Source organism: Pseudarthrobacter sp. NCCP-2145 (assembly GCF_023708005.1).
Lineage (GTDB): Bacteria > Actinomycetota > Actinomycetes > Actinomycetales > Micrococcaceae > Arthrobacter > Arthrobacter oxydans.
On the sequence record NZ_BRCG01000002.1, the window covers coordinates 1 to 57,671 of the forward strand.

47 protein-coding genes (1 of these 47 running past the window's edge) are annotated in these 57,671 nt (G+C 66.9%); 18 read left to right on the forward strand and 29 right to left on the reverse strand.

What is annotated here, in order from left to right:
• The 7 genes from NFU08_RS01545 to NFU08_RS01575 all read right to left on the reverse strand — a co-directional run.
• Positions 1–492, reverse strand: a 492-nt coding sequence (locus tag NFU08_RS01545) for an aldehyde dehydrogenase family protein (protein ID WP_251420233.1), incomplete at its 3' end; no start/stop codon positions are given.
• 26 nt (positions 493–518) lie between these two features.
• A complete protein-coding gene (locus tag NFU08_RS01550; RefSeq protein ID WP_251420234.1) occupies positions 519–1,334 on the reverse strand; it encodes an HpcH/HpaI aldolase/citrate lyase family protein in 816 nt (271 codons plus the stop codon).
• Positions 1,319–2,104, reverse strand: a complete 786-nt coding sequence (hpaH, locus tag NFU08_RS01555; protein ID WP_251420235.1) for a 2-oxo-hept-4-ene-1,7-dioate hydratase — start codon at positions 2,102–2,104, stop codon at positions 1,319–1,321. The genes NFU08_RS01550 and hpaH overlap by 16 nt, the downstream gene beginning before the upstream one ends.
• A gap of 2 nt (positions 2,105–2,106) precedes the next feature.
• Complete coding sequence (hpaD, locus tag NFU08_RS01560) at positions 2,107–3,192, reverse strand: 3,4-dihydroxyphenylacetate 2,3-dioxygenase (RefSeq protein WP_251420236.1); 1,086 nt, start codon at positions 3,190–3,192, stop codon at positions 2,107–2,109.
• Positions 3,193–3,229: 37 nt separating this feature from the next.
• Positions 3,230–4,744 (reverse strand): 5-carboxymethyl-2-hydroxymuconate semialdehyde dehydrogenase, encoded by a 1,515-nt coding sequence (gene hpaE / locus NFU08_RS01565; RefSeq protein WP_251420237.1) that lies wholly within the window; start codon positions 4,742–4,744, stop codon positions 3,230–3,232.
• Positions 4,745–4,783: 39 nt separating this feature from the next.
• The gene (locus NFU08_RS01570) at positions 4,784–5,470 is read right to left on the reverse strand and encodes a GntR family transcriptional regulator (protein ID WP_251420238.1); all 687 of its coding nucleotides are present in this window, start codon (positions 5,468–5,470) and stop codon (positions 4,784–4,786) included.
• The gene (locus NFU08_RS01575; protein WP_251420239.1) at positions 5,463–6,953 is read right to left on the reverse strand and encodes a fumarylacetoacetate hydrolase family protein; all 1,491 of its coding nucleotides are present in this window, start codon (positions 6,951–6,953) and stop codon (positions 5,463–5,465) included. The genes NFU08_RS01570 and NFU08_RS01575 overlap by 8 nt, the downstream gene beginning before the upstream one ends.
• A 241-nt stretch (positions 6,954–7,194) precedes the next feature.
• On the opposite strand from NFU08_RS01575, the gene NFU08_RS01580 reads away from it, so the two are divergent.
• Positions 7,195–9,102 carry an FAD-binding monooxygenase gene (locus NFU08_RS01580; protein WP_251420240.1) on the forward strand — a complete coding sequence of 636 codons (1,908 nt, stop codon included), beginning with the start codon at positions 7,195–7,197 and terminating at the stop codon, positions 9,100–9,102.
• Here the strand turns inward: NFU08_RS01580 and NFU08_RS01585 are convergent.
• Positions 9,084–9,941, reverse strand: a complete 858-nt coding sequence (locus NFU08_RS01585) for a prephenate dehydratase (protein ID WP_251420241.1) — start codon at positions 9,939–9,941, stop codon at positions 9,084–9,086. The genes NFU08_RS01580 and NFU08_RS01585 overlap by 19 nt on opposite strands.
• 110 nt (positions 9,942–10,051) lie before the next feature.
• Positions 10,052–11,971, reverse strand: coding sequence for an alpha-amylase family glycosyl hydrolase (locus tag NFU08_RS01590; RefSeq protein WP_251420242.1), 1,920 nt, complete (start codon positions 11,969–11,971; stop codon positions 10,052–10,054).
• 343 nt (positions 11,972–12,314) lie between these two features.
• On the opposite strand from NFU08_RS01590, the gene NFU08_RS01595 reads away from it, so the two are divergent.
• Positions 12,315–13,790: an APC family permease gene (locus NFU08_RS01595; protein ID WP_251420243.1), complete on the forward strand. Its 1,476-nt coding sequence runs from the start codon at positions 12,315–12,317 to the stop codon at positions 13,788–13,790.
• Here the strand turns inward: NFU08_RS01595 and NFU08_RS01600 are convergent.
• A complete protein-coding gene (locus NFU08_RS01600; protein WP_251420244.1) occupies positions 13,783–14,442 on the reverse strand; it encodes an AmiS/UreI family transporter in 660 nt (219 codons plus the stop codon). The two genes, NFU08_RS01595 and NFU08_RS01600, sit on opposite strands and share 8 nt — an antisense overlap.
• 202 nt (positions 14,443–14,644) lie before the next feature.
• Between NFU08_RS01600 and gdhA the strand changes: the two genes are divergently transcribed.
• Complete coding sequence (gene gdhA, locus NFU08_RS01605) at positions 14,645–15,982, forward strand: NADP-specific glutamate dehydrogenase (protein WP_251420245.1); 1,338 nt, start codon at positions 14,645–14,647, stop codon at positions 15,980–15,982.
• 59 nt (positions 15,983–16,041) lie between these two features.
• On the opposite strand, the gene NFU08_RS01610 is transcribed toward gdhA, so the two are convergent.
• From NFU08_RS01610 to NFU08_RS01620, 3 genes are all read right to left on the reverse strand, one after another.
• Positions 16,042–17,010, reverse strand: coding sequence for a helix-turn-helix domain-containing protein (locus tag NFU08_RS01610; RefSeq protein WP_251420246.1), 969 nt, complete (start codon positions 17,008–17,010; stop codon positions 16,042–16,044).
• 128 nt (positions 17,011–17,138) lie between these two features.
• Positions 17,139–18,248 carry an alanine racemase gene (locus tag NFU08_RS01615; RefSeq protein WP_251420247.1) on the reverse strand — a complete coding sequence of 370 codons (1,110 nt, stop codon included), beginning with the start codon at positions 18,246–18,248 and terminating at the stop codon, positions 17,139–17,141.
• The gene (locus NFU08_RS01620; protein ID WP_251420248.1) at positions 18,245–18,829 is read right to left on the reverse strand and encodes a TetR/AcrR family transcriptional regulator; all 585 of its coding nucleotides are present in this window, start codon (positions 18,827–18,829) and stop codon (positions 18,245–18,247) included. Before NFU08_RS01620 ends, NFU08_RS01615 begins: the two co-directional genes overlap by 4 nt.
• Positions 18,830–18,950: 121 nt before the next feature.
• Between NFU08_RS01620 and NFU08_RS01625 the strand changes: the two genes are divergently transcribed.
• Both NFU08_RS01625 and NFU08_RS01630 read left to right on the forward strand, forming a co-directional pair.
• A complete protein-coding gene (locus tag NFU08_RS01625) occupies positions 18,951–20,897 on the forward strand; it encodes a primary-amine oxidase (protein WP_251420249.1) in 1,947 nt (648 codons plus the stop codon).
• A gap of 22 nt (positions 20,898–20,919) precedes the next feature.
• Entirely contained in the window at positions 20,920–21,384 is a 465-nt protein-coding gene (locus NFU08_RS01630) for a hypothetical protein (protein WP_251420631.1), read from the forward strand.
• Here NFU08_RS01630 and NFU08_RS01635 read toward each other — a convergent pair.
• The 7 genes from NFU08_RS01635 to NFU08_RS01665 all read right to left on the reverse strand — a co-directional run bounded on the left by NFU08_RS01635 (position 21,361) and on the right by NFU08_RS01665 (position 29,473).
• Positions 21,361–23,046, reverse strand: a complete 1,686-nt coding sequence (locus NFU08_RS01635) for an alkaline phosphatase D family protein (RefSeq protein WP_251420250.1) — start codon at positions 23,044–23,046, stop codon at positions 21,361–21,363. The genes NFU08_RS01630 and NFU08_RS01635 overlap by 24 nt on opposite strands.
• 145 nt (positions 23,047–23,191) lie before the next feature.
• The gene (locus tag NFU08_RS01640) at positions 23,192–23,941 is read right to left on the reverse strand and encodes a ThuA domain-containing protein (RefSeq protein ID WP_251420251.1); all 750 of its coding nucleotides are present in this window, start codon (positions 23,939–23,941) and stop codon (positions 23,192–23,194) included.
• On the reverse strand, positions 23,941–25,074 hold the full coding sequence (locus tag NFU08_RS01645; protein ID WP_251420252.1) for a Gfo/Idh/MocA family protein: 1,134 nt from the start codon (positions 25,072–25,074) through the stop codon (positions 23,941–23,943). Before NFU08_RS01645 ends, NFU08_RS01640 begins: the two co-directional genes overlap by 1 nt.
• A gap of 39 nt (positions 25,075–25,113) precedes the next feature.
• Positions 25,114–26,016: a carbohydrate ABC transporter permease gene (locus NFU08_RS01650; RefSeq protein WP_174176282.1), complete on the reverse strand. Its 903-nt coding sequence runs from the start codon at positions 26,014–26,016 to the stop codon at positions 25,114–25,116.
• On the reverse strand, positions 26,013–26,960 hold the full coding sequence (locus NFU08_RS01655) for a carbohydrate ABC transporter permease (RefSeq protein WP_251420253.1): 948 nt from the start codon (positions 26,958–26,960) through the stop codon (positions 26,013–26,015). The genes NFU08_RS01650 and NFU08_RS01655 overlap by 4 nt, the downstream gene beginning before the upstream one ends.
• A gap of 2 nt (positions 26,961–26,962) precedes the next feature.
• A complete protein-coding gene (locus tag NFU08_RS01660; RefSeq protein WP_251420254.1) occupies positions 26,963–28,330 on the reverse strand; it encodes an ABC transporter substrate-binding protein in 1,368 nt (455 codons plus the stop codon).
• A gap of 144 nt (positions 28,331–28,474) precedes the next feature.
• Complete coding sequence (locus NFU08_RS01665) at positions 28,475–29,473, reverse strand: LacI family DNA-binding transcriptional regulator (protein ID WP_251420255.1); 999 nt, start codon at positions 29,471–29,473, stop codon at positions 28,475–28,477.
• A 393-nt stretch (positions 29,474–29,866) separates the two neighbouring features.
• Here NFU08_RS01665 and glnT point away from each other — a divergent pair, with 393 nt between their 5' ends.
• The 8 genes from glnT to NFU08_RS01705 all read left to right on the forward strand — a co-directional run bounded on the left by glnT (position 29,867) and on the right by NFU08_RS01705 (position 39,031).
• Positions 29,867–31,282, forward strand: coding sequence for a type III glutamate--ammonia ligase (gene glnT, locus NFU08_RS01670; RefSeq protein ID WP_217432229.1), 1,416 nt, complete (start codon positions 29,867–29,869; stop codon positions 31,280–31,282).
• Between the two features lie 42 nt (positions 31,283–31,324).
• The gene (locus NFU08_RS01675; protein ID WP_174176288.1) at positions 31,325–32,233 is read left to right on the forward strand and encodes a glutamine amidotransferase; all 909 of its coding nucleotides are present in this window, start codon (positions 31,325–31,327) and stop codon (positions 32,231–32,233) included.
• The gene (locus NFU08_RS01680; protein ID WP_174176290.1) at positions 32,221–32,958 is read left to right on the forward strand and encodes a protein glxC; all 738 of its coding nucleotides are present in this window, start codon (positions 32,221–32,223) and stop codon (positions 32,956–32,958) included. Before NFU08_RS01675 ends, NFU08_RS01680 begins: the two co-directional genes overlap by 13 nt.
• A 9-nt stretch (positions 32,959–32,967) precedes the next feature.
• Positions 32,968–34,323 carry an FMN-binding glutamate synthase family protein gene (locus NFU08_RS01685; protein WP_251420256.1) on the forward strand — a complete coding sequence of 452 codons (1,356 nt, stop codon included), beginning with the start codon at positions 32,968–32,970 and terminating at the stop codon, positions 34,321–34,323.
• Complete coding sequence (locus tag NFU08_RS01690) at positions 34,323–35,519, forward strand: FAD-dependent oxidoreductase (RefSeq protein WP_251420257.1); 1,197 nt, start codon at positions 34,323–34,325, stop codon at positions 35,517–35,519. Before NFU08_RS01685 ends, NFU08_RS01690 begins: the two co-directional genes overlap by 1 nt.
• A gap of 11 nt (positions 35,520–35,530) precedes the next feature.
• Complete coding sequence (locus tag NFU08_RS01695) at positions 35,531–36,829, forward strand: allantoate amidohydrolase (protein ID WP_251420258.1); 1,299 nt, start codon at positions 35,531–35,533, stop codon at positions 36,827–36,829.
• A 49-nt stretch (positions 36,830–36,878) separates the two neighbouring features.
• Positions 36,879–37,502, forward strand: coding sequence for an XRE family transcriptional regulator (locus tag NFU08_RS01700; protein ID WP_251420259.1), 624 nt, complete (start codon positions 36,879–36,881; stop codon positions 37,500–37,502).
• A gap of 239 nt (positions 37,503–37,741) precedes the next feature.
• Positions 37,742–39,031, forward strand: coding sequence for an ammonium transporter (locus tag NFU08_RS01705; protein WP_174176300.1), 1,290 nt, complete (start codon positions 37,742–37,744; stop codon positions 39,029–39,031).
• A 143-nt stretch (positions 39,032–39,174) separates the two neighbouring features.
• On the opposite strand, the gene NFU08_RS01710 is transcribed toward NFU08_RS01705, so the two are convergent.
• The 8 genes from NFU08_RS01710 to NFU08_RS01745 all read right to left on the reverse strand — a co-directional run bounded on the left by NFU08_RS01710 (position 39,175) and on the right by NFU08_RS01745 (position 49,515).
• Positions 39,175–40,155 carry a glycoside hydrolase gene (locus NFU08_RS01710; protein ID WP_251420260.1) on the reverse strand — a complete coding sequence of 327 codons (981 nt, stop codon included), beginning with the start codon at positions 40,153–40,155 and terminating at the stop codon, positions 39,175–39,177.
• Positions 40,156–40,255: 100 nt separating this feature from the next.
• On the reverse strand, positions 40,256–40,930 hold the full coding sequence (locus NFU08_RS01715; protein WP_251420261.1) for a hypothetical protein: 675 nt from the start codon (positions 40,928–40,930) through the stop codon (positions 40,256–40,258).
• A 104-nt stretch (positions 40,931–41,034) separates the two neighbouring features.
• Positions 41,035–44,505, reverse strand: coding sequence for a DEAD/DEAH box helicase (locus NFU08_RS01720; protein WP_251420262.1), 3,471 nt, complete (start codon positions 44,503–44,505; stop codon positions 41,035–41,037).
• A 211-nt stretch (positions 44,506–44,716) separates the two neighbouring features.
• Complete coding sequence (locus NFU08_RS01725) at positions 44,717–45,898, reverse strand: FAD-binding oxidoreductase (protein ID WP_174176308.1); 1,182 nt, start codon at positions 45,896–45,898, stop codon at positions 44,717–44,719.
• Positions 45,899–45,959: 61 nt separating this feature from the next.
• Positions 45,960–47,003 carry a Gfo/Idh/MocA family oxidoreductase gene (locus tag NFU08_RS01730; protein WP_251420263.1) on the reverse strand — a complete coding sequence of 348 codons (1,044 nt, stop codon included), beginning with the start codon at positions 47,001–47,003 and terminating at the stop codon, positions 45,960–45,962.
• Positions 47,003–47,776 carry an amino acid ABC transporter ATP-binding protein gene (locus tag NFU08_RS01735; protein ID WP_251420264.1) on the reverse strand — a complete coding sequence of 258 codons (774 nt, stop codon included), beginning with the start codon at positions 47,774–47,776 and terminating at the stop codon, positions 47,003–47,005. The genes NFU08_RS01730 and NFU08_RS01735 overlap by 1 nt, the downstream gene beginning before the upstream one ends.
• A complete protein-coding gene (locus NFU08_RS01740; protein ID WP_251420265.1) occupies positions 47,773–48,561 on the reverse strand; it encodes an amino acid ABC transporter permease in 789 nt (262 codons plus the stop codon). The genes NFU08_RS01735 and NFU08_RS01740 overlap by 4 nt, the downstream gene beginning before the upstream one ends.
• An 87-nt stretch (positions 48,562–48,648) precedes the next feature.
• Complete coding sequence (locus tag NFU08_RS01745; RefSeq protein WP_251420633.1) at positions 48,649–49,515, reverse strand: ABC transporter substrate-binding protein; 867 nt, start codon at positions 49,513–49,515, stop codon at positions 48,649–48,651.
• 184 nt (positions 49,516–49,699) lie between these two features.
• On the opposite strand from NFU08_RS01745, the gene NFU08_RS01750 reads away from it, so the two are divergent.
• A complete protein-coding gene (locus tag NFU08_RS01750) occupies positions 49,700–50,869 on the forward strand; it encodes a LacI family DNA-binding transcriptional regulator (RefSeq protein ID WP_251420266.1) in 1,170 nt (389 codons plus the stop codon).
• A 47-nt stretch (positions 50,870–50,916) separates the two neighbouring features.
• The gene (locus NFU08_RS01755) at positions 50,917–51,522 is read left to right on the forward strand and encodes a hypothetical protein (protein ID WP_246256010.1); all 606 of its coding nucleotides are present in this window, start codon (positions 50,917–50,919) and stop codon (positions 51,520–51,522) included.
• Between the two features lie 87 nt (positions 51,523–51,609).
• Here the strand turns inward: NFU08_RS01755 and NFU08_RS01760 are convergent, their stop codons facing one another.
• Entirely contained in the window at positions 51,610–54,561 is a 2,952-nt protein-coding gene (locus tag NFU08_RS01760) for a glycoside hydrolase family 3 C-terminal domain-containing protein (protein WP_251420267.1), read from the reverse strand.
• Between the two features lie 193 nt (positions 54,562–54,754).
• On the opposite strand from NFU08_RS01760, the gene NFU08_RS01765 reads away from it, so the two are divergent.
• The 3 genes in view from NFU08_RS01765 to NFU08_RS01775 are tightly spaced (at most 12 nt apart) and all read left to right on the forward strand, a layout consistent with a single transcriptional unit that may run on beyond the window.
• The gene (locus NFU08_RS01765) at positions 54,755–56,452 is read left to right on the forward strand and encodes an extracellular solute-binding protein (RefSeq protein ID WP_251420268.1); all 1,698 of its coding nucleotides are present in this window, start codon (positions 54,755–54,757) and stop codon (positions 56,450–56,452) included.
• Between the two features lie 12 nt (positions 56,453–56,464).
• Positions 56,465–57,550 carry a sugar ABC transporter permease gene (locus NFU08_RS01770; protein WP_251420269.1) on the forward strand — a complete coding sequence of 362 codons (1,086 nt, stop codon included), beginning with the start codon at positions 56,465–56,467 and terminating at the stop codon, positions 57,548–57,550.
• A protein-coding gene (locus NFU08_RS01775; protein ID WP_174176316.1) for a carbohydrate ABC transporter permease crosses the window boundary here: on the forward strand, positions 57,547–57,671 show its 5' end (the start). 829 nt of this gene lie beyond the right edge of the window; 125 of the gene's 954 nt are visible here — the first part of the coding sequence; its start codon is at positions 57,547–57,549; its stop codon lies beyond the right edge, outside the window. Before NFU08_RS01770 ends, NFU08_RS01775 begins: the two co-directional genes overlap by 4 nt.

Consider the following 57,671-nt stretch of genomic DNA (forward strand, 5'->3'; position numbering starts at 1 on the left):
GCAGGGGCCGACGGGTTTGTGCTGGACCAGGATCTTGTTCTTGCCCTCGGGGGTGGTGAGGTAGCGGCCGTAGTCGCGGACGGTTTCTTCGGAGAACCAGCGCAGGAACTCGGCGCCGTAGGTCACTTCGCCGCGGGCTTCGGCCAGGGGCTTGCCCATTTCCAGGGTCATCAGCAGGGCGAAGTCCTCGGCCCGTTCGGTGACCAGGTCGAAGGCGCGGCGGAGGATCTCCGCACGCACCCGGGGTGCGGTCCGTGCCCAGGACGCCTGGGCGGCGTCGGCGGCGTTCAGCGCGGCCACCGCGTCGTCGCTGGTGGCCGAGGCGAGGGTGGCGAGGACCTCCCCGGTGGCGGGGTCGTGCACCTCAAACGTGCCGCCGTCGGACGCATCCCGCCACTGCCCGCCAATCAGCAGGCCGGTGGGAACGGCAGCGAGGAGGGAGGCCTCACGCTTCGACGAAACGGCAGGGGGCAGGGCAGGAGTGACTGTCATTGAAATAGTCCTTAAGAGGGGAGGGATCAGTAGCTGGTGGGGGTGTCGCCGTCACGTGTGGTGACATACTTCGCGGCGAGGGCTTCGGAGCCGCGGGCGAGGAGGGCGACGTCGGCCCCCACCAGGATGAAGTTGGCGCCGTGGTCCAGGTAGTGGCGGGCCGTGTCCGGCTTGAAGGCGTTGACGCCCGCCGGTTTTCCGGCGGCCTTGGCAGCAGCCAGGCAGTGTTCGACGGCGGCGCGCACCTCCGGGTGTTCCTGCTGTCCCAGCAGGCCCATTGAGGCGGCGAGGTCGGACGGGCCCACGAAGATCGCGTCGACGCCGTCGACCGCCAGGATGTTTTCCACGACGGTGACCGCGGCGGCGGATTCGATCTGCACGGTGACGCTGATGGTCTCGCCGGCGCGGGCCAGGTAGTCCGGGACCCGGTTCCAGCGGGCGGCCCGGGCCAACGCGGACCCGACGCCGCGGAGGCCCTGCGGCGGGTAGCGGGTTGCGGCCACGGCGGCTTCCGCCTCAGCAGCGGAGTTGACCATGGGGACGAGCAGGTTCTGCACACCCAGGTCCAGGTACTGCTTAATCAGCACGGTGTCGTTGACCGGCGGACGCACCACGGTGTGCACCGGGTAGCCGTGGATGGCCTGGAGTTGGGCGAGGATGGATTCGAGCCCGTTGGGGCTGTGCTCGGCGTCCACCAGCAGCCAGTCCAGGCCGGACCCGGCGCACAGCTCAGCGACCAGCGGGCTGCCGGAACAGACCCACATCCCGGCCAGCGGGCGGCCGGTTTCCCCCGTTTGGCTGGCGAGGGCGTCGCGGAAGGTGTCGTCTATTCGAAGCGGCATGTGACACTCCCCAGGGGTCCGTAGTCTGCATGGACAGTGTCGCCCTTGTAGACCCAGAGGGGCCGGGTGAAGGAGCCGGCCAGGATGATGTCCCCGGCTTTCAGGGAATCACCGTGGGCGGCGATCTTGTTGGCCAGCCAGTGCACCCCGTTGGCGGGATGGTCCAGGACCCCGGCGGCCACGCCGGTTTCCTCCACGGTCTGGTTCTTGTAAAGGATGGCGGAGACCCAGCGGAGGTCCATCGCGTCCGGCTTCACCGGGTTGCCGCCGATCACCATGGCACCCATGGCGGCGTTGTCCGAGATGGTGTCCACGATGGTCCGGCCCTCCATCTCAATCCTGGAATCGAGGATTTCGAGGGCCGGAACCACGTAGTCGGTGGCTTTCAGGACGTCGAAGATGGTGACGCCGGGGCCCTTGAGGCCGTCCTTCAGGACGAACGCCAGCTCCACTTCCACCCGCGGGTGGGTGTACTGGTCCCACTCCACCGAGCAGCCGGTCTCGAGCACCATGTCGTCGAAGATGGCGCCGTAGTCCGGCTCGGTGATGCCCGTGGCCGCCTGCATGGCTTTGGACGTGAGGCCGATCTTGCGGCCCACCAGGGTCCGGCCGGCCTCCTCGTTCCGCCGCCGCCATAACTGCTGCACCGCGTAGGAGTCCTCCACCGTCATCTCCGGGTACCGGGCCGTCAGGCGGGGGACGGGCTTCCGGTTCCGGCCGGCTTCCACCAGTTCGTCCGCGATGGCTTCGATGGTCCTGTCATCCAGCATGGCTACAGCTGCGCTCCCAGCTTGAACCCGGTCCGGTCACCTTCGGGGGAGCCGTCCTTTCGGGTGTAGGAGAAACCGTCGGCACCTACGGTGACCGCCATTTCGCTCTTTTCCTCGCGCTCGATGACCGGCTGCGGGTTGCCGTCCAGGTCCAGGACCAGGGAGGCCTCGGTGTACCAGGACGGGACGACGGGGTTGCCCCACCAGTCGCGGCGCTGGTTGTCGTGGACGTCCCAGGTGATGGTGGGGTTGTCCGGATCGCCAGTGTAGTAATCCTGGGTGTAGATCTCGATGCGGTGGCCGTCCGGGTCCAGGATGTAGAGGTAGAACGCGTTGGACACACCGTGCCGGCCGGGGCCGCGTTCGATCCGGTCACTGATGCGCAGGGCGCCCATCTTGTCGCAGATCTGGATGATGTTGTGCTTCTCGTGCGTGGCGAACGCGACGTGGTGCATGCGCGGGCCGTTGCCGCCGGTCAGCGCGGTGTCATGGACCGTCTGCTTGCGGTGCATCCACGCGGCGTACGTGACGCCGTCGGAATCCTGGATGTCCTCGGAGACGCGGAAACCCAGGTCCTCGAGGTACTTGCGGCCGCGGGGGACGTCCGGTGTGACCTGGTTGAAGTGGTCCAGGCGGACCAGCTCGCCGGCGGAGTACAGGTCGTAGCGCTGGGTGAGGCGCTCCACGTGCTCCACGTCGTAGAAGAACTCGTAGGGGAAGCCCAGGGGATCCTCCACGCGCACGGAGTCGCCGACGCCCCTGGTGAAGCCGTCTTTGCGGCGCTCAACACGGCAGCCGAGTTCGCGGTAGTAGGCCTCGGCGGCGTCCACTTCGGCGGGGGACTTTACCCGGTAGGCGAAGGCTGCGACGGCGGCGACGGGTCCCTTGCGGAGCACCAGGTTGTGGTGGATGAACTCTTCCAGGGTGCGCAGGTAGATGGCGTTCTCATCTTCCTCGGTGACGTGCAGCCCCAGCATGTCCACGTAAAACTCGCGGGATTTGGCGAGGTCGGTGACCACGATCTCCATGTAGGCGCAGCGGACAATGTCCGGTGCCGGGACAGTGGGGGTGGGAATGAAGTCAGTCATGGTGTTCTCTCTTCTTTGATGAGGGACGGGTGGCGGTTCAGGCGCCGAATTTGGGGGTGTGGACGGTTCCGAGCGTGATGTGCACGGCCTGCTGGTCGGTGTAGAAATCGATGGAGCGGTAGCCGCCCTCGTGTCCGAGGCCCGAGGCCTTGACGCCGCCGAACGGAGTGCGCAGGTCGCGGACGTTGTGGCTGTTCAGCCATACCATGCCGGCCTCCACGTTCTGCGCGAAGTTGTGTGCCCGGGTCAGGTTCTGGGTCCAGATGTAGGCCGCCAGCCCGTACTTGGTGTTGTTCGCCAGGGCGAGGGCTTCGTCGTCATTTTCGAACGGGGTGATGGCCACGACGGGTCCGAAGATTTCCTCCTGGAAGATCCGCGCATCCGGGGCGACGTCGGCAAACACCGTGGGTGCTATGTAGTTGCCGTCCGGGAGGCCTTCGGGCCGTCCGCCGCCGGCCAGCAGCCGGCCTTCGGACTTGCCGATCTCCACGTACGAGGCCACCTTTTCGTAGTGCTCCGGGTGGACCAGGGCGCCCACCTCGGTCCTGGGGTCATGCGGATCGCCCACCACGATGTTCTTCGCGCGGGCGGCGTACTTCTCGCAGAACTCGTCGTAGATGGCGCGCTCAACGAGGATGCGGGAGCCGGCGGTGCAGCGTTCACCGTTGAGGGAGAAGACGCCGAACAGGGCGGAATCGATGGCGGCGTCCAGGTCGGCGTCGGCGAACACCACGCAGGGGGACTTGCCGCCGAGTTCCATGGACAGGCCCTTGAGGTTGGCGGCGGCGTTGCGGAAGATCGTCTGGCCGGTGGTGGTCTCGCCCGTGAAGGAGATCAGCGGGACGTCCGGATGTTTGACCAGGGCGTCACCGGCTTCCTCGCCGAGGCCGTTGACCAGGTTGAACACGCCGTCGGGCAGGCCGGCGTCTTTGAAGATCGTTGCCCACAGCGAGGCCGAGAGCGGCGTGAACTCGGCTGGTTTGAGCACCACGGTGTTGCCGGTGGCCAGGGCCGGGGCGAGCTTCCAGGACTCCAGCATGAACGGGGTATTCCAGGGGGTGATGAGGCCCGCAACGCCGATCGGCTTGCGGTTCACGTAGTTGATCTGCGATCCCGGCACCTTCATGGCGTCATCGAACTGCGCCACGATCAGGTCCGCGAAGAACCGGAAGTTCTCGGCAGCGCGCAGGGCCTGGCCCTTGGCCTGGGTGATCGGCAGGCCGGTATCAAAGGTCTCGAGTTCGGCGAGCCGCGCTTCCTGGGCTTCGACGGCGTCGGCGATCTTGTTGAGAACGCGGGCGCGTTCGCGCGGCTTCATCTTCGGCCACGGGCCGTTGGCGAACGCTTCGCGGGCGGCGGCGACGGCGAGGTCGATATCCTCCTTCTGGCCTGCCGCGGCGGTGGCGTAGTTCCGGTTGGATACCGGGTCCAGGACGTCGAAGGTCGCTCCACCCACGGAGTCAACGAACCGGCCGTTGATGTAGTGCTGGATATGGGTGGGAAGGTCCTGCGGCACGTAATGGGTGCCGGTTTCCGGTGCAGTGAACGTCATTGTTGTTTCCTTACTGCTTCTGAAGGGATCGGGGGAGTTTCAGATGGTTTTGGCCTGGGCGAGGTAGGCGTCCAGGGTGGCCGAGCGGTGGAGCCGGGCGGCTTTCTCGATGTCGTCGGCGTCGGCGCCGGACTCGATGAGCTTCAGGAGTGCCTCGTGTTCGTCCACGGAATTGCGGGCGCGGCCGGGGACGAAGCGGAAGGTTGAGGACCGCAGCGAAGCCAACCGGTTCCAGCCGCGGTGCACCAGGTCCAGGATGTGGGGGTTGGGGCAGTGCTCGAACAGGATGCTGTGGAAGTCCTGGTTGAGCTGCGTGAACCGGACGGGGTCGAAGTGGTCCAGGCATTCGCGCATGTCCTCGTTCACCGCACGGGCCCGGGCAATTGCCACGGAATCAACCAGCGGCGCGGACAGCGCGGTGGCGGCACCTTCCACGATGCTCAGGGTCTGCATGGTGTAGAGGTATTCCGTCGGATCGATTCCGGCCACGGTGGCGCCCACGTTGCGTTCGAAGGTCACCAGGCCCTCTGCCTCGAGCCGGCGGATCGCTTCCCTGACCGGAACCACGCTGAATCCAAGGTCCTTGGCGATAGAGCCGAGGACCAGGCGGTAGCCGGGGGAGTAGGTGCCCTCGACAATGCGTGCCTTGACGGCCCGGTAGGCCTGCTCGGACTTGCTGCCGGCAGGGGCTGCGACGGGGAGGTCGGTGAAGGTTGTTTCAGTCATTCGGCTGGCTACCCTCCGCAGTGCCCGCTTTCCATTCCTTGTACCGTGCCTGCCAGGCGGCGTTCATCGGGTAGAGGCCGTCCACGCTGTTGCCCTGCTTGACCATCTCGAAGATGAAGGTTTCCTCCTGCTCCTGGGCGATGCAATCATCCACGAGTTCTTCGGCGATGGCCGGTGGGACCACCAGGATGCCGTCGGAATCGGCCACGATGATGTCGCCGGGCTGCACTGTGGCGCCGCCGCAGGCGATGGTGATATCCGTGTCCCACGGGATGTGGCGGCGGCCCAGCACGGCAGGATGCGGGTTGGCAAAGTACGTGGGCATCTCCAGCCCGGCCACGGCGGTGTAGTCGCGGACGCCGCCGTCGGTAATGATTGCCGCGGCGCCGCGCACTTGGGCGCGCAGGGCCAGGATGTCGCCAACGGTTCCGGTGCCCTTCTCGCCCCGCGCTTCCATGACCAGGATCTCGCCCTCGTTCACGGAATCGATGGCGCGTTTCTGGGCGTTGAAGCCACCGCCGTGGATCTTGAAGAGGTCCTCACGGTTGGGAACGTAGCGCAGGGTCCGGGCCAGCCCCACCACGCGGCGGTCCGGCCGGGTGGCCTGCAGGCCGTCGATGCTCACGTTGTTGAGGCCGCGTTTTCGCATCTGGGAGGACAGGGTGGCCGTGGCGACGCTTTCCAGCTTCGCTTTCAGCTCCGGAGTGAGGACGCCTGCCCCCGCCGGCAGCCCCGCCGCTGCCCGCGAACCGTACGCTTCCTCCCGCTGCAGGTCATCAACCTTGGGTCCGGCACCAAAGTCCGCGAACGGCGTCGTACCTTCCTCCACCCTGGTGACCAGCCGGCCGGTGGTGAGGTCGCCGGCGGAAACCTCGACTTCCAGGACGTCCCCCGGCTTGGCGACGGAGGCGCCGGCCGGGGTGCCGGTGAGGATGATGTCCCCCTCTTCGAGGGTGAGCAGTTGGGACAGGTCCGCCACCAGCCGGGCGAACGGGAAGAGCAGGTCCCCCGTGGTGTCGTCCTGGACCAGCTCCCCGTTGTGCCAGGTGCGGATGCGCAGGTTGGCGGGGTCGACGGCGTCTGCAGGAATCAGTGCCGGGCCTACCGGTGTGAAACCGTCGCCGCCCTTGGATCGGAGGTTGGAACCCTTGTCCGCCCAGCGCAGGTCGTAGACACCGAGGTCGTTGCTGGCTGTCACTGCCGCAACGTGGCTCCAGGCGTCATCGATGCCCACCCTACGGGCAGCCTTGCCGATGATCAAGGCGATCTCGCCTTCATAGCCGAGCAGTTCACAGCCTGCAGGCCGCTCCACCGTGCTGCCGCTCAGGGCCAGGGAGCTGGAGGGCTTGAGGAAGTACGACGGCTGGGCGGGAGTCCGGCCGCGCTGGGCTGCCCGGCTTGGGTAGTTGATGTGCACCGCGACCACCTTCCGTGCTGCTGCCAAGGTGTCGCCGTTGACGTGCTCCAAAACTGTCTCCCTCATCAGGTACGAAATCGTATACGATCACTATCGTCCGTCGGAGGCGGATCGTCAACCCCCAATTCCGGCGTTTGGCTTTCGGGAATATGGCACTTGTCGCCTGAATCACATCCGGCGTACAGTTGAAGCCAAAGTTCCAGTTTTCGATTATCGAATGGGGTGTTCTTATATAGAACACCAATCGACGGGGCAGGTAACTGCTGCGAAGTAGCGATAATCCACCACAACGAAGTGAGGAAATCCCGTGCAATTCCACCACCACGGCTACGTATCCGGAGACCCGCGAGTCCTGCCCGCCGCCGGCGTTGGCCTGAACCGGCCCCAGGAGCTTCCGGAGGAAGTCGACGTGCTGATTGTTGGCACCGGGCCTGCGGGAATGCTTGCGGCAGCGCAGCTGTCCCGCTTCCCGAACATCACCACCCGGATCATTGAGCGCCGTCCGGGCCGCCTCGCCATCGGCCAGGCTGACGGCATCCAGGCGCGCAGCGTCGAGACCTTCCAGGCCTTCGGCTTCGCTGAGCGGATCATTGCCGAGGCCTACCACATCACCGAGATGGCGTTCTGGAAGCCGGACCCCGCGAACCGCGCCAACATCGCCCGGGCCGCCCGGGCCGTCGACGACGAGATGGGCATCAGCGAGTTCCCGCACCTTATCGTCAACCAGGCCCGTGTGCTGGACTACTTCGCCGAGTATATGGCCAACGCACCCACCCGCATGACGCCCGACTACGGCTACGACTTCCAGTCCCTCAACATCACGGAAGGGGACGAATATCCCGTCAGCGTAACGCTGCTGCATACCGACGGACCGAACGAGGGCCAGGAGCGCGTAGTCCGGGCGAAGTACGTTATTGGTGCCGACGGCGCCCGGAGCAAAGTGCGCGCAGCGATTGGCTGCACCCTCGCCGGGGACCAGGCCAACCATGCCTGGGGCGTGATGGACGCGCTCGCCGTGACCGACTTCCCCGACATCCGCACCAAGTGCGCCATCCAGGGCGAAAAAGGCAGCATCCTGCTGATCCCGCGCGAGGGCGGGTACTTGTTCCGCATGTATGTGGACCTGGGTGAGGTGGATCCGGCTACCCATCACGCCGTGAGAAGTACAACCATCGAGCAGATCATCGCCAAAGCCAACGAGATCCTCCATCCCTACACCCTCGACGTGCGCAACGTGGCGTGGCACAGCGTCTACGAAGTGGGGCACCGGCTCACGGACAGGTTCGACGACGTCCTGCCGGAGGACCGCGGCACACGGACCCCCCGGGTGTTCATCACCGGCGACGCGTGCCACACGCACAGTGCCAAAGCCGGCCAGGGCATGAACGTGTCCATGCAGGACGGCTTCAACATTGCCTGGAAGCTGGGGCATGTCCTGGAAGGCCGCAGCCCTGAAAGCCTCCTGTCCACCTACTCGGAGGAGCGCCAGGTGGTGGCCAAGAACCTGATCGACTTCGACAAGGAATGGTCCACCATGATGGCCAAGAAGCCCGAGGAGTTCGAGAACCCCTCGGACCTTGAGGACTTTTATGTCCGCACTGCCGAGTTCCCGGCCGGTTTCATGACCGAGTACGCGCCGTCCATGCTCGTGGCACCGGCAGACCACCAGGCCCTTGCAGCCGGCTTCCCGGTGGGCAAGCGGTTCAAGTCAGCGCCCGTGGTGCGGGTAGGCGACACAAATCCCATGCATCTGGGCCACCACGCCACGGCAGACGGACGCTGGCGGATCTACGTGTTCGCCGACGCCGCGCTTCCGGGCACCGGCTCTGCCACGGACAAGCTGGCCCAGTGGCTGGCGGAGGCGGCCGAATCACCGCTGGCGGCAACGCCGTCGGACGCTGATCCTGACGCGTGGTTCGACGTGAAGGTGATCTACCAGCAGCCCCACACGGAGCTTGACATCAACGCGGTGCCGGCCGTTTTCAAGCCGCAGGTGGGCCCATTCAAGCTCACGGACTACGAGAAGGTTTACGGCACGGACCCCTCAGCAGACATCTTCGAGCTCCGCGGCCTGGACCGCGGCGGCGTTGTGGTGGTGGTGCGGCCGGACCAGTACGTGGCGAACGTCGCGCCGCTGACGGCCACCACCGAACTGGCGCAGTTCTTCGGGCCGCTCCTCAAAAGCCGTCCGGCCGGTCAGCCGCTGACTGTCTGACCCGTCCGGTATTCCGCGGCAGCGTAAACGCCCAGGATCCGCACCTCCGTGGTGAAAAAGTCCAGCTCCTCGAGGGCCAGCTTCAGCGGCAGGTCCTCGGGGTGGCCCTCGACGTCGGCCATGAACATGGTGGCGGCAAACTCGTTGCCCACCATGTAGCTTTCCAGCCGCGTCATGTTCACCCCGTTCGTCGCGAAGCCGCCCAGTGCCTTGTACAGCGCTGAGGGGACGTTGCGGACGCGGAACACGAAGCTGGTCACTGCCGGTCCGGAAAGCTCATCCCGGGCCGGCAGTTCCTTTTCCCGGGCCAGGACCACGAAGCGGGTGGTGTTGGAAGGGTCATCCTCAACCCGTGAGGCCAGGACGTCCAGGCCGTAGATCTGCGCGGCCAGCGGCGGTGCCAGGGACAGCTTGCGCGGATCGTTCCACTCAGCCACTTCCCGTGCGGACCCTGCGGTGTCGCCGGCGATGACGGGCTTGAGGCCGTGCTCGCGGATGAGCTTCCGGCACTGGCCCAGGGCGTGGATGTGGCTGTGGACCTCCGTGGCGCCCTCGATGGTGCTGCCTGGGATGCCCAGCAGGTCAAAGTGGATGGGCAGGAAGAACTCACCCACGATCTGCAGGTTGGACTGCGGCAACAGGATGTGGATGTCTGCCACCCGCCCGGCAATGGAGTTCTCGATGGGGATCATGGCCAGCTCCGCCTCGCCGCTGGCCACGAGTTCGAACGCGTCCTCGAAGCTGGCGCAGGGCACGCTTTCCATGTCCGGGAACATCTGCTTGCACGCGATATTGGAGTTGGCGCCGGGCTCACCCTGGTACGCAATCTTCTGGGCCATGGTCCGTATGGTTTCACGGACCGAGCCCGCAGGCCCAACTGGGTCGCAGCAGATGTCGGTATGGGGGCCCAAAAGGACATCTGCTGCTACCCAGTTGGGGAAGGACGGGACTAGACCGGAGTGACGCGCAGCCAGGCGTACTGGCGGGGGAGGAGCGTGACGCCCTCGCCCAGCTGCAGGGCGGCCTCGGAGAGGAGGTCGACGGCGGCGCCTGAGAAACCGGAGAAGGTTTCGGCGGGCAGGGTCTGGGGCTCGTCGCTGAAATTGGCGAGCGCCAGGACTCTCGTCTCCCCGCCGTCGGCCGCACTTGCCGGCCGCTGGTAGGCCAGGACGCCCCTGTTGTGGGTATCGAAATCGAGGAGCGTTGTTCCCGCAAGTTCAGGAGCAGCGCCGCGGATCTCGATCATGCGCCTCAGGCCCGCATACACCGCGCCTTCCGGCGTGGAAGCATCGTGCCGCCGGGCGTACTGTTCCTTCGGATAGTGGGGCCTGTGCACCCAGCGGCTGTCGGCGTCGTGCCCTTCCTCCTTCGCGTAGCCGTAGTCGTTAAGCTGGCCCACTTCGTCGCCGAGGTACAGCAGGGGGATGCCGCCGGTGCTGAAGGCAACCGAGTGGGCCAGGAGGATCCGCTCCACCGCCTCAGCGGGGTCCACCTCCATGCCGCACAGCGACGCTGTCGTACCCGAAATGCGGCAGTCACCGGTCTTGGGGTTGTCCTGGAACGGCACGCCGCGGGCGAAGCTGCCGGGGAAGCGGTTGACGTAGAAGGAGTTCAGGAAACGGCGGTGGTCGAAGCCGTTAATTCCGAGCTCTGCCGCGTCCTCGTCCGCGAACGTCCAGCCGATGTCGTCGTGGCTGCGGACGTAGTTCACCCATGAGGTGCCGCCCGGGATATTGTGCCTCCGCTCCAGTGCCTGGGCCAGGAGCGAAACGTCCCGGGTGGCCAGGGATTCCCAGATGAGCGCCATCTGCAGCGGGTTGTAGGAGAGCTGGCATTCGGCGGGGTCGATGTAGAGCGCCACCTCGTCCGGGTGCACGATTGCCTCTGACTTGAACAGCAGCGAGGGGGCGGCCAGCCGGCACACGGCGTTGAAGGCTTGCAGGAGGATGTGGGCCTCGGGCAGGTTCTCGCAGGGGGTGCCCAGCTGCTTCCAGATGAACGCCACCGCATCCATCCGCAGGATGTCCACGCCCTGGTTGGCCAGGAACAGCATCTCGCCGGCCATCGCCCGGAACACGTCCGGGTTGGAGTAGTTCAGGTCCCACTGGTACGTGTGGAAGGTGGCCCACACCCAGCGGCCGTCCTCCATGCGGATGAAGGACCCAGGGTGGTTTTCCGGGAAGATCTCGCGCACGTTCTGCTCGAAGGCGTCCGGCATGGTCCGGTCCGGGTAGATCCAGTAGTAGTCGCTGTACTTAGGGTCGCCGGCAGCGGCCCGCCTGGCCCACTCGTGCTCGTCGGAGGTGTGGTTGAAGATGAAGTCCACCACCAGGCTGATGCCATGGCCGCGGAACTCTGCCGCGAGGTCGCGGAGCTGTTCCATGGTGCCCAGCTTCGGGTTGACCTGGCGGTAGCTCGAAACCGCGTAGCCGCCGTCGGAGTGTGGCTCCGGAGCAAGGAACAGCGGCATGAGGTGCAGGTAGGTCAGTCCCAGTTCCTTGAAGTACGGGATGTGCTTGCGGAGCCCGTCCAGGTTGTCCGCGTACCGGTCCACGTAGCAGACGCCGCCAAGCATGGTGTTGGAGAGGAACCAACCGCTGTCCGCCTCCCGCTGGGCGTCGAGTGCCTTCAGGTCAGCGGGCCGCTCCTGCCATGAGCGTGCGCTCTCCACCACCAGGGCGGTCAGCTGGTCCAGCCAGTCCTGCCGGGCTTCGTACAGGGACCGGAAGAGCCGGCACAGGTCCGGGAAATGCTGCTCCAGGCGCCGGTCGAATGCCGGATCAGGGGCGAGTCCGAGGCTCCGTTCGCGGGACAGTGCGTCCAGCACGTGCTCCAGCGCCGTTTCGTCCACCCTGACGGATTCCTGCATGCCCACGGCTCCTTCCGGCTTCCGCCGGGGTTTCCGGCAGGAAAGATGTTACGGCAGTATCCCATGTCACACGGCAGGGGAACGCCCGACGGCGGGGTGCGGCTTCCTTAGGTCAGCCCCGGGACGGCGTGTTTCTGTGTACGCACCCTGCCGCCGGGACCGCGGCACCGCTTCCGGCGCTGCCCGGACGACACTGCGCGCACGGCACTGCGCTGACGGACAAGAACTGATCGCTGACGGACAAAGACCTGCAGCCGCCCGCTGCCACGCTGGATTCCACAGCTCTTCCCCACGCTCATGACCAATAATCTTCCCCACGCTCATGACCATTAAGAAGGATCAAATGAGTATTTCGAATTTCGGGTCCCGGACTGCCGACGCTCCGGCCAAGGAGCATTCCACAGCCCTCCGCGCAGGAAGCATCGGCGTCCTGGGCATCCTGTTTTTTGTCCTGTCCGCCCAGGCGCCCCTGACCGGCATCGTGGGAGCTTCGCCGCTCGCCGCAGCCCTTGGCAACGGGGCAGGCGCCCCCGGCGCCTACCTGATTGTCGGCATTGTCATTGTCATCTTTGCCGTGGGATTCGTGGCCATGAGCCGCAGGATCCAGGCGAACGGCGCTTTTTACGCCTATATCACCGCAGCGTTCGGCAGGAGGACTGGTGCGGGCGCGGCCTGGCTTGCGCTGCTGGCCTACAACACCATCCAGGCCGCGATGTACGGCCTGTACGGGGCGGCATTCTCCGGCCTGCTCGCGTCGATGGGCCTCGAGGTGCCCTGGTGGCTTCTGGCCCTGGCAACCATGGCCGGAGTCCAGGTGCTTGGATCCCTCAATATCGAACTCGGAGCCCGCGTGCTGGCCGTGCTGGTTGGGCTGGAGGTGGCAGTGCTGATGCTGTTCGGCGTCGCCGTGCTGTTCAGCGGCGGCGGACCGGAAGGCATCAGCCTGGCGGCATCCTTCTCACCGGAAGCCATCGCCACCGGCGCTCCGGGAGTGGCCATCATGTTCGCTGTGGCGTCCATGTTCGGCTTCGAGTCGACAGCCATCTATTCGGCAGAGGCCAAGGACCCGCACCGCACCGTGGCACGGGCAACCTACCTGTCCGTGGGCGTCATCGCCGTCTTCTTCTCCTTCATCTCCTGGATGCTGGTCAGCTATTACGGCCCGTCCCAGGTCATGGATGCAGCGGGGGCGGCCCTTGAGTCAGGCGATTCCACCTCCTTCGTCCTGGGGCCGATCGTGGAACTGTTCGGTCCCTGGGCGGGCGTGGTGACAGGCGTCCTGCTGGTGACGTCACTGCTGGCAGGCATCATCGCCTTCCACAACGGCATCAACCGCTACCTGCACTCCCTGGCCCTGCGCGGTTCCATGCCCGCCGTCGTGGCCCGGACCAACCGGCACTGCGCCCCGGCCTCTGCAGCCTGGATCCAGACCGCCGCCGCCGTCATTCTCGTGGTTCCGTTCGCCGTCCTGGCGCTGGATCCCGTGCTGACCCTGTTCTCCTGGTTCAGCGGGCTGGCTGTAGCGGCGCTCCTGGTGCTGTACATGCTCTGTTCCGCCGCCGTCGCCGCATTCTTCCGCAGGGACCGCGGTGACGCCGGGCTGTGGCAGACGCTGATCGCACCTGCGCTCGCGGCCCTGCTGCTGGGATGGATCCTGTTCCTCGTGGTCAGCAACTTCACCGCATTGATCGGCGGCAGCACCGGGACGGCGGCCGCGCTCCTGGTGGTTGTTCCCGTGGTGTTTGCGGCCGGAGTGCTGGTGGAGGCCCGGGTGCAGCGCCGGCACAAGGCGGAGAGCCTCGGCCATACAGTCAACTAACGGGCGCTTTGGAGCCGGCAGAAACGGCAACGTGCCCTGTACCGGCCCGGCGAGGAGCAACTCTGCGCCGGGCCGGTACGCGTGCCAGGAAGCCTGCCAGGACAAAAAGCGCGGCCAGGAAAGCTGCTGCCAGCCCCGCCACGACAGGCTCACGCGGCCACATCCCCGCCAGGCCGAGGAAAGCGGGGAGGGTGGCTGTGACCTGGCTCGTCAGCACAAGCGCCCAGCCGATGAAGGGGTCAAGGCGGCCCAGGCCCGCTGCCATGGACGCAAAGAACAGTCCCCACAGAACCGACCAGCACAACCATAGGACCGCCAGCAGGGGATCTGTTCCCAGCCAGGCCGTGGCAAGAAGCAGGCCACAACCTCCCACCATGCCGCAGAACCATCCCAGTCCCCGCGAACCGAGGCGCAGCAGGACGTCCAGCCCCACATAGAGGTACGTCAGGCCGAACAGGAACATTCCCACAGCAGTCAGCAGCGGCGTTGCGCCCGCTCCAGCCGTCGCAACGTAACCCACGCCGAGCGCCAGCTGGACGGATCCGACCGCCAGGCTGAATACGGCTGCGTCCCGGCGGGGCAGGAATCTGAGCATGGCCAGACCGTTGAGGAGCAGGGCCGCCCCGGACAGCAGCAGGCAGATGTGCGCCATCAGGCGGCCTCGCGGATGCAGGCCGAACTGCGCGATATTTTCGTTATGTGGAATAGATCTGTCACAATACGGATGATAGAGGATGTCCGGCAGGCTGCTTGGGGGCGCGCGGTCATGATCGGATATAGTTGAAATCTCAACTATAGGCGCGTCCGGGATCGCTTTCGGCCGTTCCACGTTCACGCAGAGGTGAGGGAGACACATGGATTCACGGCTGGAAGCCATCAGGGATACTGTCCTGGCGAGGAATCCGGGCGAAGCGGAGTTCCACCAGGCGGTGGTGGAAGTCTTCGAGAGCCTCGGACCCGTCCATGACAGGCACCCCGAATTCCTCGAAGCCGCCATCCTGGAGCGGCTCTGCGAGCCCGAGCGGCAAATCATCTTCCGCGTGCCCTGGACCGATGATGGCGGACGTGTACAGATCAACCGCGGCTTCCGGGTGGAATTTAACTCGGCGCTGGGCCCCTACAAAGGCGGCCTGCGGTTCCACCCCTCCGTCTACCTGGGCATCGTCAAGTTCCTGGGCTTCGAACAGATCTTCAAGAACGCCCTCACCGGCATGCCCATCGGCGGCGGCAAAGGCGGCTCCGACTTCGACCCCCGCGGCCGCAGCGACGGAGAAGTCATGCGCTTCTGCCAGTCCTTCATGACCGAGCTGTACCGGCACATCGGCGAATACACCGACGTCCCGGCCGGCGACATCGGCGTGGGCGGGCGGGAGATCGGCTACCTCTTCGGCCAGTACAAGCGCATCACCAACCGCTACGAATCAGGCGTCCTCACGGGCAAGGGCATCTCATGGGGCGGTTCCCTGGTCCGGCCCGAGGCTACCGGCTTCGGAACAGTGATCTTCACCCAGGAAATGCTGAAGACCCGTGGGTCATCCTTTGATGGCCAGCGCGTGGTGGTTTCCGGCTCCGGAAATGTCGCCATCAATGCCATCGCCAAAGCCCAGGACCTCGGCGCCACCGTGGTGGCCTGCTCCGACTCCTCCGGCTACGTGGTGGATGAGGCGGGCATCGACGTCGCGCTTCTTCGCGAAGTCAAGGAAGTGGAACGCGGCCGCCTCAAGGACTACGCCGAGCGCCGTTCCGGCGTCTCCTACGTTGAGGGCGGCTCCGTCTGGGACGTGGACGCCTCCGTGGCGCTGCCGTGCGCCACGCAGAACGAGCTCGACGGCGCTGCTGCCGCCGGGTTGGTGCGCGGCGGGCTCCTTGCCGTCGGCGAAGGCGCCAACATGCCGTCCACCCGCGAGGCCGTCGCCGTTTTCCAGGAGGCCGGCGTCCTGTTCGGCCCGGGCAAGGCCGCCAATGCCGGCGGTGTTGCCACGTCCGCGCTTGAGATGCAGCAGAATGCCAGCCGCGATTCCTGGACCTTCGAGCACACGGAAGAGCGGCTGACCGAGATCATGGTGGGTATCCACCACCGGTGCGCGTCAACTGCTGACGAGTACGGGGACCCGGGCAACTACGTCCTGGGCGCCAATATCGGCGGTTTCGTGAAGGTGGCCGACGCGATGCTCGCCCAGGGGCTCATTTAGCGCAACCCGCCGTCGTCGTTCCTCCAGGCGTTGGATGGCCCGGGACGCAGGGAGGGGCGCTACCCGCCCCGCCGCCAGTCGCTCGGCGGGACGCCAAAAGCGTCCCGGAAGGTGCGGCTGAAGTGCGCAGCATCCAGGAATCCCCAGTGCGCCGCGACGGCGCCCACGGACTTCCCGGCATGCAGCGGGTCGCGGAGATCGCGCCTGGCACCTTCCAGGCGCTGGCTCCGGATCCAGCTGGCCACAGTTGTCCCGGATTCATGGAAAACGTTGTGCAGGTGCCGGGTAGAGATGAAGTGTGCGGCGGCGATGGTGGCGGGCGACAGGAGGGGGTCGGACAGGTTGGCGTCGATGTACTCCCGGATCGAAACTGCCAGGAGTGCCTGCGGCTTCATCCGGTCCGGCGCCATGTCCATCTCGGCGTGGAGCATTGTGGACACCAGGTCCAGGGCGTTGGCTGCCAGCCGCGAACCGCTGGGCCCGCTGAGGACGTCCAGGTTCTCTGAGAGCTGGCGGATGAACTGCCCCACGATTCCGCTGAGGCCGGCGCTGCCCGCCATCCGCACGGCTGCCAGCTGGCCCACGTAGTCGGCGGGCAGGGCCAGTGCGTCGCAGGGGAACATCACCACCATCATCCGCGCCTGCTCCTCGAACGTCAGCGTATAGGGGCGGCTGGTGTCGTAGATGGCTAGGTCGCCGGGCCGGAGCACGGCCTCGCGGTTGTCCTGGACGAGCAGGCCGGTGCCCTCCAGTTGCAGGTTGAGCTTGAAATAGCGCTCATGGGCCCGGGCAATCAGGGCCGGCGTGCGGTGCACCTCGTGGGACGTGGCGGTGACTTCAACGATGGACATCCGGTCCAGCACCCGCGAGCGCATCCGCCCACGGAAGCCATCCACGTCCGCTGTCTGGGCGGCGAGCGGCACGAAGGACTCGGCCACCAGGTGCTTCCAGTGGTCAAAGGAGGTGGCGACGCTGGACGTGAGGTTTTGGTGTGCGGGGCGGGCCGCAGTATTTGCTGTTGCTGGCATGGATGTTCCTGACGACGGATGGCCATCTGACGTTCCCCCGGGAGCTGTGTCCTGCAACACAGTCCCTTCAGGTTAGGGCCGTCCGTTTCTTTTTTCAACAGTCGGCGAAAAAAGATTTTCCCCGGGCGCTAGGCGTTCTTCCCGCGGGCCGCCACTGTCCAGCGGCCCTTATTTTTTCCGGCGCTGATGACGGCCGCGCTGTCTACGAGGTTGATGGCCAGGCAGACGTGGTTCGGGACGACGCGCAGGCGGGCGCCCAGCGCGGGCATTCTTCCGGGGCCATGCCATTCGACCGTGGCATGGTGCTCCGAGAGGGCGGTGATGCGGGCTGCGGGGTAATCCATCAGGCGGCCAAAGCCGCTGGCCCAGGCCGGCCGGTCACTGCCCAGGATCTTGCTGCCGGCGTCGACAATGAAGCGTTCCGGTATGCCGGGCCTGGCCTCGTGGTGGCTTACCACCGTTGCCGCCACGGTCAGCGCTATCTCCTCCGGTCCACACCTGCCGAGCTCAAGCTGCTGGGCGTCACCGAACACGTAGACGCCGGGGCGCACCTCGGTAGCCACGGGGCCGTTGGTCAAGAGCGCTGTTGGCGTGGAGCCTCCGCTCCGTACAGTGGTCTCGAACCCGGCTGCGGCGAGCGATTCCGCGGCCGCCCGCAGGGCTTCCTGCTCCTGCGCTGCTGCTTCCGCCGGCATTCCCGGTGCGTAGCTGTGGCCGGGAAAGGTGAAGATCCCGGCCACCTTCAGGCCGGCGTCGGACGCTGCTTGTGCCACGTCCGCAGCTGCGCCCGGGTGGACGCCGCTGCGGTGGTGGCCGCTGTCGATCTCGACCAGCACGCCCACTCTTGACGCCGCCGGACCCAGGCCTGCCCCGAGCCTCGCCGCGCCATCGGGGGAGTCCACCCCTACGGCCACCGTTGCCGTGCCTGCCAGGCGCCGCAGCCTTTCGGCCTTCCGGGCTGAAGTCCACAAGGGGTAGGCGATGAAGAGATCCTTCACTCCGGCGGCTGCGAAGACTTCGGCCTCGCCGATCGTTGCAACCGTGAGTCCCACGGCCCCGGCCTCCAGCTGGAGCGCGGCGATCTCAGGGATCTTGTGCGTCTTGGCGTGCGGGCGAAGGGTAAGGCCTTTTGCCCGGATGGTTTCCGCCATTCGGGCGATGTTCCGCTCGAGGATGTCGAGGTCGATCAGGATGTCCGGCGTGTCAATCGCGGCGGGGATGCCAGGAGGTCTGGTCACAGCAGGGCCAGATAGCCTTCGAGCTGTGCGGCATGTCCGAAGTCCCTGCCGCCCTCCGGCGCCAAGGCCGCCTCGATCTGCGCGCCGAGCAGCATGTTCAGGAGTTGGCCGGCCAGGATGGAATCGTCGACGGCTGCGTGGATGTCGCCGTTGTCCCGCGCCTCGGCCAGGAAGCGCCGGATGGTGGTTGCCCACTCGTTCATGGACTGCTGGTGAATCGCGGCCTTCTGCGAATCGTTGACTGCCTTCTGCCAGAACGGGATAACGATCCGCGCTTCGTTGACGCGCTCTTCATCCAGCGGGAGGACCTCACGGCAGAAGGCGCGCAGGGCAGCCAGGCCGGACTTGCCGCGGGTGACCTCGGCGATCCGCTGGTTGGTGCGGTTGAACACGTGGCCGAAGGCGAATTCCAGGAGTGTGTCCTTGGTGGGGAAGTAGGGTTTGAGTGCTCCGTTGGCGAAGCCCGCCTCCATTGCGATCTCGCGCATGGTGGCCCCTTCCAGGCCTTGCCGGGCGATGATGCGCCAGGTGGCATCCACCAGTTCCAAGCGGCGCTCGTCATGGTCAACTATCTTCGGCACCGCAGGTCACTCCCGGGAAATTTTTTGCTCAGACTCTTGTGAGCCATGTTACGGAGGTTTATTCTCTACAACTATAGAAAATAAAACCACCGACCCGAAACGGTCCGGACAAAGGTTCACCATGACACTCGCTCCAACTGACATCGCGTCCCCCTTCCGCCTGGCCACCGGCGACGAGATCCTCGAGGTCCGGTCCGTCCTCTCCTCCGGGGGCCACCTGGGTCCGCAGCACCGCATCGCCTACCTCGGTCTCCTGGAACCGCCGCGGGCTGCAGCCCGCACGGAAGGGCAGGTTGACCGGCGCTTCCGGGTCTTCATCCACGACGTCTCCGGCGGTGCGCCCCGCGACGTGATCGTCTCCGCCACCCACGGGAAGGTGGTGTCCGACGTCGAACTCGACACCGCGGTCACCGGTGAGCTCCCAGTGCTGGAGGAGGAGTTTGAGGTTGTGGAGTCCCTGTTGGCCACCGATGAGCGCTGGCTGGCGGCCCTAGCCGCAAGGGACCTTGACGTCGACAAAGTCCGCGTGGCGCCGCTCTCGGCTGGAGTCTTCGAGTACACCGAGGAGAAGGGCCGGCGCATCCTTCGTGGCCTTGCGTTCGTCCAGGAGTTCCCGGAGGACAGCGCCTGGGCGCACCCGGTGGACGGGCTGGTGGCGTACGTGGACGTGGTCAACAAGGAAGTCTCCCAGGTCGTCGACCTCGGCGCCATGCCGGTGCCCGCAGAGCATGGCAACTACACGGACCCGCAACTGACCGGACCGCTGCGGACCACCCAGAAGCCCATCAGCATCACCCAGCCGGAAGGCCCCAGCTTTACCGTCACCGGCGGCAACCACGTGGAATGGGAAAAATGGAGCGTGGACGTCGGCTTCGATGTCCGTGAGGGCGTGGTCCTGCACAACCTCTCCTTCCAGGACGGAGAGCGGCTCCGGCCGATCATCAACCGTGCTTCCATTGCCGAGATGGTGGTCCCTTACGGCGATCCGTCACCCATCCGGTCCTGGCAGAACTACTTTGACACCGGTGAGTACCTGGTGGGCCAGTACGCCAACTCGCTGGAGCTGGGTTGTGACTGCCTGGGGGACATCACTTACCTGAGCCCGGTCATCTCGGACGCCTTCGGCAACCCCCGCGAGATCCGCAATGGCATCTGCATGCACGAGGAGGACTGGGGCATCCTGTCCAAGCACTCGGATCTCTGGAGCGGGGTGAACTACACCCGCCGGAACCGCCGCCTGGTGATCTCCTTCTTTACCACCATCGGCAACTACGATTACGGCTTCTACTGGTACCTCTACCTGGACGGCACCATCGAATTCGAGGCTAAGGCCACCGGCGTTGTGTTCACCTCCGCGTTCCCGGATGGCGGTTCCGACAACATCTCCCAACTGGCACCGGGCTTGGGCGCTCCGTTCCACCAGCATCTCTTCAGTGCCCGGCTGGACATGGCCATCGACGGCTTTACCAACCGGGTGGAGGAAGAGGACGTGGTCCGCCAGGCCATGGGGCCGGGCAATGAGCGCGGCAACGCCTTCTCCCGCAAGCGCACCGTCCTGGCCCGTGAATCGGAGGCCGTCCGGGAGGCCGATGCACGCGCCGGCCGGACCTGGATCATCTCCAACCCCGAGTCCCGCAACCGGCTGGGCGAACCGGTGGGCTACAAGCTCCACTCGCACAACCAGCCCACGCTGCTGGCCGATCCGGACTCCTCCATCGCCCGCCGCGCCGCTTTCGCCACCAAGGACCTGTGGGTCACCCGTTACGCGGAGGAGGAGCGCTACCCGACGGGCGATTTCGTGAACCAGCACTCCGGGGGAGCAGGCCTGCCCGAGTACGTCGCGCAGGACCGGGACATCGACGCCCAGGACATCGTGGTGTGGCACACCTTTGGGTTGACGCACTTCCCGCGTGTTGAGGACTGGCCCATCATGCCGGTGGACACCGTAGGCTTCAAGCTCCGCCCCGAAGGCTTCTTCGACCGCAGCCCCGTCCTGGACGTTCCGGCCAACCCGAACCAGCCGGCCTCGGCCTGCCACAGTGATGCAGGCGCTGGTGGCTGCCACTAGGACCGGCCACGGGATTCGGGACATAGCCACGACGGCGGGCGGGGTCCGGGAGGCAGGGCCCGTCCTGCACCGGCGGATGTGTGCCACGGTCACCGCAGCTTCCTGCCTGATGCACCTGTGGTTGGCGGCCTCAGGCCACCATGACCCCTGGCTTGGCGTCCTGATGGTTGCCCTGGCCGCCGTGTGCGTGCCATGTGCCTTCCATATCTGGCGGCACAGCCGCGTGGGCGCACCGCAGCAGGTCGCGGCGGCGGCCGTCGCAATGGCCGCGCTGCATGCCGTGTTACTGCTGGGAGCAGGCGGTGCGGGACACGCCCACGGCGGAGGGCCGGCGTCGCGCCTTCCGGACACAACCGGCGCTGCCCAACTGTTGGTGGTCATTGGCCTGGAACTTGCGACGGCGCTGCTCGCCGCCACGCTCGTGGCCCGGCTCCGGCGGCAGTTGGGCCCTGCGTCAGCGGTTTTACATCCGTTCCCTGGCCGGTGACCCTGCCTTGCGGGATGCGACCGTTATCTCTGCCACGCGTTCCAGGCGCGGGTTGAGGTTATCGCCTCCCTCCACGACGCCCCGCTGCCACCACAGCTTCAGCCCCTCCGGCGCCACTTCAAGGCAGGCCAGGTTGTTGTCGAACCACGGGCCCTTGATCCCGGACCAGCGGAACGGCGGGTCCGGGACTTTGGCTGACCGTGCGGCCAATGCTCCGATCGGCGTGGCCAGGCCGTAGGACATCACGGCGCCGAAGGACCGCATTACCCGCGGGAGCGGATTGCGGATGGGCGAGCAGACGGCCTGGATGATGCGGCTGCCCGCAGTCCGCTCCACCTCGGAGACGTAGGAAAAATGCACGTCCCCGGACAGGAAGGTGACGCTGCCGGGGGCAGGTCCGCGGCCGCCGTCGGCCACGTCCTCGGCCATCGCGGCAACCCGCCGGAAGCTCTCCTGGAAGGCGGCCCAGTGCTCCAGGTCCACGGCCTGGCGCAGTTTTTCGCCGAACCGCGCCGGAATTTTCCCCCAGGCGCCTTCGGAGACTGCCTCGTCCCAGGCCTCAAGGTGGTGCAGGCCCATGGGCAGGAGGAACGGCAGGGACGTTGCCACCAGCAGGTGCCGGAAACCGCCGCGCATCCGGGCGTCCAGCCAGTCCATCTCGGCATCATCCAGCAGGGCGCGGTGGTCCGGGTCCAGGTTCCGGGCGGCCCGGGAATCAACCACGAGGAGCCGGGTGTCGCCAAAGTCGCGGCAGAAGCTCCACCGGTAGGTTTCCGGATCCTGGTCGGCCCGTTCGGCGAAACCGTCCAGCTCAGTGCTGATGTCCGGTTCGCCGTCCCTGCGGTGGGAGGCAATCTTCTGCCAGACCACATCCGCGGCGCGCTCCTGCGGGGACAGGTTCCCCAGGTGCTGGTACACCCAGTAGGACGCAAGGCCCGCCACGATCCGTCCGTGCCACCAGTCCGTGTCCTCCATGGCCTCCCGCCAGCTCCGCGAGGCATTCCAGTCGTCACGGATGTCATGGTCGTCAAAAATCATGGCACTGGGCAGGGTGGACAGCAGCCACCGGTTGGTGGGGTCGGACCAGGCCAGGTTGTAGAGGTGCGCGTATTCCTCGAAATCCTTGAGTTCCTCGCCGGGAGGCTCCGTGATGTCGCGCCGGGCTTTGATGAATTCCTGCATCTGCCCGCTGGTGGAATCGGCGTAGACCTGGTCCCCGAGGAACGCCACCAGGTCCGGCCAGGGTTCCTTGCCGCCGGAGCTCATTGCCAGGGCGTAGGCCCGCAAGGCATCCACGCCGTGGCTCCGGTTGCCGGACCCGTCGTGCGGGACGCTGGTGCGGCAGGAACCGAAGGCCAGGCGCAGCGGCTTGCCGGGTTTGAGGGTGGCGATCACCGGCGGCAGGAACCCCGTCCCGGGTTCAGGCCACACCGGTACCCCGTTGACTGCCACCGTGTAGGGAGTCACGGACCCGGGCTCCAGCCCGTCCGCTTCCACCAGCGCATAGTGGTGGCCATGGACGGCGAAGGTCCGGGCTTCCCACTCCGCGGCCCCGGCGCTGACCGTCACCCGGGCGTTGTCCCGGGTTTCCACCCAGATGCTCGCCGAAGTCTGGTCCACGTACCGCATCATGGGGCCTAGGACCAGCTCTGGGGTAGTCATCTCTCAGTTGTACCTGCTGGAACCCGCCCCGGCTATGGGGAAAATCCGCAGCTGGGGCAGCGGGGCCGGCGCCAGGGCAGTGGAGTTTTTGTTCAGATAAGCCGATTTAAAGGCCCCGCAACCCTGCATATCTGGACAAAACTCCCTACGGCTCGCCGAACCAGCCCCGGGAAGGGTTGGTCACTTCCGGGACGGAACGGTGCAGCTGCGGCTGGGCCGCCCACTTCACGCCGTTGGCCAGGACCCGCTGGATCTGCGGGTGGTGGTACACCGGGTACTCCTGGTCGCCGGGGCTGAAGTAGAAGATACGTCCTTTGCCGCGGGTGAAGGTGACGCCGGAGCGGAACACCTCGCCGCCGGCGAACGAGCTGATGAAGATCAGGTCGTCCGGGTCCGGGATGTCGAACAGTTCCCCGTACATCTCCTGCTCGGGGATGACGATGGGGCTGTCCACGCCTTCGGCAATGGGGTGTGACGGCTTCACGGTCCACACCAGCTCGCGCTCGCCGTCGTTCCGCCAGGCCAGCGAGCAGGTGGTGCCCAGCAGCTTGGTGAAGACCTTGGCGAAGTGCCCCGAGTGGAGCACGATGAGCCCCATGCCGCCGAGCACGTGCCGGTGGACGCGTTCGACGACGGCATCGCTCACCTCGTGGTGGGCCACGTGGCCCCACCAGAGCAGGACGTCCGTCTCGGCGAGCACCTCCTCATCCAGGCCGTGCTCATCGTCGGTGGCCAGCACCGCCGTCGTGATTTCCGCCTCGGGGTAATAGGAACGGAGCCCCGCGGCGATGGCGCCGTGGATGCCGTCCGGGTAGATCTCCCCGATGTGTGACGGCTCGTTGTTGGCCTCGTGGACGCCCTCGTTCCAGACGCGGATTCTCAGCTTGTCGTTCATTAGAGACGAACCTCCCTTTGTTCGCGTGCGGACAGGTAGCACGCATCGATGATCTGTGCCCGGTAGAGCGCCAGGGAGCCATCGTGCCCGCCCCAGGCCTGCTCGCCGCCGCGCACTGCCGTGATGAAGTCTTCCACCACTGCGTCGTGGGCGCGGCCCGGCAGCACGGGCGGCACGTAGTCGGCGGATTCGCCCTCCTTGTCGGTGAACACCCGCAGCTGCCCGACGGGCGGGAAGGGCGCCCCCTGCACTTTGAGTTCCGCGCCGCCATCGGTGCCGTAGACGGTGAAGTCCAGCAGGTCGTCCGTTTCCCGGTACGTGGCCCAGCTGGCTTCGATCACCAGAGTTCCGCCGCCCTCCAGCCGGAGGAACGCCGAGGCGAAGTCCTCAACCTCGAACGCGTGGCTGGTGGCCTGGGCGGAGTACCGGCTTCCGCCGCCCCGCCCCTGGGGACCCAGCTCGGAATGCGTGGCGGCGGAGACGGCCACCACTTTGGGTTCACCGAGAAGGTGCAGGGCGTAGTCCAGCGCGTGGACGCCGATGTCCGCCAGCGGTCCGCCGCCGGCAAGCTCCGGGTTGGTGAACCAGCTGCCCAGCGTGGGGATGCCGGAGCGCCGGAGCCAGGAGGCCTTGGCGTAGTACGGCCGGCCCAGTCCGCCGTCGTCGATGACACCCTTGAGTGCCTTGATGTCGCCGCGGCGGCGGTGGTTGAAGGCCACATCCAGGACGCGCCCCGCCTTGCGGGCGGCATCCACCATGGCCTGGCCTTCGACGGCGTTGCGCGCGATGGGCTTCTCGCTCAGCACGTGGATTCCCCGCTCCAGGGCGGCGATGGCAATGGGTGCGTGCAGGAAGGTGGGCACTGCCACGCTGATCGCGTCCAGCCCGCCGTGCTCCAGCATGTCCTTCCAGTCCGCGAACGCGTTGGGAATGGAGTATTCCGCCTGCAGCGAGTCGCGGAGGTCCTGCTCCATCCCGGCCAGCGCCACGATGCGGACGCCGTCCAGGCCGTTGTAGGCCATGAGGTGCTGCTGTCCGGCCCAGCCGATGCCGACGACGCCCACCCTCAGTTCTTTGGAGCCTGGTTGTTGCAGGTCAGAAGCCTGCCGGCTGGGGGTCTGCTCGTTGCTCACGGGGTTTTCCTTTGTGTTGTGGTTGGGGACTTCAGGTTTCTAGCCCTTGACGGCGCCGGCGGTCATGCCGGAGACAATGCGTTTCTGGCACAGGAGCACCAGGACGACGAGCGGGACCGTGATGATCACCGAGGCCGCACTGATGGTGCCCAGCGGCTGGTCAAACTCGCTGGTCCCGCTGAAGAATGCAATGGCCACCGGGACCGGACGGGCCTCCGGGGAAGTGGTCAGGGTGACGGCAAGCAGGAATTCGTTCCATACCGAGATGAACACGAGGATCGCCGTCGTGGCAAGGCCCGGGACAGCCAGCGGCAGGATGACTTTGCGGAAGGCGGTAAAGGGGGTGGCCCCGTCCATGTAGGCCGATTCCTCCAGCTCCCGCGGGATCTCCCTGAAGAAGGAGGTCAGCGTGTAGATCGCCAGGGGCAGCGCGAAGGTCAGCTTCGGGATGATCAGGCCAAGGAGCGTGTCGTACAGGCCGATTTCCCGCCAGATGGAGAACAGGGGTGCCGCGATGGCAATGGCCGGGAAGGTGGTGACCGAGAGGATAAGGGTCAGGATCAGCGCTTTGCGGCGCATTTTGAGCCTGGCCAGGGCATAGGCGGCGAAGGAGGCGAACACCAGGGCCACCGTGGTGGTGACGACGGCGATGATCACCGAGTTGCGCAGGGCAAGGAGGAACTCGGCGTTCTGGAACACAGCCACGTAGTTCTCGAAGGTCGGCTGGCTGGGGAAGAGTTCACCCTGGGACAGGCTCACGCCCTTTTTGAGGGAGGTGTTGACCAGCCAGTAGAACGGGATGAGCGAGAAGCCCATCACGGCGATAACGAATACCCACACCATCGGATGAAGCTCTGCCCTGCCTCGCGGCCTGCGCTTGGGCGTCCTGGCGCCCGGGGTGGCGGTCCCGGCCGCCGTTCGCTGTGCGGTCAGCGTGCTCATTGTTCCTCCTTGGCAACTTCACGGATGTTGCCGCCCGCGAAGCGGATGTACACCACTGAGACCACCATGACGGTGAGGAAGGTGAGGATGGACAGCGCCGATCCTTCACCCACCAGGCGGTTCTCGCGCAGCTGGGTGTAGGCCAGCATGGACATGGACTCGGTGCCGTTGGCGCCCCGGGTGAGCACGAACGGCAGGTCGAAGACGCGCAGGGCATCCATGGTGCGGAAGATCGCCGCCAGCACAATCGCCGGACGGAGCAGGGGCAGGGTCACATGGACGAAGGCCTGCCACTTGCTGGCGCCATCAAGTTCCGCCGCCTCGTAGGTTTCGGCAGGGATGACCTGCAGCCCGGCCAGGATGATGAGGGCTGCGAACGGCGTCGTCTTCCAGACATCGGCCAGGACGATCACGGCCATCGCGTAGCCGTGCTCGCCAAGCCAGATGACGTCCCCGCCCGGGAGGCCCAGCGTTGACAGGACAGTGGTGACCAGGCCCAGGTTGGGCTGGAACATCGTTTCCCAGGTGATGGCGCTGACCACCGTCACCACCGCGTACGGCAGCAGCACCACGGTACGCAGCAGTGCGCGGCCCTTGAAGGCAAGATTGAGCAGCAGTGCCATGGCCGTGCCCAGCACCAGTTCGAGTGAGACCGAGAGCCCTGCGAAGAGGAACGTCTGGCCGAAGGCTGCCCACCAGTGCGGCCCGGTGAGGGCCGCGACGTAGTTGTCCAGGCCGACGAAGCGGGACAGGCCGGCAGTGCGGACACTGTATTGGTTGAGGGAAAGCCAGAGCGCGTAACCGATGGGGACTGCCGCCACCAGGGCCATGAGGACCAGGGACGGAGCGGTCATCCGGAACGCGAGGCGCCGCTCCTCCCGGTCGCGGCCGTTCATGCCGCTGCTGGATCCCCCGCGGCCGGGGGACAGGGACTTGGTTGCCATGCTCAGAAGCTCGCCTTTGCGGCCGTGATCTCTTCCGCCATGGTCTTGACCGCATCCTCGGTGGTGGCGGCGCCGGACAGCACGGCGTAGACGTTTTTGTAGATCGCCTGGGAGATCTGCGGGTAGACCGGGGAGATGGGGCGCGGCTTGGCGCCCTTGACGGAGGCGAGCAGTTCGGTGGCAAAAGGCATCTTCGCCAGGACCTCGGGGTCGGCGTAAGCTGCCTCGTTGACGGGGGCCTGCGAGAAGTCCATGGCCACGTGCTTCTGCCAGTCCGGGGTGGTGGCGAAGTCGATGAAGGCAACGGCGCCGGCCTGGTTTGCCGAGTGGGCCGAGATGGCCAGGTTCCAGCCGCCCAGGACACCGGAAGCCTTGCCGCCTTCCCAGGCCGGAAGCGGAGCCACGCCGAAGGTGCCCGCCAACGGGGTGGCGTTGAGCAGCCGGTAGACGTGGGGCCAGTTGCGCTGGTAGCCAAAGTTTCCCGACTCGTAGGCCAGGCGCGCCGGGTCCTCGTTGTAGGTCAGCACTGCACGGTCCGCCGAGCCGTCCTCGAGGCCCTTCACCATGAAGTCGAGGACCTCACGGGTCTCCGGCGAGTCGATCCTGACCTCGCCGTTCTCGTCCAGCACCTCTCCGCCGGCGCTGTAGAGCATTTCAAGGAAGTTCACCGTGAGGCCCTCATACTGCTTGCCCTGGTAGACGTAGCTGTTGCCCTCAGCCCCGGCTGCCTCAGCGTAGAGCTGCTGCCAGGTTTCGGGTTTGGCCACCTTGTCCTTCTGGTAGTAGACGAGTCCGGCGTTGGTGAAGAACGGGGAAGCCCAGTACTTGTCCTCGTACTTCGCCGTCTCCACGGTGGAGGGAATGAGGCGGTCCTTGTTGGCCTCGACGAGTTTGGTCTGGTCCAGGAGCCAGCCCTGGGATGCGAACTCGGAGGTCCAGATGACGTCCGTGACGAAGATGTCGCACTCCGAGGACTTGCCTTCGAGCCGCTGCACGGCCTGCGTGCGGGCCTCATCGGTGGTGGCTCCGATTTCGGTGTATTTCGCGGTGACCTTGCCGTTGGCCTTGGTGAAGGCCTCAACCGTGCCCTTGTAGATGCCGGAGGCGTCCTTGCCGCCGCAGACGTTGAGGCTGCCGGTGGCATTGGCGGCCGACGCCGGATCGGCTGCCGCCGGCTGGTCCGCACCCTGGGTGGCCGCGCCGCCACCGCACGCGGTCAGAAGCAGGCCGGCAGCCATGGCCGCAGCCGCGGCAGCGGTGATGCGTGTGCGACGCCGGGACGCGGCGCCCATTCCGCTCCTGCGCGCGCTGGGCACGGATGCGGCGGTGGTCTCCTCGTGCAACGGGAAGGAAGGTCGAATCAAGTCCACAAGTGGCTCCTTTGCCTGGCTGGCTTCTTTTCGAGGGTCAATTTGGAATCGATTCCACCGATGGTGCAAAAGTGGTGCCAGTAGGTTTGGAATCGATTCCAAAGAAGTGTGACAGGAGCCACGTTGGGCTGTCAACCCTTGGCGTCAACCGTTCGTCGAGTCCCTGACGATGAGTTCATGGGGGAGGAAGGTCCGGCCGCGGCGGTGCCCTTCCGGTTCGGTCATCCGGGCCAGGAGTGCCTCAAAGGCCAGCTGTCCCATGGCGTAGGCCGGCTGCCGGATGGTGGTCAGTTCCGGGACGCACATCTCTGCCTGGATGGAGTCGTCAAAACCTGCAACGGCGATGTCCCCGGGCACCCGCAGCCCGGCGTCGGTAATTTCGCGGACGCATCCGGCGGCCACCGTATCGCTGCCGCAGAAGACGGCATCGGGCAGGGGGTAGGTCCCGAGGAGTTCCCTCGCGAGGCGCCGGCCGGCGTGGAAGTCGAAGTCCCCGTCCGTGAAAAGCATTTGATCGGGCGACAATCCCGCTTCGGCAACGGCCTTGCGGAAGCCTTCCTCCCGGAGTCGGCCGGAGCGGGCCGCCCTGGTGCCGATCATCGCCAATCGCCGCCCGCCGGTCTCAATGAGGTGCCGCACAATGTCGAATGCCGCCTGCCGGTCGTCGATGGAAACGCCGAAGGCCGCCTCGGCGTCGGCGATCTCGCAGACCTGGACGACGCTCAACTGCTCCGCCATGTCTCCGACGTCCTCATCCGGCATCGTTGGCGAAAACATGATCAGCCCGTCCACCGAGCCGTTGCGCAGCATGTCCACCAACTGCTGTTCCCGCTCCGGATCGCCGGCCGTGGGGGCGATCAGGGTGACGTAGCCGGACCGTGCGGCAGCATCGCCGGCACCCCGGAAGACTTCGCTGATGACCGGCGAGTACAAGTTCTTAGCCAGGGCAAGAATCCGCATGGTGCGGTCCCGGCGCAGGTCGCGGGCGGAAGCGAGGGGGCGGTAATTGAGCTGGCGGATGGCCGCCGCCACCTTTGCCTTGCTTGATTCGCTGACGGCCGGACTGCCGTTCAGGACGCGGGATACGGTCCCCACCGAAACTCCGGCCGTCTTGGCGACGTCCTGGACTGTCGCTCGCGCCATGACGAATTCCTCCCGCGGCCAGTGATGGAGATCCCCACTGCCGGATCCACGCTGTACCCGCGCCGTGCGCATGCCGTGCTGCCGGGTTTTCCCTCAGCTTAGCCGCCTGCCGGGGGCCGCCCGGCATCCAGCGGGAGGTGGTGCAGCTCCCCGAACCGCCCCCGGCGTCACGCGCGGCACGCTTTTGACCTGCCGCGCCGCTGCCTCCCCCGTGATTCCGGGAGGCTGTCAGCCTCGATCGTCTCAAAGCGTGCCTGGCGTGACGGAAGCCCGCAAGGGCCTGCCACGAAACACCAAATTAACCTAGCCGCCGGTCCGCCGAAACATGATTTTGGATACTCTTATGCAACAAGGTTTACTGATAGCTAACACCAACCGAACAGGAACGTTTCGATGACCAGTGTCGCAACCCCTGCTGTAACCGCCCTGCCGTTCGCCGAAGAGCGGGAAATTTCCGGGGCTCCCGCCATTTCCCTGGCAGACATCGCCAGGGCCCACGGCGTCCGCTTCCTGCTGGCCACCTTCGTGGACATGACCGGCAAGCCCTGCGCCAAACTGGTCCCGGTGGAAGCCGCCGGCGACCTCGAAAAAGGGGCCATGGGCTTCGCCGGCTTCGCCGCAGGCCTGATGGGGCAGAAGCCACAGGACCCGGACCTGATCGCCGTGCCGGACCTGGATTCCTTCACCCCGGTGCCCTTCATCAAGGAGGGCCTGGCCATCATCCACTGCGACCCCCATGTCAACGGCACGCCCTGGCCCTACGCCCCGCGCGTGATACTGAAGAACACCCTGGCCCGCCTTGCGGAGAAGGGCATGCAGGCCAAGGTGGGCGCCGAGGTGGAGTACTTCCTGGTGAAAAAGAACGACGACGGGACGCTGAGTACCGCCGACGCCAGGGACGATTCGCCCCGCCCGTGCTACGACGCCCGCGGGGTCACCCGGATGTATGACCACCTCACTTCCATCTCCGAGGCCATGAACGGCCTGGGCTGGGGCAACTACGCCAACGACCACGAGGACGCCGCCGGCCAGTTCGAGCAGAACTTCAACTACGCCGATGCACTCACCACAGCAGACCGGGTGGTCACCCTCCGCTACATCCTGAACATCCTGGCCGAACAGCGGGGCATGACCGCCACGTTCATGCCCAAGCCCTTCACCGACCGCACCGGCACCGGCCTCCACTTCCACCTGTCCCTCTGGTCCGGCGCCGAGCCACTGTTCCCGGCCGCGGGCAGCGGGACGGAAGGCAAGGGAAACAACGACGACGGCAGGGGCCTTGGGATTTCCGGCCTCGCCTACTCCTTCATCGCCGGCATCCTGGACCATGCTCCGGCACTTCAGGCGTTCCTCGCCCCGACAGTGAATTCCTACAAACGGACAGGCGCCACCACCAGCTCATCCGGTGCCACGTGGTCGCCGCGGAAGGCATCCTTTGGCGGCAACGACCGGACCCACATGATCCGCGTCCCGGACACCAACCGGATTGAACTGCGTTCCGGCGACGGCTCCGCCAACCCGTACCTGGCCATCGCCACCGCGGTTTCCGCCGGGCTGGACGGAGTGGAGAAAGCCGCAGACCCGGGTGCCCCATCCGGTCCCGGCGAGTCCAGGCCGGACGCGCACCAGCTGCCGGCCACCCTGCTCCACGCCGTGGAAGCCCTGCGGCAGGACCCGGTCATCCTGGCCAGCCTCAGCGGCGACCCGGAAATTGGCAAGTACTACGCGGACGCCAAGGAAGAGGAGTTCCTGAGCTGGCACAACCAGGTCAGCGACTGGGAAATCCGGACCTACCTCACTTCGATCTAGCCCTCCACCCGAACCACCAAGAACCCAAGCAAAGGACTTTCCATGTGCGGAATCGCCGCGCTGCAGCTGCGCAATCCCTCGCTGCATCCCCGGATGGGCAGCCTGCTGTCCTCCATGCTGTGCCAGATCGTGGACCGCGGGCCGGACTCCGCCGGCCTCGCCGTCTACAACACCCCCGGCCTGGTGTCGGAAGGAACCTCCACGCTGAGCCTGCTCGGCAGGGACCAGGGCATCACGACGGCGGCCATCACCGCGGGCGTCGCGGCGCTCCTCCCGTCCGACGCACAGGCAGCCGTACAGGTGGTGGGCGACACCACCCTGGTGAGCGCCGCCGTCGGTACTGATCTGCTGGTGAAGGCCGTCAGCGAAACGCTGCGCGGATCCACCATCATTGGCCGCGGCGAACACGTGGCCGTGATGAAGAGCGTGGGCCACCCCATGGAGATCGCCGCCGATCACGGACTGGAGGCCATGGCCGGCAGCCAGGGCCTGTCCCACACCCGGATGGCCACGGAATCCGCCGTCACTGCGGGCGGCTCGCACCCCTTCTCCGTGGCCGACGACCTCTGCCTGGTCCACAACGGCTCCTTCTCCAACCACGCCACGGTCCGCCGCGACCTAAGGCGCGAAGGCGTGGTGTTCGATTCCGACAACGACACCGAGGTGGGTGCCCGCTACGTCGCCTCCCGGCTCAAGCAGGGCGACACCCTCGAGGAAGCGCTGGTGAACCTGGGCAAGGTCCTGGACGGCTTCTACACCCTGGTGGTCACAACGGCGGACAGCATGGCCGTGGTCCGCGACCCCATCGCCTGCAAGCCCGCCATCATCGCCGAAACCGACGACTACGTGGCCATGGCCTCCGAATACCGCGCCCTGGCCGGCCTGCCCGGCATCGACAACGCCCGCATCTTTGAACCGGAACCCGGAAAGGTCTACACATGGTCACTCTGACAGCCCCCGAAAGCACGGCAAACACCGCCCCGGAAGCCCGGGTGCCGGAGTCCACCACCGTGGACCTGGCCGTCACCAGCGTCCGGGAACTCAACCAGGCCATCCACAACGCCGCGGACGGTCAAGCGTGGACCGTCACCAACCCGGGCGGCAAGCACAGTCTCGCCGTCGGCATCGACGCGGACATCGCGGTGACCATCGAAGGCCACGCCGGCTACTACGCCGCCGGGATGCACCAAAAAGGCGGCGTCACCATCACCGGCAACGCCGGCGTCGGCCTGGCGGAGAACATCATGTCCGGCCGCATCCACGTGACGGGCGATGCTTCCCAGTCCGCAGCCGCCACCGGCCACGGCGGCCTGGTGGTCATCGACGGCAACGCCGGTGCCCGGTGCGGGATCTCCATGAAGGGCGTGGACATCGTGGTGGGCGGCAACATCGGCCACATGTCCGCGTTCATGGCGCAGGCCGGACGCCTGGTGGTCTGCGGCGACGCCGGCGACGCCCTGGGCGACTCGATCTACGAGGCGCGGATCTACGTCAAAGGGACGGTGGCCTCCCTGGGTGCGGACTGCGTCGAAAAGCCGCTGCGCGAAGAGCACCTTGCCGAACTGGCAGAACTGCTGGCCGCCGCCGGCCGCACCGACAACCCTGCCGATTTCAAGCGCTACGGCTCCGCCCGGAACCTCTACCACTTCCACGTCGACAACTCGACTGCCTACTAGGAGGCCCCCATGACCATCACCTCCATCCCCGCCCCGGCGCCCACAGACATCGCCGCCCTGGGCCTCCGCGAGTCCGCCACCTTTGACCGCGCCACCATCGCCGACATCCGGCGCGCCGCCTCCACCGGCGTGTACGACATCCGCGGCTGGGGCGCCAAACGCAAGGTCCCGCACTTCGACGACCTGCTGTTCCTGGGCGCCTCCATGTCCCGCTACCCGCTGGAGGGCTACCGCGAAAAGTGCGATACCGACGTCGTCCTCGGCGACCGGCACGCCACCCGGCCCCTGCACCTGCAGACCCCGGTGACCATCGCCGGCATGAGCTTTGGCGCCCTCTCCGCCAACGCCAAGGAAGCGCTGGGCCGCGGCGCGTCCGAGGTGGGGACCTCCACCACTACGGGCGACGGCGGCATGACGCCTGAGGAGCGCGGCCAGTCCAAGCACCTCGTCTACCAGTACCTGCCGTCCCGGTACGGCATGAACCCGGACGACCTCCGCAAGGCCGACGCCATCGAAATTGTGCTGGGCCAGGGCGCCAAGCCCGGCGGCGGCGGCATGCTGCTGGGCCAGAAGATCACCGAACGCGTGGCCGGAATGCGCACCCTGCCTGTCGGCATCGACCAGCGTTCCGCCAGCCGCCACCCGGACTGGACCGGCCCGGACGACCTGGAAATCAAGATCGGCGAACTCCGCGAAATCACCGACTGGAAGACCCCCATCTACGTCAAGATCGGCGCCTCCCGGCCGTACTACGACACCGCCCTGGCCGTGAAGTCCGGGGCCGACGTGGTGGTGGTGGACGGCATGCAGGGCGGCACCGCTGCCACGCAGCAGGTGTTCATCGAAAACGTCGGGATCCCCACCCTCGCTGCCATCCCGCAGGCAGTGCAGGCCCTGCAGGAACTCGGGGTGCACCGGAAGGTCCAGCTCATCGTCTCCGGCGGTATCCGCACCGGGGCCGACGTCGCCAAGGCCATGGCCCTCGGCGCAGACGCCGTGGCGATCGGAACGGCCGCGCTCATTGCCCTGGGCGACAACGATCCCCGCTACGCCGCCGAATATTCCGCCCTCGGTTCCGCCGCCGGGTTCTACGACGACTTCCAGGACGGCCGCGACCCCGCAGGCATCACCACCCAGGACCCGGAACTCTCCTCCCGCCTGGACCCGGTGGTTGCCGGCAAGCGCCTGGCCAACTACCTCCGTGTCCTCACCATGGAGGCCCAGACCATCGCCCGGGCGTGCGGCAAGTCGCACCTGCACAACCTGGAGCCCGAGGACCTCGTGGCGCTCACCATCGAGGCCTCCGCCATGGCCCGGGTGCCGCTGGCCGGAACCTCGTGGATCCCGGGCCAAGGGAGCTTTTGATGCCCGGCGCTGGCTCCTCAGACTATGTGGTGGTGGGCGCGGGCCTGGCCGGTGCCGCCACCGCCTGGCAGCTTGCCGCCCGCGGCCACCAGGTGGCCATCCTGGAACGCAACATCCCGGCCAGCCACGACGGCAGCTCCCACGGGTCCGCCCGGATCTTCCGCTACGCCTATCCGGACCCCTTCTACACCCGCGCGGTGGTGGAATCGAAAAGCCTGTGGGACGGACTCTCCGCCGCGTGCGGGACCCCGCTGATCACTCCCTGCGGTGCCGTGGACTACGGGCCGACGCGCAATCCGGGGCTGCTGGCGTCCGTGCTGGCTGACGAAGGCATCGAGCACCAGTTGCTTTCCGCCGCCGAAGCCCGGCAGCGCTGGCCGCAGTTCGCCTTCGACACGGACGTGCTGTGGCACCCCGGCGCCGGGGTGATCGACGCCGAGACTGCCGTTAATGCCATGGTGTCCCTCGCGGTGGAACGCGGCGCCCGGCTGCTGACCGGCTGGGAGCTGGAGAGCCTGTCACGGCAGGGCGGCGGCTACCGGCTGCACTCCACCACCGGGCGAACGTACGACGCCGGCAACGTGGTGGTCAGCGCGGGCGGCTGGCTGCCGGCGCTGCTGGGCGGGCTGTCCCTCCCGGCAGGGTTCGTGGCCGGGCTCCCGGAGATCACCGTCCGGCAGGAGCAGGCCTTCCACTTCAGGTACCGGGACAACGGTTTTGCGGACCACGCACCTGAATACCACGACGGCGGTGCTGCTTCCGGTGCCGGAGGCTGGCCGACGTTCATCCACAAGGCTGCCGGCATCCAGGCCTACGGCCTGCCGGGCGGGCGCGACGCAGGCTTCGCCGGCCAGAAGGTGGCGGAATACAACGGCGGCAGGCTGATCCCTTCCGCGGCGCAGCAGACGGGTGCGGTGGACCCGGCAAACCGCCGCCGGGTGGTGGAGTATGTGCAGCGCTACCTGCCCGGCCTGGACCCGGAGCCCTACGCCGAAACAACCTGCTTATTCACCAACACCCCCAGCGAGGACTTCCTCATCGACCGCGTGGACAACCTGACCGTCCTCTCGCCCTGTTCCGGCCACGGCGCCAAGTTCGCGCCGCTGCTCGGCCGGTGGGCGGCGGACCTGGCCGACGGCACAGGCGGTGTTCCCGGGCGGTTCCGGACCGCGTCCTCCACAGCTGCGACCACCTAGGACGGATACCAATGAGCCTTCCACAGACAATACCCACGGGAGACCCCGCAGCGGCTGCCCTGCCTTCCGGCAGGACCAGCGACCCCACTGTTGCCGGCCTCCTGCAGGACATCTCCACCATCGGCACGGACACCTTCCGGGGCGGGTACTCGCGGCCGGTGTTTTCCACCGCGGAAACGGACCTGCGCGGCTGGTTCGTTGAGCAGGCCGGCCGGCGGTGCCTGGATGTCCACACGGACCAGAACGGCATCATCTGGGCCTGGTGGGACACCGCCGCGCGGACCCGGAAGGACGCCGTCGTGACCGGAAGCCACCTCGATTCCGTCCCCGGCGGTGGTGGGTACGACGGCCCGCTCGGCGTCGCCTCGGCGTTGATCGCCGTCGACATCCTCAAAGCCCGCGGACTCCGGCCCCGGCGCCCGCTGGCCATTGCGGTCTTTCCGGAAGAGGAAGGCTCCCGGTTCGGCGTTGCGTGCCTGGGCTCCCGCCTCCTCACCGGATCGCTGGACCCGGACAAAGCACGCCGGCTGAAGGACCCGGAGGGCAACACCTACGCGGATGTCGCCGCCGCGAACGGGCAGGACCCGCGGCTCATCGGAGCTGACTACGCAACGCTCCAGCAGCTGGGCGTCTTTGTGGAACTGCACGTGGAGCAGGGCAGGGGACTGGCTGACCTCGACCAGCCCGTGGCCATCGGTTCCTCGATCCTGGGCCACGGCCGTTGGAAGCTCAGCATCAGCGGCCAGGGCAACCACGCCGGCACCACCCTGATGAGGGACCGCAGGGACCCCATGGTGGCCGCCGCGAAAATCATGGTCAGCATCCGGGACACTGCACGGAAGTACCGGGACGCCAGGGCCACCGTGGGCAGGGTCCAGCCGGTACCCGGGGGCACCAACGTGATCGCCTCACGCGTGGACCTGTGGATTGATGCCCGGCATCCGGACGACTCCGTCACCGCGGCGCTGGTGGAGGCCATCGGGCTGAATGCGCAGGTGTTCGCCGCGGAGGAAGGCTGCACCGCGGCCATGACCATGGAATCGCTCAGCCCCACGGTGCATTTCGACGGCGGGCTGCGCAGCCGGCTGCAGGAACTGCTCCCGGCCGCGCCGGTCCTGGCCACGGGGGCAGGGCACGACGCCGGCGTCCTGGGGCCACACCTGCCCACAGCCATGATCTTTGTCCGCAATCCCACCGGCATCTCCCATTCCCCCGAGGAACTGGTGGAGGACTGGGACGCCGAGGCCGGCGCACTCGCGCTGGCGGACTCACTCGCGGGGCTGGCAGGCGACACCCGCGCACCCAGGTAGCGCCGCCGCCGTCGTCCTCCCGCGCGGTTCCGTGCCTAAGATGGCTGCTATGACCGAACACGCAGCCGATCACGCCGGTGACGACGACGGGGCTCAGGCTGACGGGCAGGCTGCGGGCCGGCTGGAGCAGGTCATCGCACGCCAGGTGCGGCACTACCGTACGGCAGCCGGGCTGTCCTCGGCGGAACTGGCCGCCCGGACCGGCCTTTCCAAGGCGATGATCTCCCGGGTGGAAACCGCCACCACCTCGTGTTCCCTCACCACGCTGCAGCGGCTTGCGGACGGGCTGGAAGTCCCGGTCACCGCATTGTTCCGCGGCGCAGACACGGACCGCGACGCCACCTTCACCAAGAGCGGCCAGGGAAGCCTTTCGGTCCGGAGCGGCACCCGGCACGGCCACGAATACCGCGTCCTGGGCACGCTCAAGGGCAGGACCGACGCCCTGGAACCCACGCTGGTGACGCTCACCGACGCCTCCGACGTGTTCCCGCTGTTCCAGCACCCCGGCACGGAGTTCATCTACATGCTCGCGGGCAGGATGGTGTACGGCCACGGCTCATACGAGTACGCCATGGAGCCGGGCGATTCCCTGCTGCTGGACGGCGAAGGGCCGCACGGGCCGCTGGAACTGCTGGACCTCCCCATCACGTTCCTGGCCATCTCCGCCAAGTAGGATCCAGCCCTTCCCACCCCCACTCCTGCGCTCTGCGGGACGGCTGAAACTTCCGTGTGGATGACTGAAACGATCATTTAACACACCGGAAACCCAGGCCATTACTGCCGCCATACAGTTGGAACCAGACGGCAATAGCTGCCCTCCGATGAACGTGGTACTGACTCCGCGTCCCTCCTCCGGAGTGGCTCCAACGGGCGATTTGGCGTTCTCTCCTCGCATCACGAAAGGGGTTTCCCATGGATTCGGGAAATGTCGCTTGGATTTTGGCCAGCGCAGCGCTGGTCTGCATGATGATCCCCGCCCTTGCCCTGTTTTACGGGGGCATGGTGGGGTCGCGCCGCATTCTCAACATGATGATGATGTGTTTTGGCGGCGCCAGCCTGGTGGCCGTCCTCTGGGCGCTGTTCGGATACTCGCTGGCCTTTGGCAATTCAGTGGGCGGGCTGGGCCTGATCGGTGACATCACCGAGTTCCCCGGCCTGGGGCAGCTGATGGCTGAGGATGGGGAGGCGTCCATTCCGGTGGCCCTGTTCGCGGCCTTCCAGCTGTTCTTCGCCTGTGTCACCACCGCGCTGGTGGCGGGCGCGGCTGCCGGGCGCATGAAGTTCGGTGCCTGGATGCTGTTTGCCGGCATCTGGGCCACCATCGTGTACTTCCCGGTGGCGCACTGGGTGTTCGCCTTCTCCTCCGAGGACGGCAGCGTGACCGGTGGCTGGATCGCCAGCGGCATCGAGGCCATCGACTTTGCCGGCGGCACCGCCGTGCACATGAACGCAGGCGCAGCCGCCCTGGCCCTGGCGCTGGTCCTGGGCAAGAGCTCGGGCTGGCCCAAGGTGGAGCACGCGAAGCCGCACAGCCGGCCGCTGGTGCTGGTGGGTGCAGGCCTCCTCTGGGTCGGCTGGTTCGGCTTCAATGCCGGCTCGGCACTGTCCGCCGGCCACTCGGCGTCGGTGGTGTTCCTCAACACCGCTGTGGCTGCCTCGGCCGGCCTGCTGGCCTGGGCCCTGGTGGAACGGGTCCGCCGCGGCGCTGCCACCAGCATGGGCGCAGCCTCCGGCCTGATCTCCGCCCTCGTGGCCATCACCCCCGCCTGCGGTGCGGTCAGCCCGCTGGGTGCGGTGGCCATCGGCGCGATTGCCGGGGCCGTCTGCTCGCTTGCCATTGAACTGAAGTACCGCCTGGGCTACGACGACTCGCTCGACGTCGTGGGCGTCCACCTGGTGGGCGGCATCCTGGGCACCCTGCTGATCGGCCTCTTCGCCACCGATGCTGCCCCGAACGGAGTCAGCGGACTCTTCTACGGCGGCGGCGTGGAGTTGCTCGGCGTCCAGTCGCTCGCAACCGTCACGGTGCTGGCCTACTCGTTCGGCATCACCTGGGTCCTCGCCAAGATCCTGGACAAGACGATCGGCCTGCGGATCAACCCGGAGGACGAGATGCGCGGCATCGACCTCGCGGCACACTCCGAGCTCGCTTACCTTACGGATGAGGATCCGGTGGAGCTGGGCTCCCCGCAGCGCGCGTAGGTTTTCGAAGGATTCCGGGTGGGTTCCATCCGGAGGACGAGTCAGGCAGAGGGCCAACCTGTGGACCGGTGCCGGCATGAGCCGGCTTATAGTTCCAGGGGTTGGTCCTCTGTCATGGTGTGAAGCGCCTGGTCGGCCGGAAATCAGTGTTCAGTACACACAAGGTTCCCGTCCCGGACTTCCAGGACCGCGCCGCGGATATGGCTCAGTCGGGTTTCGGGGTTCGGGGCCATGGTGTCGATGTCCTCGCCGCCCCAGTGCGAATGCGTGAAGTAGGCCAGCAGGGCCCGCTCCTTGCCGTCTTCCGTGGGGTCGAGCGGCACCACGTCCGCGTGGCGTCCGACGACGGGCCGCCCGTCCACGTGCTCCGGCCGGGTGAGGATCAGCCCGTCCAGGTGCTCCTGCCGGACCCAGGTGCCGCTGGCGTCCGCCGAGCGGTACACCGCCTGGCCCCGCCACTCATCCACGATCATCCAGTAGGTTCCCTCGAGCCGGAACACCTTGGGCCCCTCATGCGGGCGGCCGGGAATGGTGATGCCTTCCAGGGTCCAGGACGAGGGGTCCCGCGGCGTATCGCTCACCGCGCTGTACGTGGTGGAGCCGCGGGCCTCGTCCTTGTACCAAAGCCGGTAGCGGCCGTCCCCGCACGGTGCGACGGCGGCGTCGATCACCCGAGGCGAATCGAGGCCGATGGGGCCCAGGTACTCCCAATCCACCAGGTCCCCGCTGGCGAACTGCACGAGTGCCGCGTTTCCGTTCCAGTCCTTCCGCATCCCGCCCAGGACGGTCAGGTACATCAGCCACTCATCGCCGATGCGTACGACGTCGGGCGCCCAGAGGGTTGCCGGCAGTTCAGTTCCGGGCGGCACCAGTCCGTCCACGGTGCCCCGGTACTGCCAGGTGGCGCCCCCGTCCGAGGATCGTGCTGAACCGATGGCCGTGCCGTGCACCCACTCCACTCCTGAGAGGCCCGGTGCCGTGGCCCGGCGCTGGGTGTAGAACAGCACCCACTCACCGGTGAGGTGGTCATGAACCAGGATCGGATCCGTTGGGCCGTCCCAGACCGGATCGCGGTACGGCGTCCTGAAGGCGTCGGGACGCAGGGGAGTGAGCGGCTCTTGCACTGGTTCTCCAACGTTGTAGTTCCGTGGAGTACCAGCTTATGCGACGCGCCCCTGGCGGTGCCTGTTCCTCCCGGTGCCCTCCGCCTGGCCTTGTCAGGTCCTAGCCGTGGGCCTTGCCGTGCCCGCCATGCAGGGCGCGGTAGGCGTACACCAGAAGGGCGACGCCCGCCAGGATCATGAGGGTGAGCACAAGGATGTCCGCAGCGATGAGCAGTGCCGTGGACTGCAGGGCGAAGATTACGCCCAGCACGCCCAGGACGGCCGCCGGGATCAGGGGCCACTTCAGCCGCCCGGTGGGCCCGGCGTCGGGGACGGGCACCAGGGACAGCACGCCGAAGGTGGCCGCCAGGCCGAGGAAGAGGACGGCTGCCACGGGCATGCCCTGCAGATCCTGCGGGAGGGTAACAATGACGGCGAGGGTCAGCATCACGCCGCTGGGGATCACCGCCCACCAGTTGCCCCGCTGGCGCAGGTAGACGGCGGCGAATCCGGCGGCCATGAACAGGAACAGGAAACTCGCGCCGGCGCCGCCGTCCGTAAATTGGGAGGCGGCAACCACGGCTGCCAAACCCAGGAACACCGAACCGGGGATCGCGGCCCACCAGTTCTCCGGGCTGCGGATGAAGAGGGACAGGAACACGGCCCCTATGGCGGCGAAGATCAGCATCGGCACATAGGCCGCGCTCTCGATGACGTTGAGCAGGTCCAGCAACAGCAGCACGCCAGCCGAGATCAGGACGATGCCGGCGATGATGCTCGCGTTGGCCGATTTCACGGTTTGCCTCCCGGGATGTGGCAGGCGCCCGCCAGTCGCTCTGCTGATCCCAGATTAAGTCCGGCCATGGTGCAGGCGTAGGGCCCAAAGCCCCGCCTTCACCGCTACTCCTTGAACAGCCCCGCGAGGTCCTCCGCCGTGATGGCGCCCCCGGCTAGGGCATCACCTTCCATGACATCGGAAAACAGCTGCGACTTCCGGGCCTTGAGCGCCATGACCTTTTCCTCGATGGTGTCCTTGGCAACCAGCCGGTACACCATCACGTTCCGTGCCTGCCCAATGCGGTGGGTCCGGTCCACGGCCTGCGCTTCGGAAGCCGGGTTCCACCAGGGGTCCAGGAGGAACACGTAGTCGGCCTCGGTGAGGTTCAGCCCGAACCCGCCGGCCTTCAGCGAAATCAGGAACACCGGAGCGCTGCCGTTCTTGAACTCGTTGACCACGTCCGCGCGGTTCCGGGTGCCGCCGTCGAGGTAGCAGTATTCGATCTTCTCCTCGTCCAGGCGCTCCCGGACCTTCCCCAGGAAGCCGGTGAACTGGCTGAAGATCAGGGCGCGGTGGCCCTCAGCCACCAGGTCCTCCAGCTGCTCGAACAGCACGTCCAGCTTGCTTGACCGCACTGCCGAAAGCGCCGGGTCCACCAGGGAGGCGTCCAGGCTGAGCTGCCGCAGCAGGGTCAGCGACTGGAAGATGGTGAACCGGTTCTTGTTCACGTCCTCGATGAGCCCCAGGATCTTCTGCCGTTCGCGCTGCAGGTGCGTCTGGTACACCTTCTGGTGGCGCGGGTTGAGCACAACCTCCAGGATCTGCTCCTGCTTGGGCGGCAGGTCCTTGATCACCTGGTCCTTGGTGCGGCGCATCATCAGCGGACGGACCCGACGGCGGAGCTTGTCCAGCTGCCCCTTGTCGCCGTTCTTCTCCACCGGCTTCTGGTAATACTCGGCGAAGCGCTTGGGGCTGGAAAACAGTCCGGGCGCAACGATCGAGGTGAGCGCCCAGAACTCCATGAGGTTGTTCTCCAGCGGCGTGCCCGTGATGGCCAGCTTGAAAACCGCCGGCAGTTTCCGGGCGCACTGGTACGCCTTGGACTGGTGGTTCTTCACGAACTGCGCCTCGTCCAGGACCAGGCCGGACCAGGTGCGGGAGGCGTAGGCCTCGTAGTCGATCCGGAACAGGGCGTAGGACGTGATCACAATATCGGCCCCGGCCAGTGCCTCGGCCGGCGCCTGGTTGCTCTTGGCGAAGGTCTCGCTGACGGCCTGGACCTTCAGGCCGGGGGCAAAACGCGCCGCTTCCGCTGCCCAGTTGCCCACGACGCTGGTGGGGGCAACCACCAAGAAGGGGGCGCCGGCGTCGGACTGGCCTGCTGAAGCATCTGCTGCCGCCAGGGAAAGCTCCTTCGCCGCGCACATCAGGGCCAGGGCCTGGACGGTCTTGCCCAGGCCCATGTCGTCCGCGAGGATCCCGCCCAGGCTGTGACGGTACAGGAACGTGAGCCAGTTGAAGCCATCCAGCTGGTACGGCCGGAGCTCCGCATTGAGGGTGGCCGGGAGCGGCAGGCCGTCCACGCCGCCTTCAAGCAGGCCGCCCACCGCTGAACGCCACGCGGCCGCCTGCTCGTCCACGATTCCCAGCTGGGCAAGCTCGTCCCACAGCCCGGCCTGGAAGCGGCTGATCTGCAGGGGCGCGTCCTTGTTGTCCTGCAGGGAGCGCGCCTCCTCGATCAGTGCGCGCAGCTGGTGCAGCTCGGGCAGGTCCAGGGAGAAGTAGGCGCCGCTGGGCAGCAGCATCTTGGTCTGGCCGGACGCCAGCGCGGAGAATACCGCCGCGAAGGAGACCGGCTGCCCTTCAAGGGTGATCTGGATGCCGAGGTCGAACCAGTCGCGCTGCTCGGTGGCCTTGGTGGAGATGGACACCACCGGCGCTTCCTCGGCCTCGCGGTATTCGGCGATTTCGCCCACGGTGTCCACCTCGACGTCCGGGGCTTCGCGCAGCCGGGGGAGGACCTCCTCGGTGAAGGCCAGTGTGTCCAGGCCCTTCAGTTCCGCTGACGCCGCAAGCCGCGGGGTGCCCCAGCCGCCGGTGGCGGACTCACCCAGGGCGGGCACCACGTCCCACGGCTGGCCGAGGCCTTCGAGGATTCGGGCTTCCGCGGTGTCGTCGCGGTAGCCGTGGTCGCCGGGGTGCCTCCAGAGGGGCTGCGCCGTGACCAGGTTTCCGCTTTTGTAGTGCCACTCCCAGTGCAGCCGCACCCTGTGGTCGGCGCCGTAGTTTGCCAGCAGGGACAGGGTGGGGACGGCCAGCGCCGGGAGTTCCACGGAATCGTCCCGGGCCGTGACCCGGGCCGTCTGCTTCAGCTTCGGGTAGAAGCCCGTCAGGAACCGCGACTCGTCCCTGGCCGGGATATGCAGCGTGCTGCCGGCCGTCACGAACGTCAGCAGTTCCTCGCTCAGGCCGCCTTCCAGCGGAGCCAGCGTGATCACGTTCTCGCCCGCCGGTGCCTCGCCAACACCGGGCAGCGCGCCGCCGTCGGTGGTGAAGAAAATGCCGTGGGCGGGGCGGCCGATGGTTCCCACGGACGCCGGATCAACCTCCACGCCCTCAATGGCGATGGTGGGCGCAAGCTCCAGGCCGCCGTCGGACGCCTGGTCCTTGGCGGCCGCCGCGGGTGCCGCCCCCACCGCTGCGGTCGCGCCGTCGAGCGGCGAGCCGTGACGGCTCAGGCTAAGGCCGACGGCGGCGGGGGACCCTGCGAGGCGGACCGGCTCAGTGCCGCGCGAGTGCACCAGCGCAAGGCCGATCTTCCCGGCGTCTTCCAGCAGGCTCCACAGATTCTTCCCGGCGTACGAGTTCAGCCCCAGCCAGAAGCCGGAGGAGTTGTAGGTCCGGCCGGCTGCCGCGGAATGGGCGGCCAGGAACTCCTGCATCCACTCCACATGCGCGGGATTGCACTCGCGCCGGAAGTTCAGGTAGTTCAGCGTGGTCCAGGAAACGTCGCCGCGGATCCACTTGCCCTTGGCGCCCATGATGACGGGCCGGGCCTTGAGCTGGCGGACGCTGCGCTGCGGATCGCGCCGGCCGGTGTAGGAAAAGTGCGGCGCGGGTTCTTCCACCTCGAACTGGAGCGCCAGCGGCACTCCGGCGTTGGAGGGGACGGCTCCCGGCTGGGAGATCAGCGGGCTGAGGGCCTGCTCCCAGTCGGACAGGACGGCGCCGGGCGGGGTGCGGGACAGCTGGGTGGAGGTGGACGGCGTGAGCAGCTGGACCCGGATGGCCGGGTTGTCCTCGGCAGCGAAGAGCAGCGCCGCCACGTGCTTGCAGTCTTTGCGGACCGGGCAGCTGCACACGCCCACGGTGCAGCTCCAGCCGCCGCCCTTGCGGACCAGCTTGGCGGTGGTGGAGTAGGGCACGTCCGCGCCGCCGCGGACCTTGCCCAGCATGAGCCCGGTGCCGGCGTCGAACGAGATGCCCGAGACGCGGCTTCCCATGGCATACGCCAGCCCGGCCGCCAGCGAGCGGTCGTTGATGGCGGGAGTCTGTATTGCCAGTGCCGCACTCTCGTCCGGTTGGGATGGCATGGTGCGCGCTACTTTCAGCAGGCCACGGCGGGGCCGGGCCGGTGGTTGGTCATCTGATCCATCTTAGTTCGCCGGCGGGGCGAAGGGCGCCGCCGGCGACTGGAGGGCGGCAGGGTGGGATCACATGGACAACCAGGGAGGCAACTGCAGCGGAATGCCGCAGCCGGCCCGGGAGGTGGTGGGGCTTCGGCCCGCACCACCGCCCGGCCTGTCAGCTCTGGTGCACCGGCGCCCAAGCACCGGTCCCCACGGCCTCGCGGGCGGGGGCGCCGGCGTCGAACCGGTCAAGCCGGAAGGCGGCGAGTACGGGAGAGGGGGTTCCGGTAAGGATTTCCTCCGCGAGGAGCTCACCGAGGATCAGCCCCAGCGTGGCGCCCGAATGGGTGAAAACCGTGTGCAGGCCTGGTATCGAAGACACCGGGCCCACCACCGGTTCACCGTCGCCGGGAATGGGTTTCAGGCCTGCAGCCACCCGCCGGACGGTCAGCCGGGGATTCCCCGCGAGTACCTTCGAGGCTTCCTCGAGCAGGCCCTGGACGGACTCCTCGGGAACCGTGAAGGATCCGTCGTCTTCGATGATCACGGACTGCTCTGCCCAGTCCGCGTCAAGTACCAGCCCGCCGTCAGGCGTGGGCCGCACAGCGACCCGCGGCGTGTTCAGGACGGTCTGCACTTTCACGTCGAGCGGTTCGGTGAACACCACGAAGGCGGCCGGCGTGGCATCAGGAACCGTTACGCCCAGGGCTGCGAGCTGGGCCGGGACCTCACCGCCGGTGGCCAATACCACCTGGTCGGCTTCCAGCCGCGTCCCGTCGCCCAGGATGACGCCGACCGCGGCGCTGTCCCTCACATCCACCTGGACATCCCCGGCATCCTTGATGATCACCGCCCCGTTGTCCGCCGCCTCGGAAGCCAATGCCGTAATGAAGTCGGGCATGTTGACCCAGCCTTCACCAGGGTTATAAATGGCACCCTCGTCGGCCACCGCAGCGGCGTCCACATCCGGGGCGATCCGGGCCACGTCCCTGCTGTCCACCCAGACGGAGTGGTATCCGCCCGAACGCTCGAAAGCGAAGGTATCGCGGAAGGTTTCGTCCGGGCCGGCCCATTTCAGTGCACCATCGAACCTCAGATAGTCGCGGCTTTCGGGGTGGTGCGCGCTCCAGGTGCGGTAGCGGTCGATGGCGAGCATCCGGAGGTAGTGGTACTCGGCGGATCGGGCGCCGGAGGAGTTCAGCCATGCGATCGAGCGGCCGGAGGCTCCGCTTGCCAGCGGACCGGACGTGACGAGTGTGACATGCGCGCCTCCCTTTGCCAGGTGGACGGCGGTGGAAACGCCAAGGATTCCGCCGCCGATGACGGCGACTTTCCTGGCGGGGTTTGCGGAGGACATGGTGTCTCGCTTTCCTGGTGTGGAAGATTGGTGGTGTGAAGGTGTGCCGTGGCGACGTACGTCAGGCGAGGACATGGACTTCTTCGATGACTTTGAGGACCGCGACGGCGTCCGCCGGGTCAACAGGGACCGGCCCGCCGTGCAGGAGGGCTCCGGCGAGGAGCCGGTAGAACTGGGGATACGCGCCCCGCTCGGCGGGCACGGCGCGTGTTGCGCCGTCGACTCCCAGGAGCCCCCAAGACTCCTGGGACTCAACGCCATATGCCGGGTCCGACGGCGGCAGGCCGGCGTCGAGCGCGGGTTCCTGGCCGTCCAGTCCCCACTTTGTGTAGCCGGCGTGGGAGCCCAGGACGTGGAACCGGGGGCCTGCCTGGGCGGCCATGCCGTTCATCCACAGCCGGGAGCGCACCCCCGAGTCATGCAGCAGGGACACGAACGCTTCCGTGTCGGCCGCATCCGGGTTCAGGCCCTGGCGCGCTGTTTCGCCGTAGCTGCGCGCCACGGGGCCGAACAGTTGGACGGCCTGGTCAATGAGGTGGGCACCCAGGTCGTGGAGGATTCCTCCGCCCTCGGCTGTGGTGGCGGAATCGCGCCAGTTCCCGAATCCCTCGGGGCGCCACCACTCAAACCGGGATTCGAAGGTCCGGACCTCGCCCAGCGCGCCCTCGTGGAGGAGCTTCCTGAGGGTGAGGAAGTCCGAGTCCCAGCGGCGGTTCTGGAAAACCGTCAGCTGCATGCCGGCCTCTGACGCCAAGGCCAAGAGTTCCTGCCCCTGGGCCGAGGTGGTGACAAACGGCTTGTCCACCACCACGTGCAGCTTGTGGGCGATCGCCGTCGATGCCATGCCAAAATGCGTGGCCGGAGGGGTTCCCAGGACCACCAGGTCGAGGTCCGCCGCCAGCGCGAACATGGCCTCCGCCGTCGGCACGACTCGCGCGTGCGGGTAGCGGGCAGCCGCTGCGGCGGCCCGTTCCGGATCTGCGGTGACAATGACATCGAGTGAATAGGACGGGTCTGCCTCAATAAGGGGTGCATGGAAGACCCGTCCCGAGATGCCAAAGCCGACGACGGCGGTACGGATGGGTCCTTTGCCTGCGGACCCCATCAGAGGACCTCGGAGAGGAAACGCTGGAGGCGCTCGCTGCGCGGGTTGTCGAAGATCTCCGCCGGGGTGCCGGCTTCCACGACTTCGCCTTCGTCCATAAAGACCACCTGGTCGGCCACCTTCCGGGCGAAGCCCATCTCGTGCGTGACCACCACCATGGTCATTCCCCTCTTGGCCAGCGACGCCATCAGGGTCAGGACTCCCTTAACGAGCTCGGGGTCCAGGGCGCTGGTGGCCTCGTCGAAAAGCATTACTTCCGGTTCCATGGCGAGGGCGCGGGCGATGGCAACGCGCTGCTGCTGCCCGCCGGAAAGGTCCCGGGGGCGGTGGTCGGCGCGTTCGGCGAGTCCCACTTCGGCCAGGCGGAGGCGCGCGCGTTCCCGTGCCTCCGCCTTGGACATCTTCTTGACGCTCCGGAGGGCGAGGGCCACGTTTTCCAGCGCGGTGTGGTCCGGGAAGAGGTTGAAGTGCTGGAACACCATGCCGATCCGGCTGCGCAGGATGTCCGGGTTGACGTTTAGCGCACTTTCGCCGGCGAGTACAACGTCACCGCTCTTGGGCTCATGCAGCCTGTTCACGCCCCGCAGGAGGGTGGACTTGCCTGAGCCGGACGGCCCGATGATGCAGGTGGTGGTGCCGGGTGCCACGGCCAGGCTGACGTTGCGGAGGACCTCAATATCCCCGTAGGCCATGGTCAGGTTCTTCAGCTCCAGGCTGGAGCCGTGGAAGGTTTCGATGTCAGCAGTGGTATTTGTGCTGGTGCTGGTGATCATGTGTTGCTCCCGGTGGTGAGCGGTGAGGCCGCGTCCAGTTCCTTGACTTCTTTGAGGCCGCTGGTGGGGGCCGAGGGACGGCGCTTTCCTGTGCGGAAGCGGGTATCGAAGTAGTTGACCAGGTGGGTGAGCGGCACGGTGATGATGAGGTAGAAGATGCCCGCCATGACCAGGGGGGAGAGGTTCCCGGAGAGCACTGCGGCGTCCTGGCCCACGCGGAAGAGTTCGCGTTCGCTGACCAGCAGTCCGAGGAAGTACACCAGCGAGGAGTCCTTCACGATGGCGATGAACTGGTTCACGAGGGCAGGCAGGACGCGGCGGATGCCCTGGGGGATCACCACCAGTGCCATCGATTTGCCGTAGCTCATGCCCAGGGCGCGGCATGCTTCGCCCTGGCCCTTGTCCACGCTTTGGATGCCGGCGCGGAAGATTTCGCCGATGTAGGCGCTGGCAATCAGGCTGAGGGCGATGATGCCCAGGGGGTAGGGCGAGGGGCCGAAGATCGACTGGCTGAGGCGGGCAAAGCCCTGGCCGATCAGGAGGATGGTCAGGATGGCCGGCAGGCCGCGGAAGAGGTCCGTGTAGATGCGGGCCGGGATGCGCAGCCACCTGGACGGTGAGATGCCCATGACGGCCACCACCATGCCCAGGACCACGCCAATGACGGTGGCGGCGACGGAGATGATGAGGGTGTTGAGGAGGCCTACCGCCAGGAGCTGGGGCAGGACTTCAGCCATGGCGCCGAAGTCGAAGAAGGTGCGGATGATGGTGTTGAGCCAGTCCATTGAATGCTCTCAGGTGTTAGTTGTTCCGGTAGCAGCCGGGCGGGCCTTGGCATGGAAGCGTTCGGCCCGCCCGGACATGCCCGTGGTCTACTTGCTTGCTGTCGGGGCCGGGGTTGCGGTCTGTTCTGACTTCGGGAGGTACTGCTCGGGCATCGGGGAACCCGGGAACCACTTCTCGTAGAGCTTCTTCCAGGTGCCGTCCTCCATGGCTTCGGCCAGGCCCTTGTTGAGGGCCTCCTTGAGGGCGGTCTTGCCCTTGGCGACGGCGAACCCGGCCGGTGCGTCGAAGGACGGGATGTCCGCGGCGCTGACCAGTCCGAACTGTTCCTGGTAGGACTTCGCGGCTTCGTAGTCCAGGAAGTGTGCATCCACAGAACCGCTGTTGACGGCGGAGATTGCCGTGTTGTTGTCCGGGAACCGCACCAGGCTGGCCGAGGTGAAGTTCTTCACTGCATAGGCTTCCTGCAGTGTTCCTTGCACCACGCCCAGGCGTTTTCCGGAAAGTCCGTCGGCGTTGCTGATGCCGGAGGACTTGGTGGTGATGACGGTGAGGTAGCCGGCCAGGTATCCGTCGGAGAAATCGACAGTTTCCTTGCGCTTGTCCGTGATGCCGATGGCCGCCACGCCGGCGTCAAACTGCCCGTTGGCTACGGCGGCCAGCAGGCCGGAGAAGTCCTGTCCGGTGAAGACCACATCGTCTACGCCGGCGCGGGAGGCAACGTCCGTGAAGAGTTCCACGTCGAAGCCGGTGAACTTGCCCTGGGCATCCGTGAACGTATAGGGCTTCGAATCGCCCAGGCTTGCAACCCGGATGGAGCCCGGCTCAATGAGGCCGTAGGGGTTTTCGGCCGGCGAGGACGAGGCTGATGAGGAGCCGCCGCAGCCGGAGAGTGCCAGGACAGCGGCAACGGCCGCGGCAATGAGCGCCGCGGGGCGCACAGTGGTTCGAGTAATCACAGCGAGTTTTCCAATCGTGAGGAAGCGGGAGATGGAGGATCAAGATCCGCCGTGGCGGGTTTGCCGGAAACCCTTGCTGAGTCCGGTCTCAATGCCTACGATTGAGACCGGACTCACATCGATGGATAGAAATGTAATCGACGCCACTAAGGGCGTCAAGGGTCCATTACGAAAGGCCGACATGAGTACTGATGCTTCCCGTCGACGCGACGTCACCGTTGCCGACGTCGCCAAGGCCGCGCAGGTGTCCAAGGCCCAGGCGGCCCGTGCCCTGGGAAATTACGGCGCAGTGAGCGAGGACGTCCGGGAGCGGGTGCAGGCCGCCGCGGAGGAGCTGAACTACCGGCCCAACGAGCTCGCCCGCAGCATGAACACGGGGAAGTCCAACACCATCGGCGTGGTGGTGGGCGACATCGAAAACCCGCACTTCGGCCTGGCCACCCGGGGAATAACGGACACCGCCAAGAAGAGCGGCTTCAACGTCATCCTGGTCAACACGGATGAGGACAGGGCTGCGGAAGTGGACGCCGTCAGGGTGCTGCTGGACAAGCGGGTTGACGGCCTGATCGTGGCACCCGCCTCTTCCGTGGAGACCCAGCACCTCCAGGAAGTCCACAGCTCGGGAAGGCCGCTGGTCCTGCTGGACCGTACGGCGCAGGGGCTGGGTGTGGACACGGTGGCCGTGGACATGGAAGGCATTTCCCATGAGTCAACCCGCTATTTGATTGAGGCCGGACACAGCCGGATCGCCTTCATCTCCACGCTTCGGACGAATGACTCCTACGCCACGGGCCTGTCGCTGGGCTCTTCCCAGATCTCGGACCGGCGGGACGGAATCATGCGGGCGTTCCGGGAAGCGGGTCTCAAGGAACCCGACGATCTGGTGCGCTTCAACGCCGACGGACCGGAAACCATCAAGAAGATCACCCGTGAACTGCTGCAGCAGCCGGACCCTGCAACGGCCATCATCGCCTCTGACGGCCTGATCGGGCTCAGCGTTGTGGAGGCCATCCAGGACCTCGGCCTCGCTATTCCGGATGATGTCTCGTTCCTCATGTACGACGATTTCGCCTGGACCCGCCTCACCAGGCCTCCTTTGACGGTGATCGCCCAGCCTGTGTACGAGATGGGCGTGGCAGCAGCCGAGGCCCTCATCCGGCAGATCCAGGGCAGGAAAGCGCCGGCGGCCAAACCCGAATTCGCCGCGACCCTCGTGAAGCGCGGCTCGGTGGGCGGGCCGTCCGGCGGCAAGGGCGGCCACGACGGCCGGCGGAAGGAAAACCTGCCTACGACGAAAACTTCGCCGGACGTTCATTTCCCCCTCAACGGCGCACCGGCCCGGTCCACGTAGCGTGAAAAACGTTCCGAGCACCACCCGTACCAGCCGTGAGGATTGCCATGATCACCAGCCAGCAGCCCGTCGTCCTGACCAGCAGCAGCATCGACTCCAGCGACGAGGACGTCGTGGAGGCGAACGTCAGCGTTGTGGATGCCATGCACAGCGCCCTGTTGCGGGCCGAAGAGATGTCGCCCGTGGCCGTGCGCAGCTATTGCGTGGACTTCTATCTGACCCAGGCGTTGGAGGGAGGCTTCGCGCAGTACGTGTTCACCGCCGTCGACCGCTCCGAAACGGACACCCTGGTCCGCGAAGGCATGGCGGGCATGGGTGCCCCTGCCCATCTTGACCTCTTCAACCGGGCTGTCGAGGCATTTGATGACTTGTCCGAAGAAGACGAGGAGCGCTACCTGGACGGTGGCCTGGATGAGGACTCCGAGGAAGTTCCCGACGGCGTCCTCCGGATGGAGGAGCTTGACGGCGAGTTTGAGGATCTGCTGGAGAGGGAGAACATCACGGCGCTCAACGCCGCCTGGCTCCGCGGCCAGGCCGAGCTGCTGGTGCTGGACGACGAGGAGGTCGGCGCCTACATTGAGCGGCGTGCGTCAATGATTCCCGACCTGCCGGAGCGCCAGGCGCAGGCGGACGCCGAAATGATCGGCGCCTGAACAGACGCTCCCGACCAGACGCGCCAGACCAAAAACGCCTGATCACGCGCGCCTGACCGCTTCGTACCAGGTGGCTGCCGGCCGCGGCTACGCCAGCTGCACCCGGGTGACTTTTACGGCGCCTTCCAGCACCAGCCGGAAGGCGCCGCCGCGCACGCGGAATGTTGTGCCGGGGCGAAGCTGAATCACAAGCTCACCACTGAAGCCCGCGGCAATCCTGGCGCTGCCCGCGGTGTTCCAGGTGTCCGCAGGGCCGGGCACCTGGATGCGGACCAGGCCGGCAGGCCCCGCCGGTTCGCCGGAAACCAGGTCAAGCATCACCTCATGACCGCCGTCGGCAGGGGCCAGCTCCCAGCCGCGGTAGAGCGCCCAGCCGGGCCGGGTAGTGTCCGCCGGTGCGATCGCCGTGCCGGCCAGCGGCGTTTCGGGCACCAGCGCCAGATGGTGGCAGGAGTCGAAGTTCTCAGCCCGGAACCACCGGCCGGCCCGGCGCCCGGATCCGGCGCTCCCCGCCACACTGAATGGGACTGCCAGCGGAAGATCCTCCGCGGACGCGCCCACCAGAAGCTGGTACGTACCGGGTTCCACCAGCATCCGTTCCTCCACCACGCTGTAGGTGGCAAGCCTCTCGAGCGGCACCCGGATCCTTGCCGTGGCCGTGCCTCCGGCCGGGACCTTCACCCGCTGGTGGCCCACCAGGAGCCGGCGGGGGAAATCGAAGCGGTGGTCCGGGGCGGACGCGTACACCTGCACCAGTTCCCACGCCGGGCGGGCGCCGGCGTTGCGCAGTTCCACCACGAGTTCCACCTGGTCCGCACCCTGGGGGCCTTCGCCCGGCAGTTCGCGCTGGGCCACAGATTCGTAGTGCACCTCGCCGTACGTCAATCCGTGCCCCAGCGCGTACAGGGGTTCCGCGCGGCTGTACAGGTACGTGGAGTGGGAGGTGATGATGTCGTAGTCCAGGATGTCCGCAAGGTCCGCATCCCGGCGGAACCAGGTCTGCGGCAGCCGCCCGGACGGCTCAGTATCACCGCCCAGGACATCCGCCACACCATTGCCCAGCTCCTGCCCGCCATGGGACGTCCAGACGATGGCCGGTGTATCTGCGAGCGCGCCGAGGGCGTAGGGGTAGGAGGACACCACCACCAGCACCGTGCGCGGGTTGGCCTCGCGCACCACGCGGACCAGTTCCTGGTCTGCCAGCGGAAGGTCCAGGGTGGTGCGGTCCAGCGTCTCCCGCCCTCCGAGGTGGGGGTCGTTGCCCACCACCACGACGGCGGTGCCAGCATTCGCGGCGGCCTGCCGGGCGGCCTCGTGGCCGGACTTGAGCGTGCGGAGCACAAAGCGGTCGGCTGTGCCGGCGTCGGGAACAAGGGCAGCGCTCGCCGTGCCGGCTTCGATTCGGAGCCATTTCCCGGTTCCCACATGCTGCAGCGCGGCCGTACCGTCCGATGCGCGGTCAAGCAGGAACGTCTCCTGCACAACCCAGCCGCCCACACGGTCTGCCGTGGCGCGCAGGTACCCGTCCCCGGTGTCCGTCACGAACTTCCCGGTCAGTTCCGACCGGAGGGTCAGCTCACCCTTACCCCAGTCCTTGACGATAAACCGCTCCGCTTCGCCGGGAGCAGCAGCCTGGGCGGTGAGGACGGCAGTGCCGGCCCCGCCCAGGTACCCGCCGGTCCGGACGCTCCGCAGGGCAATGACATCGTTACCCTCCTCGGCAACGACACCGGCTCCCGTGCTTCCGCCGTAGCGGCGGGCCAGCCCGTCGGCGATGCTGACCTCGTCCTGCAGGGTTCCGCTGTACCAGTCGCTCAGCACCCGTGACCCCAGGGTCCCGATGACGGCAAAGGTTCCGGGCTCGCTGCCCAGCGGGAGCAAGCCTGTGCCGGCGCCGGAGGGGGCGTCAGCCCCGGACTCATTGCGCAGCACCACCACGGACTTTGCGGCCGCTTCCCGTGCCAGCCGGACGTGGACGGTATCGCCGATGGCGTCCGCCCCGATGGAGGCGTAGGGATCACTGTCCGGCGTGAACTCGCCGGTCCTGGCCCGGAGCAGAAGGAGCCGCAGCACCGCCCGGTCAACGTCGGACTCGCTGATCAGCCCCTTCTCCAGCGCCTCGTTGAGGTAGGCGAGGGACGGCGCCGGGTTGTCGCCGTCGTCCGTGAAGCTGTCCACCCCGGCGTGGAGGGCGGCCGCGTAGGCTGCCGGGCCGTCGTCGAAATACTTCTCCGCCCGGAAGAGGGAACCCGGCGCGCCCGCGTCCGTCACGATGGTGACCGACTCCCCGTTGCGCCACTGCCGCAGCTCGGACTGAACCAGGTCGGAGACGTGGGCGGGCCGGCCGTTCACCAGGTTGTAGGACAGCATCACCGCCCCCGCCACCCCGTCCTCGATGGGGGAGCGGTACGCCGGAAGTTCGTATTCGTGCAGGACCCGAGGGCTGAGGATGCTGGAGGTGACGTTCCTGTCCAGCTCGTTGTTGTAGCCGAGGAAGTGCTTGAGGGTGGGGACGGTCAGCCAGGTGCGCGGGTCCCTGCCCCTGAGTCCGCGGCAGTAGGCGCCGGCCAGTTGCGCGGTGAGGTGCGGGTCCTCGGAGAAGCCTTCCTCGTTCCGCCCCCACAGCGGGTGCCGCAGCGGGTTCACCACCGGCGCCCAGGCGTTCAGGCCCACGGACGGGTCCTCCGCCTTCTTTCCGCGGAGCTCACGCCCCGTGGCTTCGCCGAGCCGTTCGATCAGGTCCGCATCCCAGGTGGCTGCCATGCCCACGGGCTGCGGAAAGACGGTGGCCGGTCCCAGCCAGGCGACACCGTGCGCTGCCTCCGCGCCCGTGTGGAAAGGCGCCAGCCCCAGCTCCGGCACCGCCGGGGCGTGCTGGTGCAGCATGGCCACCTTCTGCTCAAGGGACAGCGTGCGGAGGATCTGGTGGGCCAGCCCCGCGGTGTATCCATCCGCGCCCGCCGTGCCGTTACCGCCGGAGGCGTCGTCACTCGCGGCGTCAGTGGTGGGGGCGGCAAAGGTGGCGGGTTCTAGGCGCACGGCAGTCCAATCAGCGGGTTATCGAATCGCTTATACAAATTCTGGCGACACCCAGTGTTGCACTCCCGCTTGTGAGGCGCAACACATTCTGCCCTTGCCCGATCCCATGCCGGTGTCATACCCTGATCGAAGTCGAATCGGTTCGATGAATCATTGAATCTTCCCTCATTGGCTCACACAAAGGAGTGCTGTCATGCTCGGTTCCCAGGTAGACCCGTCAAGGGGACGCCCCCATAAATCCGCCAGCCGCCTGCTCAACGAGGCCTCCGCCGGCGTCAACCGCCGCTCCTTCCTTGGCATCCTCAGCGGTGCGGTGTTCCTGGCGGCCGCCCCTGCAGCCCTGACGGCCTGCTCGGGAGGCGCCGCGCCGCAGGCAGCCACCTCCGGCAGCCTGGCCGAAACGGTGGCCAAGCTGGTGCCCGCCTACAAGCCGCTGGAGCTGGTGAAACCGGACATCCCCTCCGTGAAGGGCTCCACCCCGGGCTTCACCAGCATCCCCTCGTCCCTGGTCAAGTCCGTGTCCACGCCTCCCGGAAGCGGCGGAACCTACACGGCCATGACGCCCGCCTGGTGGGCCGTCCCGCCTGCGCTTCCGGAGAACAGCTACTACAAGGCGGTCAACGAGAAGCTCGGTGCCACCATCAACTTCCAGGTCAACGACGGCAACGCCTACGCGGACAAGGTGCAGACCGTCCTGGCCTCGCCCAAGGACGTGCCGGACTGGATGGTCATTCCGGGATGGAACCTGCCGCCGCGCTTCGGGCAGGCTGCCGCGGGCGTCTTCCAGGACCTCTCCGAGTTCATCGCCGGGGACAAGGTCAACAAGTACCCCAACCTGGCGAATATTCCGACGGCGGCGTGGAAGATGGGCTGCTTCGAGGGCGGCCTTTACGGTCTGCCCTACCCCGGTGCCCTGATCTCGGACGCCATCTTCTACCGCGCGGACCTCTTCGAGGAGCTCGGCGCCAAGCCGCCCACCTCCGCCGACGAATACCGGACGCTGGCCAAGGAACTCACGGACGAATCGAAGAACCGCTGGGGTTCGGAAGACGTCTGGACCGGCGCGCAGATCATGCACGGCGTGGTCCCCAAGTGGAAGCAGGTGGGCGGCACGCTGCAGAACAAGGTGGAAACCGAAGAGTACCGGGCTGCCCTTGAGTGGACGGCGAAACTGTTTGCCGACGGCTCGGTCCACCCGGACGCCGTGGCCGGCAACGCGCAGCAGTCCAAGCAGCGCTTCGAATCCGGCGCCTCGCTGATGGCCTCCGACGGCATGGGCTCCTGGCACGAGGCCCTGGCCCGCGTCCTTCCGTCCAACCCGAAGTTCAACATGCAGCCCATGGACTACTTCGCCCCGGACGGCGGGAAGCCCACCCTGTTCCGGGCCCAGCCGGCAGCGATCTTCAGCTTCATCAAGAAGACGGAGCCCGCCAAGGTGGAAGAGATGCTGGCGCTGGCCAACTTCATGGCGGCCCCGTTTGGCACCGAGGAGAACGTGCTGATCAACAACGGCGTGGAGGGCGTCCACTTCACCAGGGACGCCCAGGGCATCCCGAAGGCCACGGCCAAGGGCACCGAGGAAGTCACCAGCACCTACGCGTTCCTGGTGAACGCCCCGATCGTGAACTCCATGGTCCAGTACCCGGGGCTGGTCCAGTCCCAGTCCGAGTGGGAGGCGCGCCAGGCACCCAACGTTGTGGAGGACGCCTTCTTCGGCATGCAGATCCAGGAGCCAGCCAAGTTCGGCTCACTGTCCAAGCCCTTTGACGACCTTGCCAAGGACATCATCCGCGGCCGCAAGAGCATGAAGGACCTCGACGCCGAACTCGCCACCTGGAAGAGCAAGGGCGGCGACGAACTCCGGGACTTCTACGCCGGATTCCTGGCCTAGGAGATGGCAAGGATGAGCACCGGAACAGAGCGCAAGGCCCCCGCGCCGGGGCAGGAGGTCGCCGCGGCGCCGGACAGCGGGCACCCGGCAGGACGTACGACGGCGGCCGGCGGCTTGGGTGCCCCGGGGCAGGGCGGCGGCTCGGGTGGCGGCGGGGCAGGCAGCACGGCCGTCCCCGCCCTGAGGCCGAAGGCCAACCTCAGACTGCGGTTCAACCGGGACCGCTCCCTGGTGTTCATGGCACTGCCCGCCGTGATCCTGCTGGCCGTCTTTGCCTACCTTCCCATGCTGGGCAACGTGGTGGCCTTCCAGGACTACTCCCCGTATGTGGGGATTCCGGACAGCCCCTGGGTGGGGCTGGACAACTTCGCGCGGGTGCTGGCGGACCCGGACTTCTGGCTGGCCGTCAAGAACACCCTGGTGATCACGGCGTTCCAGCTGGTGTTCTTCTTTCCTATCCCCATCGCCCTGGCCATGCTGCTCAACTCCCTGGTCAACCCGCGGCTCCGGGCCGCCATCCAGGCCGTGGTGTACCTGCCGCACTTCTTTTCCTGGGTGCTGGTGGTCTCCGTGTTCCAGCAGATCTTCGGCGGCGCCGGGTTGCTGAACCAGTCGCTGCGCGCCAACGGCTGGCAGGCCGTGGACATCATGACCAACCCGGACACGTTCCTGTTCCTGCTCACCTCCCAGGCCGTCTGGAAGGACGCAGGCTGGGGCATCATCGTGTTCCTCGCAGCCCTCAGTGCCATCGACCCCGCGCAGTATGAAGCAGCGGCCGTGGACGGGGCCGGCCGGTGGAAGCGCATGTGGCACGTCACCCTTCCCGGGCTCCGCAGCGTCATCGTTCTGCTGCTCATCCTCCGGCTGGGCGACTCGCTGACCGTGGGCTTCGAGCAGATGATCCTGCAGCGGGACGCCGTGGGGGCCGAGGCCTCCGAGGTCCTGGACACCTTCGTGTACTACACCGGCGTGCAGAACGGCGACTGGAGCTACGCTGCCGCCGCAGGCCTGATCAAGGGCCTGGTGAGCCTGGCGCTGATCCTGACCGCCAACAAAGTTGCCCACATCTTCGGTGAGAGCGGTGTCTATTCCAAATGAGCACACTAACCAATAAGGCGCCCACTCGAGCCAGTGCCGCCAAACCACCCAGGCAGCCGCGCACCAAACCGGAACGCCCCATCTGGGACGAAGAACCCGGAGCGGCGGCGAAGGCCGGCAA

What these genes read in the sequence shown, in the direction of transcription:
- NFU08_RS01625 (WP_251420249.1), top strand. Translation starts at nt 18,951, where the DNA reads ATGACACTCGCTCCAACTGACATCGCGTCCCCCTTCCGCCTGGCCACC.
- NFU08_RS01590 (WP_251420242.1), bottom strand. Translation starts at nt 11,971, where the DNA reads ATGCAGGAATCCGTCAGGGTGGACGAAACGGCGCTGGAGCACGTGCTG.
- NFU08_RS01550 (WP_251420234.1), bottom strand. Translation starts at nt 1,334, where the DNA reads ATGCCGCTTCGAATAGACGACACCTTCCGCGACGCCCTCGCCAGCCAA.
- NFU08_RS01585 (WP_251420241.1), bottom strand. Translation starts at nt 9,941, where the DNA reads ATGGCCCAGAAGATTGCGTACCAGGGTGAGCCCGGCGCCAACTCCAAT.
- NFU08_RS01675 (WP_174176288.1), top strand. Translation starts at nt 31,325, where the DNA reads ATGTGCGGAATCGCCGCGCTGCAGCTGCGCAATCCCTCGCTGCATCCC.
- NFU08_RS01730 (WP_251420263.1), bottom strand. Translation starts at nt 47,003, where the DNA reads ATGGGGTCCGCAGGCAAAGGACCCATCCGTACCGCCGTCGTCGGCTTT.
- NFU08_RS01610 (WP_251420246.1), bottom strand. Translation starts at nt 17,010, where the DNA reads ATGCCAGCAACAGCAAATACTGCGGCCCGCCCCGCACACCAAAACCTC.
- NFU08_RS01725 (WP_174176308.1), bottom strand. Translation starts at nt 45,898, where the DNA reads ATGTCCTCCGCAAACCCCGCCAGGAAAGTCGCCGTCATCGGCGGCGGA.
- NFU08_RS01595 (WP_251420243.1), top strand. Translation starts at nt 12,315, where the DNA reads ATGAGTATTTCGAATTTCGGGTCCCGGACTGCCGACGCTCCGGCCAAG.
- NFU08_RS01640 (WP_251420251.1), bottom strand. Translation starts at nt 23,941, where the DNA reads ATGAACGACAAGCTGAGAATCCGCGTCTGGAACGAGGGCGTCCACGAG.
- NFU08_RS01700 (WP_251420259.1), top strand. Translation starts at nt 36,879, where the DNA reads ATGACCGAACACGCAGCCGATCACGCCGGTGACGACGACGGGGCTCAG.
- hpaD (WP_251420236.1), bottom strand. Translation starts at nt 3,192, where the DNA reads ATGACTGACTTCATTCCCACCCCCACTGTCCCGGCACCGGACATTGTC.
- NFU08_RS01695 (WP_251420258.1), top strand. Translation starts at nt 35,531, where the DNA reads ATGAGCCTTCCACAGACAATACCCACGGGAGACCCCGCAGCGGCTGCC.
- NFU08_RS01750 (WP_251420266.1), top strand. Translation starts at nt 49,700, where the DNA reads ATGAGTACTGATGCTTCCCGTCGACGCGACGTCACCGTTGCCGACGTC.
- NFU08_RS01755 (WP_246256010.1), top strand. Translation starts at nt 50,917, where the DNA reads ATGATCACCAGCCAGCAGCCCGTCGTCCTGACCAGCAGCAGCATCGAC.
- NFU08_RS01570 (WP_251420238.1), bottom strand. Translation starts at nt 5,470, where the DNA reads ATGACTGAAACAACCTTCACCGACCTCCCCGTCGCAGCCCCTGCCGGC.
- NFU08_RS01575 (WP_251420239.1), bottom strand. Translation starts at nt 6,953, where the DNA reads ATGAGGGAGACAGTTTTGGAGCACGTCAACGGCGACACCTTGGCAGCA.
- NFU08_RS01635 (WP_251420250.1), bottom strand. Translation starts at nt 23,046, where the DNA reads ATGACTACCCCAGAGCTGGTCCTAGGCCCCATGATGCGGTACGTGGAC.
- hpaE (WP_251420237.1), bottom strand. Translation starts at nt 4,744, where the DNA reads ATGACGTTCACTGCACCGGAAACCGGCACCCATTACGTGCCGCAGGAC.
- gdhA (WP_251420245.1), top strand. Translation starts at nt 14,645, where the DNA reads ATGGATTCACGGCTGGAAGCCATCAGGGATACTGTCCTGGCGAGGAAT.
- NFU08_RS01735 (WP_251420264.1), bottom strand. Translation starts at nt 47,776, where the DNA reads ATGATCACCAGCACCAGCACAAATACCACTGCTGACATCGAAACCTTC.
- NFU08_RS01665 (WP_251420255.1), bottom strand. Translation starts at nt 29,473, where the DNA reads ATGGCGCGAGCGACAGTCCAGGACGTCGCCAAGACGGCCGGAGTTTCG.
- NFU08_RS01655 (WP_251420253.1), bottom strand. Translation starts at nt 26,960, where the DNA reads ATGGCAACCAAGTCCCTGTCCCCCGGCCGCGGGGGATCCAGCAGCGGC.
- NFU08_RS01740 (WP_251420265.1), bottom strand. Translation starts at nt 48,561, where the DNA reads ATGGACTGGCTCAACACCATCATCCGCACCTTCTTCGACTTCGGCGCC.
- hpaH (WP_251420235.1), bottom strand. Translation starts at nt 2,104, where the DNA reads ATGCTGGATGACAGGACCATCGAAGCCATCGCGGACGAACTGGTGGAA.
- NFU08_RS01765 (WP_251420268.1), top strand. Translation starts at nt 54,755, where the DNA reads ATGCTCGGTTCCCAGGTAGACCCGTCAAGGGGACGCCCCCATAAATCC.
- NFU08_RS01685 (WP_251420256.1), top strand. Translation starts at nt 32,968, where the DNA reads ATGACCATCACCTCCATCCCCGCCCCGGCGCCCACAGACATCGCCGCC.
- NFU08_RS01650 (WP_174176282.1), bottom strand. Translation starts at nt 26,016, where the DNA reads ATGAGCACGCTGACCGCACAGCGAACGGCGGCCGGGACCGCCACCCCG.
- NFU08_RS01680 (WP_174176290.1), top strand. Translation starts at nt 32,221, where the DNA reads ATGGTCACTCTGACAGCCCCCGAAAGCACGGCAAACACCGCCCCGGAA.
- glnT (WP_217432229.1), top strand. Translation starts at nt 29,867, where the DNA reads ATGACCAGTGTCGCAACCCCTGCTGTAACCGCCCTGCCGTTCGCCGAA.
- NFU08_RS01720 (WP_251420262.1), bottom strand. Translation starts at nt 44,505, where the DNA reads ATGCCATCCCAACCGGACGAGAGTGCGGCACTGGCAATACAGACTCCC.
- NFU08_RS01770 (WP_251420269.1), top strand. Translation starts at nt 56,465, where the DNA reads ATGAGCACCGGAACAGAGCGCAAGGCCCCCGCGCCGGGGCAGGAGGTC.
- NFU08_RS01690 (WP_251420257.1), top strand. Translation starts at nt 34,323, where the DNA reads ATGCCCGGCGCTGGCTCCTCAGACTATGTGGTGGTGGGCGCGGGCCTG.
- NFU08_RS01705 (WP_174176300.1), top strand. Translation starts at nt 37,742, where the DNA reads ATGGATTCGGGAAATGTCGCTTGGATTTTGGCCAGCGCAGCGCTGGTC.
- NFU08_RS01600 (WP_251420244.1), bottom strand. Translation starts at nt 14,442, where the DNA reads ATGGCGCACATCTGCCTGCTGCTGTCCGGGGCGGCCCTGCTCCTCAAC.